General features: G+C 43.0%; 46 protein-coding genes (2 of these 46 only partly in view). 35 read left to right on the top strand and 11 right to left on the bottom strand.

The features are described from left to right. From KYS23_RS08180 to KYS23_RS08140, 9 genes are all read left to right on the top strand, one after another. On the top strand, nt 1-2,082 hold the 3' portion of the coding sequence (locus KYS23_RS08180; protein WP_218396461.1) for a TonB-dependent receptor. Its footprint begins 1,035 nt before the window's first position; only the last 2,082 of its 3,117 coding nucleotides appear in the window; its start codon lies beyond the left edge, outside the window; its stop codon occupies nt 2,080-2,082. 86 nt (nt 2,083-2,168) lie between these two features. Next, a complete protein-coding gene (locus KYS23_RS08175; RefSeq protein ID WP_420838750.1) occupies nt 2,169-6,521 on the top strand; it encodes an alpha-1,6-glucosidase domain-containing protein in 4,353 nt (1,450 codons plus the stop codon). A gap of 370 nt (nt 6,522-6,891) precedes the next feature. Continuing rightward, on the top strand, nt 6,892-7,758 hold the full coding sequence (locus KYS23_RS08170; RefSeq protein ID WP_218396463.1) for a patatin-like phospholipase family protein: 867 nt from the start codon (nt 6,892-6,894) through the stop codon (nt 7,756-7,758). A gap of 136 nt (nt 7,759-7,894) precedes the next feature. Next, entirely contained in the window at nt 7,895-8,410 is a 516-nt protein-coding gene (locus KYS23_RS08165) for an RNA methyltransferase (protein WP_057791637.1), read from the top strand. A 208-nt stretch (nt 8,411-8,618) separates the two neighbouring features. Then, entirely contained in the window at nt 8,619-9,407 is a 789-nt protein-coding gene (locus KYS23_RS08160; RefSeq protein ID WP_218396465.1) for a PEP-CTERM/exosortase system-associated acyltransferase, read from the top strand. Nucleotides 9,408-9,779: 372 nt separating this feature from the next. Continuing rightward, nucleotides 9,780-11,594: an alpha-amylase family protein gene (locus KYS23_RS08155; RefSeq protein WP_246604330.1), complete on the top strand. Its 1,815-nt coding sequence runs from the start codon at nt 9,780-9,782 to the stop codon at nt 11,592-11,594. A 245-nt stretch (nt 11,595-11,839) separates the two neighbouring features. Then, the gene (locus KYS23_RS08150) at nt 11,840-13,735 is read left to right on the top strand and encodes a glycoside hydrolase family 13 protein (RefSeq protein WP_218418361.1); all 1,896 of its coding nucleotides are present in this window, start codon (nt 11,840-11,842) and stop codon (nt 13,733-13,735) included. 38 nt (nt 13,736-13,773) lie between these two features. Continuing rightward, the gene (locus KYS23_RS08145) at nt 13,774-15,264 is read left to right on the top strand and encodes an MFS transporter (RefSeq protein WP_218396469.1); all 1,491 of its coding nucleotides are present in this window, start codon (nt 13,774-13,776) and stop codon (nt 15,262-15,264) included. Between the two features lie 134 nt (nt 15,265-15,398). Then, nucleotides 15,399-17,036 carry an alpha-amylase family glycosyl hydrolase gene (locus KYS23_RS08140; protein ID WP_232370723.1) on the top strand — a complete coding sequence of 546 codons (1,638 nt, stop codon included), beginning with the start codon at nt 15,399-15,401 and terminating at the stop codon, nt 17,034-17,036. 222 nt (nt 17,037-17,258) lie between these two features. Here the strand turns inward: KYS23_RS08140 and KYS23_RS08135 are convergent, their stop codons facing one another. Beyond that, complete coding sequence (locus tag KYS23_RS08135) at nt 17,259-18,299, bottom strand: LacI family DNA-binding transcriptional regulator (protein WP_218396471.1); 1,041 nt, start codon at nt 18,297-18,299, stop codon at nt 17,259-17,261. Between the two features lie 279 nt (nt 18,300-18,578). Here KYS23_RS08135 and glnS point away from each other — a divergent pair, with 279 nt between their 5' ends. Next, the gene (glnS, locus tag KYS23_RS08130) at nt 18,579-20,246 is read left to right on the top strand and encodes a glutamine--tRNA ligase (RefSeq protein WP_218396473.1); all 1,668 of its coding nucleotides are present in this window, start codon (nt 18,579-18,581) and stop codon (nt 20,244-20,246) included. Nucleotides 20,247-20,333: 87 nt separating this feature from the next. Here glnS and KYS23_RS08125 read toward each other — a convergent pair whose 3' ends face one another. Further along, nucleotides 20,334-21,089 carry a YciK family oxidoreductase gene (locus KYS23_RS08125; protein ID WP_218418360.1) on the bottom strand — a complete coding sequence of 252 codons (756 nt, stop codon included), beginning with the start codon at nt 21,087-21,089 and terminating at the stop codon, nt 20,334-20,336. A 316-nt stretch (nt 21,090-21,405) separates the two neighbouring features. Here KYS23_RS08125 and KYS23_RS08120 point away from each other — a divergent pair, with 316 nt between their 5' ends. From KYS23_RS08120 to KYS23_RS08080, 9 genes are all read left to right on the top strand, one after another. After that, nucleotides 21,406-24,009: a VolA/Pla-1 family phospholipase gene (locus KYS23_RS08120; protein ID WP_218418359.1), complete on the top strand. Its 2,604-nt coding sequence runs from the start codon at nt 21,406-21,408 to the stop codon at nt 24,007-24,009. Between the two features lie 195 nt (nt 24,010-24,204). Continuing rightward, complete coding sequence (locus KYS23_RS08115; protein ID WP_218418358.1) at nt 24,205-26,793, top strand: acylase; 2,589 nt, start codon at nt 24,205-24,207, stop codon at nt 26,791-26,793. A gap of 117 nt (nt 26,794-26,910) precedes the next feature. Further along, nucleotides 26,911-27,939 carry a protease SohB gene (gene sohB / locus KYS23_RS08110; protein WP_159530137.1) on the top strand — a complete coding sequence of 343 codons (1,029 nt, stop codon included), beginning with the start codon at nt 26,911-26,913 and terminating at the stop codon, nt 27,937-27,939. Nucleotides 27,940-28,068: 129 nt separating this feature from the next. Next, nucleotides 28,069-28,707 carry a TetR/AcrR family transcriptional regulator gene (locus tag KYS23_RS08105; protein ID WP_208804776.1) on the top strand — a complete coding sequence of 213 codons (639 nt, stop codon included), beginning with the start codon at nt 28,069-28,071 and terminating at the stop codon, nt 28,705-28,707. A gap of 78 nt (nt 28,708-28,785) precedes the next feature. Beyond that, nucleotides 28,786-29,199, top strand: a complete 414-nt coding sequence (locus KYS23_RS08100; protein ID WP_218396479.1) for a GFA family protein — start codon at nt 28,786-28,788, stop codon at nt 29,197-29,199. Nucleotides 29,200-29,309: 110 nt separating this feature from the next. Beyond that, nucleotides 29,310-29,693, top strand: coding sequence for a hypothetical protein (locus KYS23_RS08095; RefSeq protein ID WP_013784008.1), 384 nt, complete (start codon nt 29,310-29,312; stop codon nt 29,691-29,693). A gap of 100 nt (nt 29,694-29,793) precedes the next feature. After that, entirely contained in the window at nt 29,794-30,885 is a 1,092-nt protein-coding gene (locus KYS23_RS08090) for a serine hydrolase domain-containing protein (RefSeq protein WP_218418357.1), read from the top strand. 118 nt (nt 30,886-31,003) lie between these two features. Further along, entirely contained in the window at nt 31,004-31,765 is a 762-nt protein-coding gene (locus KYS23_RS08085; RefSeq protein WP_218418356.1) for a Nif3-like dinuclear metal center hexameric protein, read from the top strand. Further along, a complete protein-coding gene (locus KYS23_RS08080) occupies nt 31,762-32,523 on the top strand; it encodes a methyltransferase (protein WP_159530153.1) in 762 nt (253 codons plus the stop codon). The genes KYS23_RS08085 and KYS23_RS08080 overlap by 4 nt, the downstream gene beginning before the upstream one ends. 56 nt (nt 32,524-32,579) lie before the next feature. Here the strand turns inward: KYS23_RS08080 and KYS23_RS08075 are convergent, their stop codons facing one another. Continuing rightward, entirely contained in the window at nt 32,580-33,647 is a 1,068-nt protein-coding gene (locus KYS23_RS08075) for a 2-hydroxyacid dehydrogenase (protein ID WP_218418355.1), read from the bottom strand. Nucleotides 33,648-33,682: 35 nt separating this feature from the next. Continuing rightward, nucleotides 33,683-34,165, bottom strand: coding sequence for a glutathione peroxidase (locus KYS23_RS08070; protein WP_218418354.1), 483 nt, complete (start codon nt 34,163-34,165; stop codon nt 33,683-33,685). A 96-nt stretch (nt 34,166-34,261) separates the two neighbouring features. Between KYS23_RS08070 and KYS23_RS08065 the strand changes: the two genes are divergently transcribed. Then, nucleotides 34,262-35,173, top strand: coding sequence for an NAD(P)-dependent oxidoreductase (locus KYS23_RS08065; protein WP_218396489.1), 912 nt, complete (start codon nt 34,262-34,264; stop codon nt 35,171-35,173). Nucleotides 35,174-35,217: 44 nt separating this feature from the next. On the opposite strand, the gene KYS23_RS08060 is transcribed toward KYS23_RS08065, so the two are convergent. Then, on the bottom strand, nt 35,218-36,861 hold the full coding sequence (locus KYS23_RS08060) for a response regulator (RefSeq protein ID WP_220100268.1): 1,644 nt from the start codon (nt 36,859-36,861) through the stop codon (nt 35,218-35,220). A 314-nt stretch (nt 36,862-37,175) separates the two neighbouring features. Here KYS23_RS08060 and KYS23_RS08055 point away from each other — a divergent pair, with 314 nt between their 5' ends. From KYS23_RS08055 to KYS23_RS08040, 4 genes are all read left to right on the top strand, one after another. Further along, nucleotides 37,176-38,330, top strand: a complete 1,155-nt coding sequence (locus tag KYS23_RS08055) for an acyl-CoA dehydrogenase family protein (protein ID WP_159530161.1) — start codon at nt 37,176-37,178, stop codon at nt 38,328-38,330. Between the two features lie 46 nt (nt 38,331-38,376). After that, nucleotides 38,377-39,507: an enoyl-CoA hydratase/isomerase family protein gene (locus KYS23_RS08050; RefSeq protein ID WP_159530163.1), complete on the top strand. Its 1,131-nt coding sequence runs from the start codon at nt 38,377-38,379 to the stop codon at nt 39,505-39,507. A 139-nt stretch (nt 39,508-39,646) separates the two neighbouring features. After that, the gene (locus tag KYS23_RS08045) at nt 39,647-40,510 is read left to right on the top strand and encodes a putative RNA methyltransferase (protein WP_159530165.1); all 864 of its coding nucleotides are present in this window, start codon (nt 39,647-39,649) and stop codon (nt 40,508-40,510) included. A 14-nt stretch (nt 40,511-40,524) separates the two neighbouring features. Continuing rightward, entirely contained in the window at nt 40,525-41,082 is a 558-nt protein-coding gene (locus tag KYS23_RS08040; RefSeq protein ID WP_218396491.1) for a D-glycero-alpha-D-manno-heptose-1,7-bisphosphate 7-phosphatase, read from the top strand. Nucleotides 41,083-41,254: 172 nt separating this feature from the next. Here KYS23_RS08040 and KYS23_RS08035 read toward each other — a convergent pair whose 3' ends face one another. Continuing rightward, entirely contained in the window at nt 41,255-42,772 is a 1,518-nt protein-coding gene (locus KYS23_RS08035) for a DUF3413 domain-containing protein (RefSeq protein WP_218418353.1), read from the bottom strand. A 12-nt stretch (nt 42,773-42,784) separates the two neighbouring features. Then, complete coding sequence (locus KYS23_RS08030) at nt 42,785-43,000, bottom strand: YejL family protein (protein ID WP_013784021.1); 216 nt, start codon at nt 42,998-43,000, stop codon at nt 42,785-42,787. A 159-nt stretch (nt 43,001-43,159) separates the two neighbouring features. Here KYS23_RS08030 and yejK point away from each other — a divergent pair, with 159 nt between their 5' ends. The 3 genes from yejK (at nt 43,160) to KYS23_RS08015 (ending at nt 46,173) form a co-directional block, all read left to right on the top strand. Next, complete coding sequence (gene yejK / locus KYS23_RS08025) at nt 43,160-44,224, top strand: nucleoid-associated protein YejK (RefSeq protein WP_159530171.1); 1,065 nt, start codon at nt 43,160-43,162, stop codon at nt 44,222-44,224. A gap of 65 nt (nt 44,225-44,289) precedes the next feature. Continuing rightward, a complete protein-coding gene (locus KYS23_RS08020; protein WP_218418352.1) occupies nt 44,290-45,165 on the top strand; it encodes a 6-pyruvoyl trahydropterin synthase family protein in 876 nt (291 codons plus the stop codon). Between the two features lie 120 nt (nt 45,166-45,285). Further along, nucleotides 45,286-46,173, top strand: coding sequence for a M23 family metallopeptidase (locus KYS23_RS08015; RefSeq protein ID WP_218396498.1), 888 nt, complete (start codon nt 45,286-45,288; stop codon nt 46,171-46,173). Between the two features lie 173 nt (nt 46,174-46,346). Here the strand turns inward: KYS23_RS08015 and KYS23_RS08010 are convergent, their stop codons facing one another. Beyond that, complete coding sequence (locus KYS23_RS08010) at nt 46,347-48,131, bottom strand: M61 family metallopeptidase (RefSeq protein ID WP_218396500.1); 1,785 nt, start codon at nt 48,129-48,131, stop codon at nt 46,347-46,349. Between the two features lie 49 nt (nt 48,132-48,180). On the opposite strand from KYS23_RS08010, the gene KYS23_RS08005 reads away from it, so the two are divergent. The 4 genes from KYS23_RS08005 (at nt 48,181) to KYS23_RS07990 (ending at nt 51,487) form a co-directional block, all read left to right on the top strand. Continuing rightward, entirely contained in the window at nt 48,181-48,945 is a 765-nt protein-coding gene (locus tag KYS23_RS08005) for a PilZ domain-containing protein (protein ID WP_246604329.1), read from the top strand. Between the two features lie 57 nt (nt 48,946-49,002). Next, nucleotides 49,003-49,464, top strand: a complete 462-nt coding sequence (locus KYS23_RS08000) for an Mpo1 family 2-hydroxy fatty acid dioxygenase (RefSeq protein WP_013784028.1) — start codon at nt 49,003-49,005, stop codon at nt 49,462-49,464. Nucleotides 49,465-49,583: 119 nt separating this feature from the next. Then, nucleotides 49,584-50,663: a sensor histidine kinase gene (locus tag KYS23_RS07995; protein ID WP_159534487.1), complete on the top strand. Its 1,080-nt coding sequence runs from the start codon at nt 49,584-49,586 to the stop codon at nt 50,661-50,663. Next, nucleotides 50,660-51,487: a LytR/AlgR family response regulator transcription factor gene (locus tag KYS23_RS07990; protein WP_218418351.1), complete on the top strand. Its 828-nt coding sequence runs from the start codon at nt 50,660-50,662 to the stop codon at nt 51,485-51,487. The genes KYS23_RS07995 and KYS23_RS07990 overlap by 4 nt, the downstream gene beginning before the upstream one ends. A gap of 179 nt (nt 51,488-51,666) precedes the next feature. On the opposite strand, the gene KYS23_RS07985 is transcribed toward KYS23_RS07990, so the two are convergent. From KYS23_RS07985 to KYS23_RS07975, 3 genes are all read right to left on the bottom strand, one after another. Then, nucleotides 51,667-52,662 carry an ATP-dependent 6-phosphofructokinase gene (locus KYS23_RS07985; protein ID WP_159530177.1) on the bottom strand — a complete coding sequence of 332 codons (996 nt, stop codon included), beginning with the start codon at nt 52,660-52,662 and terminating at the stop codon, nt 51,667-51,669. A 185-nt stretch (nt 52,663-52,847) separates the two neighbouring features. Continuing rightward, nucleotides 52,848-53,177 carry a hypothetical protein gene (locus KYS23_RS07980; RefSeq protein ID WP_159530179.1) on the bottom strand — a complete coding sequence of 110 codons (330 nt, stop codon included), beginning with the start codon at nt 53,175-53,177 and terminating at the stop codon, nt 52,848-52,850. Further along, a complete protein-coding gene (locus tag KYS23_RS07975) occupies nt 53,177-54,820 on the bottom strand; it encodes a response regulator (protein WP_218418350.1) in 1,644 nt (547 codons plus the stop codon). Before KYS23_RS07975 ends, KYS23_RS07980 begins: the two co-directional genes overlap by 1 nt. A 192-nt stretch (nt 54,821-55,012) precedes the next feature. On the opposite strand from KYS23_RS07975, the gene KYS23_RS07970 reads away from it, so the two are divergent. From KYS23_RS07970 to rluF, 4 genes are all read left to right on the top strand, one after another. After that, entirely contained in the window at nt 55,013-55,498 is a 486-nt protein-coding gene (locus KYS23_RS07970) for a VC2046/SO_2500 family protein (protein ID WP_159530183.1), read from the top strand. Between the two features lie 84 nt (nt 55,499-55,582). Beyond that, on the top strand, nt 55,583-56,578 hold the full coding sequence (gene trhO / locus KYS23_RS07965; RefSeq protein WP_126872299.1) for an oxygen-dependent tRNA uridine(34) hydroxylase TrhO: 996 nt from the start codon (nt 55,583-55,585) through the stop codon (nt 56,576-56,578). Nucleotides 56,579-56,640: 62 nt separating this feature from the next. After that, nucleotides 56,641-56,883, top strand: a complete 243-nt coding sequence (locus KYS23_RS07960; protein ID WP_013784036.1) for an EF-hand domain-containing protein — start codon at nt 56,641-56,643, stop codon at nt 56,881-56,883. 134 nt (nt 56,884-57,017) lie between these two features. Continuing rightward, on the top strand, nt 57,018-57,671 hold the 5' portion of the coding sequence (rluF, locus tag KYS23_RS07955) for a 23S rRNA pseudouridine(2604) synthase RluF (RefSeq protein ID WP_159530185.1). It continues 87 nt past the right edge of the window; only the first 654 of its 741 coding nucleotides appear in the window; its start codon is at nt 57,018-57,020; its stop codon lies off the right edge, out of view.

Genomic DNA, 57,671 nt, shown 5'->3' with positions numbered 1-57,671 from the left:
GTCAAGCTAGGGGGGATAACGGCAGGCATCACGAACCCTGTTATTGTAAACAATAGTGTGATTGGTGGCACTTTCTCACGAACAGACAGTAGCTTTACTCGAGTTGAGTTAGTTAACGACGACAACCAAGATTTCGATAGCGTTGAAAACTTTGGTATTAACGCAGATTGGGAAATTAGTGCTGACTTATCGGTGCAATTTGATGTGTCTCGTTCCACCGCGAAAAGTGATTTCCGTAATGGCTTGTTATGGTCTTTAGTCAGTGAAGATGCTAACGCTGTCAGCCCAGTGTTTGATGAGAACGTTCAAATCTCGTATTTGTTGAATGGCAACAACCTTCCTGATTTAGCATTTAATCAAGCAGATGCATTTTCCGATATCGATAGGGTGATGGTCAGTAAATACGGCATTTATCCATTTGTTAACAAAGACGAGCTTGATGCTTATAAGGTAGATTTCCAATATTTTGTCGATATGCCCATCGTGACTGGGTTGGAGTTTGGCTATCGCTATTCCGATAGAGAGTACAGTAACGATCGTTCGGTATTTGAATACGGAAACGACAGTGCGTTTTCTGCAAGTGAGCCACCGCTGCGTTTAACGGATGACATGGTAGAGCAAGTTGATTGGGCTGGCGATTTTAGTTATTTCCCAAGCTATTTGTCGGTAGATTTAAACAGTGCACTTAATGCATGGTTTCCAAGTGGCTATCCTCAACCAGTTCAAACCTGGGGGCCAGGGGCTGCTGGCGTGATTAATGGTCCAGGTACGGGGCCGTCTACATCTTGGACTATGCAAGAAAGTGGACAGGTCTTTGAAACTGTAAACTCCGCTTATTTGATGGCGGGACTCAGTACTGAGATTGCGGGTATGCCTGTAACCGGAAATGTGGGTGTTCGTTACGTAAAAACAAAACAAAGCTCTACCACTTACCAGCGTGCCACATCGTTAATTACCGATCCAGAAACCGGTGTCACAGTTGAAGTCAGTGATCCCACCGCTGGCGCGCAAAACATTACCGACGATGCCGGCCTTATTAACAACTTTTATCGCTTCACAACGCTTACTCACGAATACGACGATGTGTTGCCGTCTATCAACCTAAATTTTGCGCTTACGGATAATACGCAACTAAGAGTAGCCGCAGCTAAAGTGATGGGCCGTGCGCCTATCAATAGATTTGCGGCAAACGCTTCTACCACCGTTGAAACGGTAACCGCAGTGCAAGATAGAGATTCCGGGGAAGTGACCTTGTCGCAACCTACCGCCAAGGTAAACGGGAACGCGACAAATAGCCCGTACCTAGAACCTTTTTATGCCACCCAATACGATATTTCATGGGAATACTATTTTGATGATACCGAAGGGGCGTTAATACTGGCGGCATTCTACAAAGACATAGAATCTTTCATCGAAGAAATTAACATAGAACCTTATGATTTTAGTGGCAACGGCATTGTGGTGCCAGCGTCGGTTCAGGTTCCTGTGTATCTTGAGCCTGAATTTGTAGGGCAAGAGGCTGAGTTGTCACGGGATGCTGATGGCAACCCTATTTTTGTTACGGTTCCTACAGAAAATGGCAGCTATAGCACTGCAGTGAATAACGCTGAAGGTGGCTATATTCGCGGTGTTGAAATTGCCTACACTGAAATTTATAGCATGTTGCCAAGCTTCTGGTCTGGTTTAGGGGTAACCGCTAGTTACTCATACACGGAAAGTGAAATTCAACGTACGTTGAGTAGTTCGGTGTATTCGGATAGCTTGCCTGGCTTATCTGAAAATGTGGCCACGGTAACGCTATTTTGGGAATACGAAGGGTTTGAAACTCGCTTATCTGGGCGTTATCGCGATTTCTTTGTGTCTGAGCAAGTGGCAGTAAACGATCAAACCGTGAATTTTGATTCTGAACTGGTTGTTGATTACCAAGCATCCTATGAAATTAACGACAATTGGAGCGTATTGTTTCAAGTTAACAACGTTACCGACGAACCTACCAAAAGCTATTTCACCTCTTCTGAACAAACCGGCACCATTCAGTTTTTCGGAACGCAGTATTACTTGGGGATGACATATCAATTATGAGCATTTTACCTATCTCCCAGAAGCTGAAACCAAAGGCTATCGCTGCCAATACTGCGTTTATGAAAAAGAAAAATTTGGAGTTATCCATGTTAACAAAACCAATATCAATGCTGAAGATGTGGCGCATTGCAGTGCTTATCCTAACGGCGCTCTTTATAGTAGGTTGTGGAGGCTCAGGTGTTGAGTCTGGCTCGAACAATTTACTGACTTGTAATGTACCAAACGTACCTAATGCAGACGGCACAGCGTGCGTCGCGCCGCCGCCTATTCAATGTGATGCACCCACGGTACCTAATGAAACTAATGATGCGTGTGTAGTTGGCGCCGATCCGAGTTTGCCACTACCGGTATTTTTCCCTGCCGATAATCAAGCAGTTTTATACTACAACCGCGCGGCTGTTGATGCTGATAATTCCACAAACGACCCCGCGTACGAAGGCTGGCGTTTACATACATGGAACAATGATGAATGCGACGCTTATGCCGATGCAGATACTGACTGGGCAAACGGACGTCAACATACGGGTATCGATCCTAATTATGGTGCGTATTGGGTATTAGATTTAAAAGACAATTTTGATAACTGCCACAATTTTATCATTCACTTAGGCACTGACGATGCCGGTAAAGAGCTGGGCGGTTCAGACTTTCAAGCTTCGCTAGTTCAAGATGATGAAACGTACGTGCGTATGAACTTTACGTTGTCAGGGGAGCCCACGTTGTTTGAATACCCCATTATGTCTCTTGGACCACAGCCTGTAGATATAGAAGGTTTTGGTGCACATTGGTTAGATGCTAATACGATATTGTGGGATGTGGCTGATACCGTATCTACCGTGAAGCTTCACTATTCGGCGAATGCTGACTTAGAGAGTTCACTGGAAGATGGTATCAACGGCACCTCAATAGCGTTAATGCCTGCCACGTTAGATGAAAACCAAACTGCTGAAGCTGAAAACCTAGCGGCACTTCAGGCTTGGGAAGGAGACTGGAGCCTAGAGGACGCTAAAACTGTCTTAACCACTCAGGCCGTAGTAGGGGGGTATGACAGTGACGGGGTTCTAATAGCAGCAACAGGCTTACAAAACGCAAAGGCTATAGATGCTATCTATACCGCGGGTGATGAAGATGCAAACGAAGCAAGTTTAGGTGCTGTTTATTCTGACACGGGTATTGCTGTATCGGTATGGGCCCCCACAGCGCAAAATGTAGATTTGCTAACTTACAACGACAATAAAACCCTGGCGAGTCGCTATACGATGACGCGCGACACTAATACAGGTATCTGGCAATTTGAAGGCGATATGTCGTTAGATAGACAACTTTATCGCTATGAAGTCACGGTTTTTCATCCGCAAACGGGGGCGGTAGAAGTACTTGAAGTTACAGACCCTTATTCGGTAAGCCTTAGCACCAATGGCCGCTTCTCTCGCTTTGTGAACTTATCAGATGATGATTTAAAACCAGACGGGTGGGATACTCAGAACATTCCTACATTAGAAAACCCTGAAGATGCGGTTATTTATGAGGGCCATGTTCGTGATTTCAGTATTCGCGATATGTCTACAAGCGAAGCAAATCGTGGTAAGTATTTAGCATTTACAGAGCAAAACACGGCCCCTGTTTTACATCTACAAAAATTGGTTGAGGCAGGCTTAAACTACTTCCATGTGCTGCCCGCAAACGATATTGCCACCATTGATGAAGACCCAACAAAGACCGTTGGTTTATTCGACACGGTAGCAGACTTATGTCGCCTTAATGCGGATGCCGTGGTTTGTGAGGAAGAAAACAGTGCCATATTACTTATTGATGTATATAACAGCTACGACCCTCTCGCTGAAGCAGCGAAAGCACAGCAGCTCACAAGTGATATGCGTGCTATTGATGGTTTCAACTGGGGGTACGATCCACATCATTTCAACGCACCAGAAGGTAGCTATGCATCAAATGCAGAAGGTGTAGAACGAATTGTCGAAATGCGGGCAATGATTCAAGCCCTGCATGAGATGGGACTTCGTGTTGCATTAGATGTGGTATACAACCATACCAATGCTTCTGGCGTGTTTGCGAAATCTATACTGGACAAAGTTGTGCCTGGGTATTTCCATCGTTATGAAACCGACACCGGTGATATTGTTCGTGAAACCTGCTGTGATGATACTGAACCGCGTAACGTAATGATGAAAAAATTAATGCTGGATTCATTACTCCTGTGGACCGAGCATTACAAATACGATGCTTTTCGCTTTGACATCATGAGCCAAGCTTCTAAAGAAACGATGTTGCAATTGCGCAACAGCGTACAAGCATTAGATGAAGATAATTACTTCTACGGTGAGGGCTGGACGCGCATCGACAGAGGCTACGAACAAGCGAACCAGTTGAATATGGCCGGTACGCAAATAGGCACGTACAACGATAGAATTCGTGAAGCTATTCGCCAAGGTAATATCTTTTCACCTGAGTCTGACGCGCTGTTAAGCGACCAAGACAAAGTGAAAATGAGCATGATAGGCACACTGCAAGACTATGTGCTTGAAACCTCGGCAGGCGTAGCTAGCAATACCAGTAACCTAGGTGGTTACGCATTAGACCCAGCCGACATTATTAATTATGTATCTAAACATGATAATGAAACCTTATGGGATCAGCTGAACTATACATTACCAATGGAAATTTCGTTGAGTGAGCGCGTACGTGCACAAAACGTAGCTATCGGTATTCCGCTTGTGTCGCAAGGTATTCCATTCTTACAGATGGGCGGTGATTTACTGCGATCTAAGTCTATGGACAGAAACACCTATGACGCAGGTGATTGGTTCAATTTCGTTGATTTTACCTATGAAACCAATAACTGGAACGTGGGTTTACCGTTAGCTGAAGACAATGAAGTTCGTTGGGAAGAAATGGGGGAGTTTATTTATAGCCCAGAACGTGATGCATCTATGGCCGACATCATATTTGCGTCAGAGGTATTTAACGAGTTGCTTGCCATTCGTATGGAAAGTCCGTTATTTCGTTTAACCTCCGCTGACGACATCATCGACCGTATTGGCTTTCATAATATTGGTTCAAACCAGCAAAAAGGTTTGATAGCCATGAGCATTGATGACGGTGTTGCTTCTGACGCTGACACTGACGGAGAAGCCCGCGCCGATCTTGATACGCAAAATGATGCCATTGTTGTGCTTGTGAATACGGGGTACGAAACGAAATCCATTAGTATTAATACCGCAACTGGGTTTTCATTACATGCACTGCAAATGAACTCAAGTGATGAAGCGGTTCGAGGGGCAACGTTTAACGAAGCAGAAGACGGGAATGGTATTTTCACCGTTCCAGCACTGACTATTGCTGTATTTGTGAAACCACAATCAGGCTCACAAGGTTATGGGTTATCGGCCTATGCAACTTCTGGTGCGCCGGATGTTGTGCCTTATGGCGAGACTACCCCTTACCTTCGCGGCGATATGAACGGTTGGACGACTGATAACCCATTCATTTATAAAGGTGATGGCGTATACGAAGTTGCCGTTGCCCTTGAGGGTGGAACCACTTACGGCTTTAAGTTTGCTTCAGAAGATTGGGAAACGGTTAACTTTGGTGCTGCAGAAGCTGATGATGCTGCGCTGATAGAAAATGAGCCTAAAGTGTTAGCGCGGACCAACAATAATTTAGCATTCACGCCAGCAATAAACGCCACGTATTTATTTACCATTAATGCCTCTGAATCTGAATCACCGGTGCTAACGGTGATTAACGAAGAGCCCTATGTTGGAACACCTGTGTTTATTCGAGGTGCAGTAAACGATTGGGGCACCAGTGACGAACTTCTGTATCAAGGGGGGCGTATCTATATGGTGACAATGGACATAGACCCTGGTAGTTATGAATTCAAAGTCGCTTCTGAAGATTGGGATACGGTTAACTTTGGTGCATTAAGTGCTGATGACGCGGATAAAAATGTAAACGTTGGCCAAACGACTGCCTTGGCAAGAACAAACGATAATCTGCTTCTGACCATTGAAGAAGCTGACCGTTATGTGTTTGTTTTTGATGTGAATGACGAGAATAACCCTACTATAGGTGTGTATAAAGAGGCCTATTTCGGTGACACGGAAGTATACGTTCGTGGTGGGATGAACGGGTGGGGAACCACTGACCTATTTACCTATCAAGGTGATGGTGAATACACGGTAGACATTGAACTCAGCGTAGGAAGTGCAGAGTTTAAAGTGGCATCAGAAGATTGGAATACCGTTAACTTGGGTAATCCAAATGATGCGACATCTAACCTTGTGACCCCAGGGCAGCCAAAAGTGTTGTCATTTAGCAACAATAATCTCGTTATTGAAGTCAGTGATGCAGGGCTATACGAATTTAAAGTATCTGGCCCTAATGGTCAGTCGCCTACACTTACCGTAAACGCTAAATAATCCTCAAAATTTAGTTAAAAACTAAAGCCGTGGTTTTCCACGGCTTTTTCATTTGTTAAACCATTTTTCCATCAAGCAAATCAGCTTTTCTTTTACATCTTTCTCATCCGATTCCGGCAAAATAAAAGTTTGCGCTATTGGAACATAGTTTGCTTTATTTAACCTACGCTATAGGCGGTCACCACATGTCATTGCAACATAGTAAAAGTGCATGATTATGCACAGCTGCGCATTAACGAAAGGTATGCGCGTCGAAAGGTCTGTTTGAGTGACATTGTCATCCCTGGGCTTCACATGGCTAGGGGCGCTACAGTAGATGGATTTAATTAAGCAGTAAGGTCGACATATTGCGTTTACGGAGATTGAAACAATGAAATCAGCTTTAGTGGTAGAAGGTGGTGCGATGCGCGGAGTTTTTGCAGCTGGCGTATTGGATAAGTTCATGGAACAAAACTACTATCCGTTCGATTTCGCTATAGGAGTTTCAGCGGGAGCAACTAACCTTTCCACTTACGTGGCTAGAATGCCCGGTCTTAGCAAAACCATTATTACGCAATACGCCACTAAACGAGAATTTTTTAGCCCAATGAGATTTATAAAGGGTGGGCATATGACTGATGTACATTGGTTATGGCACCATTCTAAGAAGTCACTAGGTATACCAGCGCCAGGTGAAAAAGCAGCCATGCCATTGTATGTAGGGATCACCAACGTCGAGTCGGGAGAATGTGAATACATTCAAGCAACGGAAGCAAATGTTGATGCATTGATGGTGGCATCCTGTGCCATTCCAACAGCGTTCAGAGAGCAGCCCATCATAGAGGGCAAACGCTATGTTGATGGCGGTGTAGCTGATGCTATACCGGTAAGAAAAGCTTATGAGATGGGTGCCCGTGAGATTACTGTGGTGCTCTCTCAACCTAAGGGCTTTACAAAACCTACAGTGAAAACAGCGTGGCTGTTAGAAAAAATGTATGGCGGTCAACCTGCCTTACTAGATAAGATGAGGAAAAGATCAAATATTTATAACGAAACATTGAATTTTCTTTTAAATCCGCCGTCTGACTGCACGATTACGGTCATAGCGCCTGATGAAGCATTTTGCGTTAGGCGCTTAACAATGGATAAAAAGAAATTACTGCGTGGCTATGGGCAGGGAAGACGGATGGCAAGACGAGTTATATCGAACTCGAAAGTAGAATCGCAGATTACACACAGTAATAAAACCGTCGCGTAAATAAACTAAAGTATAACAATATTAAGCGATACCGAGCTAACTAATAAATTAGAATGGCGTGACATAGCAGTACCCAAAGTGGCAGTATCAAAAAACTATTGCGCAATAAAATAACAGAATAATAAAAAGAGGTCGTGTGAGTTCCCTTTCGCTTTCAAAGCAAACAGTAAGTATCGGGTTAGTGAACCCGAAAAACCCCGTTAATGTTGCCTCAATTTTACGAGCTGCAGGTTGTTACGGAGTATCAAGTGTGTTTTACACCGGATACAGATACCGGATTGCAAAGAACTTTAATGCTGATACGAAGGCTTTCCATAAAAAGATCCCTACTATTGGCGTTGATGACTTAAAAGAGGTCGTGCCAGAAAATGCAAGTGTAGTAGCCATAGAGCTAGTAGAAGGCGCGTTACCTTTACCAGAATTTAAACACCCCGAAAATGCAATGTACATTTTCGGACCAGAAGATGGCAGTTTAGATAAAAGCGTACTTGAGTGGTGTGACCATGTTGTCTACATACCCACCTATTCGTGTATGAATCTAGCTGCTACCGCTAACGTTGTTCTTTACGATCGTTTAGCAAAATCAGAGTATATCTCAGGTAATAGCCTCATACGTGAGAGCCGGGATAATAATAATCAATCAAAACTATAAATCGGTTTGAATCGTTGTATTCGAGAGTGAAATTGTGTGTGAGCACAAGGTGAGCTTTTGTCATGCTTTTCAAACTGGGCCTGCTAAATCTATAGAGGACCAAAAATTGAAAAAACGTGTCGCTACTTCGCTAAATAAATTAAAAACAATTCATAACCATATTTCTTCTAACTTGAAGAAATTGAGAAACAAAAGAAAGAAAAAACAGATGGATGAGCTATCAAATTTTTTCTTTAGTCGTTACTCACTTGTGGTAGCACAAAACAACGAAGACCGAGAGACATGTTTCAGCACAAGGCACGAAGTTTATTGTGAAGAAATGAACTTCGAAAAAGAGCGCTCTACGGGCTTGGAAATTGATAGATATGATGACTATTCTGTCAATTGTTACATCAAACACTTACCAACAGGGGATTGTGCAGGAACGATTCGTATCATTATGCCTGCTCTTCGCAACCAAGCCTTACCGCTAGAGGAAAAGTGTATTCACGCTATTGAAGACAAAGCGTTAGTGCCCGCTCAGCTTGGTAGAACTTCAATCTGTGAAATTTCTCGTTTAGCTATTCCGAAGTCGTTTAGAGTCAGACAACTTAAAGCTAAAGCGCCATTCAAGCCTTCTGGTAAACAGAAAGTGAGTAAAGCGGAAAGCGTGCTGCTGGAACACATACCTTATTTGTCTTTGGCGCTCTACTTCATCGCCCTAAGCATTTGCGTTGAACAGGAAATGGAATATGCCTACGTATTGATGGAGCCTAAATTGGCACGCCGGTTAAAAATGTTTGGGTTTAATTTTGAACGTTTGGGCGACCCAATTGACTACAACGGCTTGCGTGCCGTGTATCGCATTAAGCCAAAATCTATCGAGAGTGAATTAACACCGGCGCTGCGTAGCTTTTTATTGCGAATTAAAAATGATCTTACCGGCAGCTTAACTGAAAATATGTTTGGTGCCACCATGAAAGCAGAAGAAGAATTTACTGCCAGTAAAGCGGCATAGTATCTGTATAATTTTGAGCACTTTTTTCTCTATAGACGACTAAAATATTCCAGATTGAGGGACAAATCGAAGAACAAGGGAAACGGAACAAAGCAATCACATCGTATTAATTTATTACTGAATACGTATGGAATTGTTTTAACATTCCCTTAACGAGTATGCTATTTGGCAATCCAATACAAAGGTATGCTTGTAGTGTTAGATATCAAAAATACAAATCACCTCCACGTGCTCAAAAGTGTGGCAAAAAACGCGGCACAAACTCCTCTAATAAGCGCTGACAAAAGCTCAAAGTTTAAGAAATTAACGGTAGCGGTTTTATCTCTAGGCCTATTATCCTGTATCGCTTACCCACAGTCAGGAGCCGATCTCATGGAAAATGAGAACGCGAATAACTCAGTGACAGAAATTCCCTCTAATTCTGGCAAGCCCGTGGTATATCAGGTCTTTACTCGATTGTTCGGGAATACCAATACAACCAATAAACCTTGGGGCACAATCGAAGAAAATGGTGTGGGGAAATTTAGTGATTTCACGCCACAAGCGCTTCAAAGTATTAAAGCCTTAGGTACCACTCATATTTGGTATACCGGTGTACCACATCATGCCCTCGCTACCAGCTACCTTAATTTTGGTATTACTGACGATGATCCTGATGTTATTAAAGGGCGTGCCGGTTCACCTTATGCAGTTAAAGATTATTACAACGTTAACCCTGATTTAGCAGATAACCCCGCAAATCGGTTACATGAATTTGAAGCGCTTATCCAGCGCACTCATCAGCACGGTATGAAAGTGGTTATCGATATAGTGCCTAATCATGTTGCACGCCGTTATCAATCTTTTTCGCCACGCCATGATAACTTCGGTGCTAACGATGATACATCGCAAGGGTATTCTCGAGACAATAATTTCTATTACATACCCAATACACCTTTTGTATTGCCAGAGGGCGTTGCAGATACCGTTTTAGGCGGCAAAGCTACTGAAAAAAATCAGCATCATTTGGTTGACGGAAAGTTTGATGAATTTCCGGCTAAATGGACGGGCAACGGCAGTCGAGCACCACAGCCCGATATTAACGACTGGTATGAAACCGTTAAGATTAATTACGGCGTAAAACCAGACGGAAGCTACGACTTTCCTAAGTTACCAGAAGCCTATCGGAATATGCCTGTAGAAGAGCATGCCGCTTTTTGGGCTGATAAATCGTTACCTGATTCGTGGTACAAATTCAGAGACATCGCCATTTACTGGCTAGATAAAGGCGTTGATGGTTTTCGGTTCGACATGGCTGAAATGGTGCCCGTAGAATTCTGGTCATTTTTAAACAGCGCCATTAAACACAGAAACCCGGATGCGTTTTTGCTAGCGGAAGTTTATCAACCCGATAGATACAGAGACTACATTCAGCTAGGAAAGATGGATTATCTCTACGATAAAGTGGGCTTTTATGACACCTTGAAAACGATAATGAAAGGAGAGGGTAAGGTAAGTGAGTTGGTTAGTGTGCACGATGAAGTTAGCGATATTGCGACTCATATGCTGCACTTTCTCGAGAACCACGACGAACAACGTATCGCTAGTCCAGAATTTGCTGGAAGTGCAGAAAAAGGTAAACCTGCGCTCGCCGTTAGCGCACTGATAAGTGCTTCACCAACCCTATTGTATTTTGGTCAGGATTTAGGTGAGGACGGTAGTGAAGAAGCGGGGTTTGGCGACCCTAGTCGTACTTCAATTTTTGACTATATTGGTGTGCCCGCACATCAGCGGTTTATGAATGGTGGCAAGTTTGACGCAGGCCAGTCTTCAAGCGAAGAAAAAGCATTACACAATTTCTATAAAGAGACTATGGGTATTGTAGCTACTAATCCTGCTGTAACCGGAAAATATGAAAGCCTACATGCATTGAATCTCGCCGCAGACAGCACAGCATACACGGAAATGCAATTTGCTTTTGTGAGAAAAAAAAATGAGCATGGTATAGTTGTTATTGCTAACTTTAGTACAGAATCTTCTGGCACTATAACGTTAACCATTCCTATTTCTACACTACAAAAAAATACCACTGAACTCACTCTTGAGCCTTTACTTTCTCATAAAGGAATAACATTTAATCTCAGTGGTTCGAATTACACAGCGACACTTTCATTAAACGGATTAGAAACAAGAGTATTCGAATTTTAACTACTTGTGTGAATTTTGCTTCGATTGCAGAATCAAAACCTTCTATTTATGTTAATTCGCATGGATTTTTACTTGCCGATTCGTGAATACGTATGCATAACATTGGTTCAAATCAAAGCGCAGGTTAGTATCTGAATTCTGTCTTTCACTTAACGTAATTTTAACATGGGGTTGATGTGTTCAATTTAAACCGCGTAAATAAGGCCGTTCGTCCAATAGGCATTCCAAAGCGAAAAAGTGTTCTAATGGCACTTTTTACATCTGCATTAATACTTCCCGTATTTAACTGTTATTCATCACAAGAAAGTAGTTTAGACGTTTACCCACCTAACTGGTGGGTAGGTATGCATGATAGTAATGTTGAACTGATGATCTATGGCGACGATATAGCTGATGATACGGTTACAATTGTTAATAGCGACGTTGTGCTTCGAGAAAAGCATGCACTTGAAAGCGCGAACTACTTGTTCGTTACATTAGATACTTCAAAAGCAAAAGCTGGAGATGTCGAACTCCGATTTGTCGATACTGATGGCTCTACACGCGACATTAGTTATTCGTTGCAAAAGAGAAGGGATGGTTCTGCGTTACGAAAAGGTTTTGGTCCGCGAGATGCTATCTACTTGATTGCTCCAGACAGGTTTGTTAATGGCGACAAAGACAACGACGATATTGAGGGATTTATCGACAAGGCGGATCGCTCGTTAAAAGGCGGTCGGCATGGCGGTGACATTGAAGGTATTATTCAGCATCTTGATTACATAGAAGCGTTAGGCTTTACCCAACTGTGGTCCATGCCGCTTCTTGAAAACGCTATGGATACATATAGCTATCATGGTTATTCGACTACAGACTATTACCAAATTGACCCTCGCTATGGTACTAACGAAGACTTCTTGATGTTAAGTCACGCAGCAAATAAACGGGGTATTGGTGTTATCATGGATATGGTTCTCAACCATATAGGTAGCAATCACAAATGGATGGAAGATACCCCTTCAAGTGACTGGATAAACAATGATAGTAAGTTTATTGGTACTACGCATAAACGTGAGTCACTTCACGACCCTCATGCGATAAAAAGTGATATCAAAGGATTTAGCGATGGTTGGTTTGTACCTACCATGCCAGATTTAAATCAACGCAATCCTCATCTTGCAAACTATCTTATCCAAAATGCCATTTGGTGGGTTGAAAGTGCTAATTTAAGTGGGATTCGAGTAGATACGTATTCGTACCCCGATAAAGCTTTTTTAAGCGATTGGACGAACCGTCTAATCAGCGAGTACCCGAAGCTCAATATAGTAGGAGAAGAATGGTCAGTTAACCCTGCTATAACAGCTTATTGGCAAGCAGGGAGTAAGAGACATGATGACTACGATAGCGCGTTGCCTTCCGTCATGGATTTTCCACTACAAGCAGCAGTCATTAAGGCGCTGACTAACGAAGAAAGTTGGAATTCGGGGTTTATCAGTATATATGAGACACTCGCCACTGATTTTCTTTACGGCGATCCGAACAACTTGGTTATATTTCCTGACAACCATGACATGAGTCGAATTTATACACAACTTGGTCATGATGTAGAAAAGTGGAATATGGCGATGTCGTTACTGCTTACGACTCGTGGGATACCTCAGGTGTTTTACGGCACCGAAATACTCATGCAAAACGAGGGCAGTGAGGACCACGGCATTATTCGTTCTGACTTTCCAGGCGGTTGGCCTTCTGATAGTAAGAAAAATGCATTTACTGGCAAAGGATTAACTACCGATGAACGTTGGGCTCAGCAACGGATCAAACAACTTCTTCAACTGCGAAAAACACACCCTTTACAATTTGAAGGCTCTCTTAAACATTACGCCCCAACTGATGGTGTTTATACGTTTTTCCGTGAACCTATTTCAACACCCGAGGGCAAGAAAAATAGTAAGATTAGCGCACTAACGCCAAATGAAACGCAAGGTGACAAAATTATGGTTATCTTAAATAAAGAGACTGTGGATTTACCGATGACTACCTATGACGAAATGCTGTCTTCACACAAAACGTTAACGCGTGTAAGCGATGGTAAGTCATACAAAACCACTGATACCATATCTTTACCGGCTATGTCCGCAACCGTTTTTATTGCGCATTAATGCGAATTATCTAAGTAAAACAATAAATAGAGCAAAATATGCAAGCAACTCAACCACGCCTTTCTTTCTGGCAAATATGGAACGTCAGTTTTGGCTTTCTTGGCGTACAATTTGGCTTTGCGCTGCAAAATGCCAATGTGAGCCGAATCCTTTCCGACCTAGGGGCAGACCTACATTCATTATCACTTTTCTGGCTAGTAGCGCCAATTATGGGGTTAATTGTACAACCTATTGTTGGCTCAGCGTCTGACAGAACCTGGAACCGTTTAGGTCGAAGACGACCTTTTATTCTTGCAGGTGCTGTAGCTGCAGTACTAGGTATGATTTTATTACCTAATGCGCCTTTATTTGTGGCCTTTCTAGCGCCGATGCTAATGGGGGCGCTGATGGTCGCGCTAATGGATGCATCGTTTAATGTGTGCTTTCAGCCTTTCCGCTCTTTAGTGTCGGATATGGTGCCACCGTCGCAGCGTAACATTGGTTATTCCATACAATCGTTGCTAATCAATATTGGTGCAGTAATAGGTTCAATTTTGCCCTTTGTGTTAACTAACGTGGTTGGCCTTGAAAATACTGCGCAAATGGGAGAAGTCGCACCGTCTGTTATTTGGGCTTTCTATATTGGGGCTACGGTATTGCTTGGTACGGTTATCTGGACTGTTTTTCGCACCAAGGAATACTCGCCCGAAGAGTACAATAGATACAAAGGCCTAAGCACTGAAAATGACGTTAAGCCAGAAATTACGCCAAAAGCACCATTTATCGAGCGTATGAAAGCATTTTTTTCCTTGGTTGTTCATATGCCTAAAACCATGAAGCAACTTGCCGTAGTGCAATTTTTCTCATGGTTTGCGCTATTTATTATGTGGGTATACACCACACCTGCAATTACCCAGCACATTTGGGGAGTGGACAAAATATGGTGGGATCCAGCGCACATTGCCTCAGTTGCTCAAGTACCCGACGCTATTGTAGCCGCTAAAGGCGCAGCCGGTGACTGGGTGGGTATATTGTTTGCTGCTTATTCGGTATTCGCAGCCGTCTTCTCAGTATTTCTCGCTCGACTCGCCGACAAGTTTGGCAGAAAAACTATTTACGCTGGGGCGTTAATTTTAGGTGGCTTAAGCTACGTTAGTTTTCTGTTCTTCCAAGACCTCACCATGGTGAATGTAAACTTATTGATTACTGAAGTTACCGTGCCCCTTGGGGCAGTGAAGCTTCTTATCCCAATGATTGGGGTAGGGATTGCATGGGCCGCTATTTTAGCGATGCCTTATGCCATGCTAGCGGGCGCGTTACCGGCCAACAAAACCGGCGTTTATATGGGCATATTTAACTTCACGGTAGCCGCACCACAGATAGTGTCTGGCTTAACCGCAGGCTGGATTTTAAGTAGTGTGTTCGATAACGAAGCTAAATACATTATTGTTGTCGCCGGAGCGTCCATGTTATTGGGGGCCATCGCTGTATTTTTCGTAAAAGAACACGACGTAGTAGAAGCTGAAGTCGCTGATAAGGAACTAGCATAATGATTCATAAAGTAAAAAACCTTACCGTTGCCGTTACACTTGCTTTGGGAGTAGGCACGATAACAGGTTGTGCTAATTCGTCTGCGTCTATTTCTACGGATTCGCCACAGCTCAAGGCAGAAGCTAAATCTGCCATGTCAGCTTCAGCAGCTTCTACTAATAAAGCTAATACACAAGTCACAGTTTTAGGCACCACCACACCGTTTGCCAGCGAAGCAATTTATTTTGTAATGACTGACAGATTCGTTGATGGCGACCCCAGTAATAACCATGAAGAACAAGGCGGGGAGTTTCCGACTTGGCAGCTACCTATGGAAAGTTCTGACGGTGAAAAAGCCTATGTCGGCTATATGGGCGGCGACCTCAAAGGGGTGCTAAACAATGGCGACTATATTCGTGATATGGGTTTTACGGCGGTATGGATGACACCCGTGCTAGAAAATCCAAACCAATCATTTAGTGGAGATGAACAAATCACCTATGGCGGCGCTTTTAAAGACGGCGGCAAAACGGGCTACCACGGTTATTGGGCGACTAATTTTTATAAAGCTGATGAGCATTTGATAAGTAGCGACTTAAGTGTGAAGCAATACACCACACAAATGCGTGAAAACTTTGGTTTAAAATCGGTATTTGATATTGTGGCAAACCACGGTACGCCAAGCTTTACCATGCCCTCTGACCAACCTGGATACGGTGAAATTTATAATGCAGAAGGCGAATTAGTTGCTGATCACCAGAATCTAGCCCCTGAAGACTTAGACCCCAAAAATAATCCCTTGCATGAATTTTTTCATGATTACCCAGATTTGGTAAAACTCTCTAACCTTGATGATCAAAACCCCAAGGTAAGAGATTATCTTATCAATAGTTACCTTTACTGGATTTCACAAGGCGCGGATGCGTTTCGTATCGACACCATTCGACACGTACCTCATGACTTTTGGCGAGAAATGTCTGACCGGGTGAGGGCAGAGCATCCCGACTTCTTTATGTTCGGCGAAAGCTTCCAATATGATGCGAACTTTATTGCGCAGCACACACTTCCAAAAAATGGAGCGGTAAGTGTGCTCGACTTCCCGATGCAAGAAGCCATGGTAAAGGTGTTCGAAAAGCCACTTGAAAGTGACTTCGCTACCTTAGCCGACACCTTGTATTTAACCCATGGGCCTTATAATAACCCTTATGATTTAACTACCTTTTATGACAACCATGACATGGCGCGTATTAACGCTACCGACAATGGTTTTATTAATGCCCATAACTGGTTGTTTACGGTTCGTGGTATTCCTGTGGTGTATCAAGGGTCAGAAATTGGCTTTATGCGTGGTACGTCTGAACACCAAGGTAACCGCAATTACTTTGGCCAAGATAATATAGACAACGCAAAGTCTCATCCTATTGCCACCGAATTGGCTAAAATTGCAAATGTGCGTAAAAACACACCAGCACTTCAACGAGGTTTGCAGTTCAATCTTGAATTAGCCGGGCATGAAGCCACATTTTACCGTGTTTTACAAAGTGATAGTGCACAACAAACCGCATTGGTACTGCTCAATAAGGCCGATAAACCTGCCGATTTCAGTGTTGATGAATATATGCAAGCTGGCACATGGACTGAGCAGTTGTCTGGCGAAACACGTGAATTGGTTACCGGTGACGCGTTAACAACCTCAGTGCCCGCTAACGGCGTTCAAGTATGGGTTAGGGAAGGGGCGTTAGATTCAGATGCCCTAGAAGCGGCGCTTATTAAGGAAATGTCGGCGCAGTAAATTTTACCTCGCAATAAAAAAGCGCTTGTTGCTCGTTTAATACTAATAACAACAAGCGCCTTTTCATTATTTGTAAATCATGTTTTAGCGGGGCATATTCTATAACTAAGCAGCTCAAGATAGCTAACCTAAGATAGTTAGCCTAGCGAGTTAGCCAGGCTTATTAAATTAGGCAACCAAGACTTAGGCAGCCAAGACTTAGGCTGCCAAGACTTAGGCTGCCTAGGTTTTTGCCCCACATGAATGCCTAATTATGACTTCCGCTGGCATGAGAAAATCTTCCACCTTTTCATTTGAAATAGCTTTAATTAACGTACTGACCAATAATTCACCGGCTAGCTTTGTGTTTTGCTGAACGGTAGTTAACGCAGGGGTCGTGAAGGCCGATACAGCAATATTATCGTAACCTACCACTGCAATATCGTCAGGCACTTTAAGCGCTGTTTGCCTTAACGCTCTCAAAACGCCCATAGCAATAAGATCAGATGCGCAAACAATAGCGTCAGGTAAGCCTGCTTCGTTAGTTTTAGCATCGTTCAACATACCTTGAATAGCATCAAAGCCAGCTTCTTCGGTAGAAACCGCATCACTTTGCAACGAACTTTCGTATAAATTATGGCTTGTTAGCGCCTCTGTATAACCTTGAAAACGAGCCATAAACTCAGGGGCTTCATTGCCTGAATCGCCGATAAACGCAAACCGAGTTCTACCCAGGGCGATTAAGTGTTCGGTAATGCTGTAACCACCTTGAAAATTATCACAGCCAACACTCACACCTGGATGAGCGGCATCGGGTGCGCCCCAACGAACGAAATGTGTGCCTTGTGACTCAAGTTGTGCCACTTTACTGCGATAATCGGTGTAATCACCGTAACCCAATAAAATTATGCCATCTGCTTTATTTGAGTCTTCATATTCTGCATGCCAGTCATCTTCCAAGTTTTGGAACGACACCAGCAAGTCGTAACCCGCAGCCGCACAGGCACGGGTAATACTTCCTAACATGGCGAGGAAGAAAGGGTTAATCATTGAATCATCTGAGGTGGGATCTTCAAACAACAAAAGTGCAATGGTGCTACTTTTTTGCTTGCGTAGATTACTGGCATTCTTATCAACTTTATAATTAAGTTCGCGAGCAATGCGCTGAACCCGATCACGGGTTTCTTGATTTACCAAGGGGCTGTTATTCAGTGCTCTTGATACTGTTGATTGAGAAACGCCTGCCAAATGTGCAATATCAAAAGAGGTTGCTTTTTCTTTCATGGGCACCATGTTTGTCTGCTACGACCGAGTTGTCGACAAGAAGAAAGATACCATACTTTCCTCTAACCACGCTTTATTTGCTAGTCACACGCCTTTTTTTAATACAAGAAACAGTAAAAAAACGTTTCATCGCGTTAAAACTAATCACTTGTAAGGCTAGGTGTAATAAAACGTGGTTGTCAGTTTTAGGTCAGTGTTATACTAATCCACAATATTAATTAATTTTAAACGTTAAGATTATTTTTAAACGTTAATTCAAACGCTAAGGGGAACACGCGAATGGCCGAGACTGAGCACCGTCCGACCAACTTTATCCGTCAGATCATCGACAAAGACCTTGCCAATGGTGTGCACGAGAGTATTAAAACTCGGTTCCCGCCGGAGCCAAATGGCTTTTTGCATATTGGTCATGCAAAGTCTATTTGCCTAAATTTTGGTGTTGCTCAAGATTACTCAGGTTCTTGTAATCTGCGCTTCGACGACACAAATCCAGCAAAAGAAGACATTACTTTCGTTAACTCTATCAAAGAAGACGTTAAATGGTTGGGTTTTGAGTGGGATGGTGAAGAGCGTTACTCTTCAAATTATTTCGATCAGCTTCATGGTTTTGCGAATGAATTAATCGACAAAGGCCTAGCTTATGTCGACTTTTCTACTCAAGACGTTATGCGCGAACTACGTGGCACATTGACTGCGCCAGGTAAGAACAGCCCATACCGTGATACCGACGTTGAAACCAATCAGCGTGAATTCGCTAAGATGACAGCGGGCGAATATAAAGAGGGTGAGTGTAGCCTTCGCGCCAAAATAGATATGGCTTCACCTTTTATGTGCATGCGTGACCCGGTAATTTACCGTGTTAAACACGCCCACCATCATCAAACGGGTGACAAATGGTGTGTGTACCCCATGTACGACTTTACGCACTGTATTTCGGATGCGATTGAAGGTATTACCCATTCCTTGTGTACTTTGGAGTTCCAAGACAACCGCCGTTTGTATGATTGGGTGATTGAAAATATTACTATTGACAGCACACCACGTCAGTATGAGTTTTCACGTCTTAACCTTGAATACACCGTATTGAGCAAACGTCGATTAATTCAGCTGGTTGAAGAAAATCACGTGAGCGGGTGGGACGACCCTCGCATGCCGACTGTGGCAGGCTTACGTCGTCGTGGTTATACCGCGGGTTCAGTACGTGAATTTTGCAAGCGTATTGGCGTGACTAAAATGGACAACATGGTAGAAATGTCCATGCTAGAAGCGTGTGTTCGTGAAGACTTAAACGTGAACGCACCTCGTGCGATGGCAGTTCTCGATCCTATTAAATTAGTGATTGAAAATTACCCAGAAAACGACAGTGAAATTTTAATAGCGCCAAATCATCCTAGTGATGAGGCTATGGGCACACGCGAAATTAGTTTCGGTCGTGAAATTTGGATTGAAGCAGAAGATTTTCGCGAGTCAGCAAACAAAAAGTTCAAGCGTTTAGTGCTAGATAAAGAAGTGCGCTTACGTAATGCGTATGTGGTTAAAGCTAACCGTGTTGAAAAAGACGCAGAAGGTAACGTAACCACGGTTTACTGTACCTATGATGCTGACACGCTAGGTAAAGACCCGGCTGATGGCCGCAAGGTTAAAGGCGTTATCCATTGGGTTGACGCAGGAACAGCGCAGCAAGCTGAGTTTAGGTTGTACGATCGTTTGTTCAACGTGCCTAACCCCGCCGCTGAAGAGAACTTTACTGATGTGATAAACCCAGAGTCATTAACGGTTCTGACTGGCTGGGCTGAAGCTGGGCTTGCCAGTCGTGCGCCTGAAGCAGGTGCATGGCAGTTTGAGCGTACTGGTTATTTTTGTTTAGATGCAGACAGTACAGACGATAAGCCTGTATTTAACCGCACGGTAGGGTTACGTGATACGTGGGCTAAAATAGGCGACTAAGCCACGCCATCAAGAAAACATAAAGTATCACTATTATAAAGCCGCGTTTACGCGGCTTTTTCTATGGCTATGTGTTGGTAGTCACTTTTAGCGCTTAGGTTGGCAATCAAGAGATTGACCATTCACATCAATACTGTCGTTACCCATGAGGTAAAGATACATAGGCATGATGTCAGCAGGTGTTTTCAATGTATCAGGGTTTTCAGCAGGAAAAGCCTGCGCGCGCATATTGGTGCGTGTGCCACCTGGGTTAATACAGTTAAAGCGTAGCGACTTATTTTGATACTCGTCAGATAACGTCTGCATGACACCTTCTGTAGCGAACTTCGATACCGCATAAGTCCCCCAAAACGCGCGACCTTTTCGCCCAACGCTAGAGGTAGTAAAAATAACCGATGCATTGTCAGCTTTTTCTAGGGCAGGGATTAGCGCCTGCGTTAAGAAAACCGTACCATTTACGTTGGTTTGCATCACATCAAGCCATTCTTGTTGCTCAATATCTTTAAAAGAACTTAAATGCCCAAGCACAGAAGCGTTGTGTAACACACCATCTAACTTACCGAATTGGTCTATAATGGTTTGCGTCATTTGTTGATAGTGTGACGGTGTTGCGCCTTTTATATCTAGCGGTACTATTGCAGGTTCAGCACTTCCAGCACTTCCAGCATTTACGATTTCGTCGTAAACGGCTTCTAGCTTAGAGACGGTTCTGCCTAATAAAATACAGGTGGCACCATGTTTTGCGTAAGTCCGCGCTGCTTGAGCACCGATGCCATCGCCAGCACCTGTGATAAGAATGACTTTACCCTTTAATAAATCGGCAGGGGCTTGATAATCGTTCATCAGTATCCTTAATAAATTCGCATATAGTTATCTGCGCAATAGGTTCAAATTATATAGGTGCAGATGATACTCACACTACGCAATAAGTAAAACTTTCGAAGTATAAAAACACCAAACGTAAAAAAAAATAACGTTTAGCGTTAACAAAACTTTGCAAAGTTGCAACAAAGTTAATAAGATTGAGGGAGATACAACTGGTCTAACATGTTTGAAGCTCGGTGAGTTTGCAGTAAGAACAAGGCGTTAAAGGTGCCAGCTTACAAGCAATGCGAGTTTTAGATACACAGAATAACAACAATGCTTGTAGGGAGTAAGAATGAGAAAACTCATATTAAGTTCCAGTGTGGCCCTTGCGCTGGGTCTAACAGGCTGTGGCGGCTCCGATGATACCCTGTCCGATATTCAGGCCGAGACAGAGGTCCAAACACCATTTTCACGTATCGTGTTTGATCCCGCTAGTGGCGATTTAAATATACCTAATGATCTTCTAATGCTACCAGGGGATGACGGCTTTTTCGATTATACCCTTAACATTCCGGTAGACGATCCAACTAACTTTGCTGACCCACAAAACGCACTTAATGTACTAGACGGATGGTCAACACAGCATCCATTTGCTATATCGGTAGAGACGCCGGCAGGTGTTTCACTTGACGCGTCTACCTTGGCGGCTGGCGTGTTGATGTTTGAAGCAACCCTAGGGTTGGATTTAAACGATCCAGATTGCGCGCAAATCACGACGCCTTCTTCGGGTTGTAAGCTTGGCGATCAGTTGGTTTACGGCGAAGATTATGTGCTTTCTCTTGCTGATGAATCAACAATTACCTTTGTGCCATTAAAGCCACTGAAGCCGGCTCAAGGTCACATGTTGGTAATGACCACCGCGTTGAAAGATTCGTCTGGTAAGTCTGTACAAGGCTCTACATCGTGGGATTCAACACGACAAGATATCAATACACTGCCATTATCAAGTGATGATCAATTATTGCTTCAAGGCATTGTGAACTCACTGGTAAACCCAGTGATTGGTGCAGGTTATGAGCGTGAAGATATCACCTATGTTTCTGCATTCACCACACAATCAATTGCGAATTCACTCGATACCATCAAAAAAGTAATGGTAGGTGAGTTTGCAGCACGCGCTGCTGCTGGAGACCCAACCGCGGGTGAAGCACTTCCTGTTATTGTAGTAGGAGACGTTGATAGTGCACCTACGGCTATGGAAGCATTAAATTTAGTCACCGAAGAAGTAGTCGCTGGTGCGGTCTCAGTCGGTATCGACAGTTTACCTGCTGAGGCAGCAGCCCTAGTACCAGTTATTGAAGCCACTGACTTCAGTGCCCTTGAAACGTGTGCTGGGTTAGCGGGTACCGTGTCTGGTCAGTTATCTGCCCAATGGGGTGCGGTTAACGATTTCGCTGTGGCTGTGTCTACTGGCATACTTGCCGAAGCGGGTCCGTTTTGTGCAGCACAACGCTATGAGGGTAGCGTGTCGCTTCCTTATTTCCTAGGTGTTCCAAGCGCAGAAAACCCAACAGCGCCAGTTAATGAATTTTGGCAAGCAGCCTGCGACAGCGGTATTGTGTTAGCAACGGCTTCTGATGAAGTACTCGCTAGTGCCACACCTGGTCCAAACTTCGAAACGTGTTCAAGTTTAGGCTTATCTGATTTACGTGTTAATGGCGAAATGCTAGATAACGCCCGTAATATCACTAAGTTTAACCCATTTCCTCAGATGACTGGCGGAAACATGGGTGAAGAGACGTTAGATGTGCAGGTGACAATTCCAGACCCAGCGATTGCTGGTGCACTTGGCTTCTCTGTCAGTATGCCAGAAGCGGGTTGGCCTGTAGTGATTTTAGCGCATGGTATTACGAGTAAGAAAGAAGATATGCTAGCCATTACGGGGACTTTGTCGTTGGCAGGTATTGCTTCAGTGGCTATCGACCAACCACTTCACGGTACTCGTGGTTATGATTTAGACGGCGACGGCACTGATGACATCAATGCTACAACCGTAAGCGCTACTCATTACATGAACTTGGCAAGCTTGCCAACTGCGCGTGATAACCTGCGTCAAAGCGTGTCTGATTTATTGGGCCTACGTTTAGGTTTGAACGCGGTAGTTGATGCTACTGCAACCCAAAACGTGTCATTTGATATGTCTCGTGTATCTATCATGGGTGTATCATTAGGCGCTATTACGGGCGGTAACTTTGCCGCAGTGGCTAACACCAGCATGGGAGAGACATTAGGCGCGTTAGACGGCATGTATGCTGTTAAACAAGCCTCGTTAGAGTCTCCTGGAGGCGGTGCAGCTCAGTTCTTACTTGAGTCTGCTACCTTTGGTCCGCTTATCAAAGGATTGCTGTTATCTCAGTCGTCTGAAGATTTTGTTGCCTTGTTAACTCAGCTTTATGGCACAACTGATGTTTCAGAAGCACAGTTAGTGGGTGCGGTAAGCGCATTTATGGATGCCTTAAGCGATGAACAAGCTGCAGAAGTTAATGCGGTATTTGCTGAATTCGCATTTGCTGCACAAACGGTTATGGACGCTGGTGACCCAACTAACTATGCCACTACGCTTGGTGAAACTACACCAGTACACATGATGACAGTGGTAGGTGACGGCGGGGAAGAAAACTTACCAGACCAAGTCATACCAGTCAGTACATCTTTGCCATTGTCTGGTCAGTTAGCGCTTGCCAATACCATTGGTTTAAATCAGGTGACGACTACCCAATCGGGTACCGATGCATTAAGCGGCTTGGTTTTATTTAACAGTGGTGCGCATGCATCAAGTTTAAGCCCAGCAGCGAGCACGGCAGTTACGGCTGAAATGCAACGAGAAGTAGCAGGTTATATCTCTTCTGACGCTACGGTTTTACCCATTACTGATGAGACTGTTGTATCAAATTAGTGATATGTAACTAGTTGATTCATAAACATGAAAAGGCCGACTTATGTCGGTCTTTTTTTTTGCTTATTTAAGCTAAAAATCAAAATGTTGTTTGAATGTTTCTTATTGTTAATGTAGTGTTAATTGGTCGGATCTGTTGAAGAAAGAAGGATACAGGATCTTGATTTCGAGTATTACAACAATAAGGGACAGTTTGTGAACATACCAAAGAAACGTATATTGCCATATCGTACACTTCTCGCAGCCTCTATTGCTGCCACACTAATAGGTTGTGGAGGGAACGATAATAATTTTGATAACGTGCAAACGCCAACCACTCCTGAGCCAACTCCCGTTGAACCTACACCAGCACCGGTACCCGCTTTTGATACAGATGGTGTATTAACGGCTGACATAACGTGGACAACTTACGGTGTGCCTCACGTTAAAGCGGATAATCTAGAAAGTATGGCCTACGGGGTGGGTTATGCGTTTGCTAAAGATAATTTATGTATTTTGGCAGATCAAATTATTAAATATAATTCTGAGCGCTCGAAATACTTCGGTCCTGACAACCAACCGGGCAGTGGTGATTCAGAGCACCTTATTAATGATTTCGGCTTTTTAACATTGGGTATTCGTGCATTGGCTGAAGAGAATTTGGCGCGCATGTCAGCAAACTCAAGAGCCATGTTTCAAGGTTATACTGCAGGTTACAATCGTTACTTAGCGGACACGCCTGTGGCTGACCAAGATCAGTCGTGTGCTGGGCAGCCTTGGGTAAATGATATCGACAGTACTGATTTATTAACGTACTCACTGGGTGTTGCGTTATTACCAGGTGCTGCTAACTTTTTAGGCCCAATGTTTTTAGCTGCGCCTGAAGGGGAAAGTTACTTACCTACACCTGCGGCAAGCACGAGCACCGTTTCACAAAAGGCAGCGGCATCACCTACTGCCATGGCGGCCAATACGCAAGTAAACGCTGTGCCGTTTAACATTAACCCTACGGTAGTACTGCCGGAAAAAAATCCACAAGACATGGGGTCAAATGGCTGGGGACTAGGGAGCGATAAAACCACTAACGGTATGGGAATGGTTTTAGGGAACCCCCATTTTCCTCACACAGGGAATTTACGTTTTTGGCAGTTCCATACGCAAATACCAGGTTATTTAAACGTAATAGGTGGCTCTTTGACGGGGTTACCAGGTGCGGTGAATATAGGCTTCAACGAAAACGTTGCGTGGACACACACCTTTTCTACAGCTGAGCACTTTGTCGTTTATCAATTAACGTTAGATGAAGATGATGATACGGGCCTTACTCATAGGGTTGATGGTAGTAAACGGACCATTTACGAGAAGCCAATGCAGATTGAGGTAGCGGTGGCACCAGGCCAAACCATCATGCTCAACAAAACAGCCTATTACACAAATTACGGGCCTATGATTGAAGTGCCGGGTAATTTTGAGTGGACGGACATTAATGCGTTTGCCATTAAAGATGCAAATTTGCCGAATTTGGATGTTGTTGATCACTGGCTAGCGATGAATATGGCGGGCTCTATGGAGGAGTTCAAACAAGCCTTCAAAGACTATGATGGTGTTATTTTTAACAATACCATGTCTGCTTCAGCGGACGGTCAGGTATTTTATATTGACGATTCTACCGTCCCTAACTTAACTGAAACCGCCATTTCAGAATTAACCACTAATCCTGTTTTAGTACAAACTAAAATAGCAGCGGGTTTTACTGTTCTACCCGGTTTTGCCTCTGCGTTTGATTTCGATGGACCTGTACCTTACGAGGAAGCACCAAAATATGAGGGAACAGATTCAGTTCAAAACTCAAACAACAGCTTTTGGTTAACAAATTTATCGTCACCTATCACGGGAGTTTCGCCACTTTATGGCAATGTGGAAAATCAACAAAGTCTGCGATCACGCTTAGCTCAGCAATTTATAGAATCTGAAGCAGGTAGTGACAACACATTTACGCCTGACGAAGTGGAAACCTTGCTACTTAACAACCGAAGCATGTTGGCCGATATGGTGTTGCCTAGCTTACTTCAAGCTTGTACAGCCCAAGGTAGTGATCCTGTTACGGTAAATGGTGAAGACGTGGATATCTCCGCTGGCTGTGCAGCATTGGCCTCGTGGGATGGCACCATGAACAAAGACAGTGTTGGGGCGCACGTATTTAGAGAGTTTGCGTTTCAATTTGACAGGGATCCCCAGTGGGAAACACCGTTTTCTGTTGATAACCCTGTTACCACGCCAAGTGGTTTATTGCAGAATGACACCACAATTAATCAATTTGCTGCAGCAGTTCAGGTTGTTAACCAAGCCGGTGTAGCGCTTGATGCAACCTTAGGTGAAGTACAATTTGTAGAGCGAAGCCTGCCAAATGGCACGGCATCGGGTGTAAAACTTCCATGGGCTGGTGCACATAACATCGAAGGTGGTTTTAATGTCTTTAGTATTGTGCCTAACAACAATGGAACTTTACTGCCAAGACATACCTATGCACCGCTTAACAGCAATACCATTATGAGCGCAGAAGCAGAGGGCTATCATATAAATTATGGTAGCAGTTGGATGATGGTCATTAACTTTACTGAAGACGGGCCAAAAGGAAGGGGACTTCTTTCATACTCTCAATCTAGGGCTTATGGCAGTGAACATTCAACTGATCAAACTGAACTTTATTCGTCTCAACCCACGTTACGTGATTTGTATTTTACCGACGAAGAAATATCTGCAAATACAATCAGTACATTAACCCTATCGTCAGAGGAAAATTAGACTGCTATTATAGGCGCCATTATATAAAGTCGCCTTAATGTTAGTTCTAATTCGGACAATAAGGTCGTTATGAAGGGTCTTATAACAGACCCTTTTATTTTGTACTAGGAGATAGGTTTGGAGTTTTTGTACGAATACGGTTTATTTGTGGCTAAGGCCGTTACCTTGGTTATCGCGTTTATTATCGTGGTATCGACCATCGTTGGCGTTGCAAGTAAGCAGAAACAAGGTAAAGGTCAGTTAGAAATAATCTCACTGTCAGAGCAACTAAAGGACATTACCCATTATGCGAAGCAAGTGTTGCTCGACAAAGCAGCATTGAAGCAACTAGCTAAAAAGCAGAAGAAAGAAGATAAGGCCAAAAGCAAAAGTAAAAAAGCTAGCGATGAAGAAGAAAAATCTCGGTTATTTGTGATTGATTTTAAAGGCTCTATGGATGCTAATGAGGTTGAGCACTTACGTGAAGAGATTACCGCTATTTTATGTGTAGCCAACAAAAAAGATGAAGTACTTGTTCGCTTAGAAAGTGGCGGTGGCGTGGTACATGGTTACGGATTAGCGGCTTCCCAGTTACAACGCATCAAAGAAAAAGGCCTTACATTAACCATCGCGGTAGACAAAGTAGCGGCAAGTGGCGGTTACATGATGGCTTGTGTGGCAGATAAATTGTTAGCGTCTCAATTTGCGTACATTGGTTCAATTGGTGTGTTAGCGCAATTGCCAAACTTCAATAAATTATTGAAGAAGAACGATGTGGAATTTGAGCAACATACGGCAGGTGAATACAAGCGAACGCTTACCGTGTTTGGCGAAAATAATGACGAAGGGCGTGCAAAATTTAAAGAAGAAATTGAAGAAATTCACACGTTGTTTAAAGACTTCGTTCATAGTCAGCGCCCTGAAATGAACATTGAGAAAGTGGCAACGGGTGAATATTGGCCTGGTGTTAAAGCAAAAGAACTAGGTTTGGTAGATGCGCTTTCAACCTCAGACGATTACATTTTATCGCACTTCCCAGAGCGCGAAATATTTAAGGTTAAGTACTCGTTGAAAAAGAATGTGGCAGAAAAACTAGGGCTGTCGGTTGCAGCTGTTGCAGAACGGGTAGTCATGCAGACTTGGAACAAAGCAAGGCACTGGTTTTAATAATAATTAATATAAAATAATAGGTTACAGCATTCTCTTGTGGTTATGTGTAACCTTTTTGCCCCGTTCCGAGTCGTTTTTACATGAAGGAACGGGCGTGATGAGACTTAGGTTAAAGAAAAATAAAAAATGGCGAAGCAAACTAAAGCTGATATTTTAGATGCTGCTGAACTGCTCTTTTCAGAGCAAGGGTTCACGCAGACATCGATGCGCGAGATTACGACTCGAGCCGAGGTTAATCTAGCGTCAGTCAATTATCACTTTGGTAGTAAGAAGAACCTTATTCAGGCAGTGCTAAAAAGGTATTTCGATGTTTTGATGCCTGAAGTGAATACCTGCCTTGCCAACAATAAAGTATCTTCCGGTAGCGAAGGTGTTGCTACCTTATTGTATGCACTTATTCCTCCTATGTTGAAACTCAATGTGCTAAGACCGTCGGGCACAGCCATTTTTGTTCAGCTATTGGGTCGAGGGTATAACGAAACCCAAGGTCATTTGCGCCGTTTCATTATGAACGATTATGGCGAAACAATTAGAGCCTTAGTTGACGCTATTCAACAGTGCTTACCCGACCTACCTGAAGAAGCGCTTTTCTGGCGCTTGCACTTTGCAATGGGTAGTTTTGTCTTCTCAATGGCTTCAAGTCGAGCGTTGACAGAAATCGCTGAGTCAGATTTTCACAAGCATGTGAATATTGAAGAGGTGATCAGTCACCTAGTACCGTTTGTAGCACAAGGTGTTGCTGGTAACATCTCACAAAATAACTAAAAAATGGGGTCAGAGTGTCAAGTTACCGAGGTTGGATAACATGCATTCTAGATGGGGATTAAGTAAAAGGAAGTATATATGTATTACGGAACCTGTCTGTGCGGCGAAATAAGCGTCGAGATTTTAGGCTCGATAGATGGCATCATTCATTGTCATTGCTCACTTTGTAGAAAGAATAGTGGTACTGCCTATGCCACCAATGGCTTTATCAATGCTAACGAATTCCGCCTAATAGACCCACAGAAGAAACTTGCTACTTACGAATTTAAACCAGGTAAAAATAGACATTTTTGCTCTACCTGTGCATCGCCCATTTATAGTTCAAATGCAGCTAATCCTGAAAAACTGAGAATTCGGCTTGGTATTGTAGATTCAGATATTTCAGAAAGACCCATCTCTCACAACTTTGTTACGTCAAAAGCAAACTGGGACAACTTAGATGCTGCGCTGCCAAGATATGATACGTTTGAACCTGCTAGACAAAGTCGGTAAATTGAACTCAACTAATGAGACGCTGTTGGTTCATCTCCTGTAAGAAAATTGCAAAAGTATTATTAGCCTCATCAATGAGTGTAGATCTACATTAAAATTGGATGTTTATAATGGATTCATTGGAATTAGAAGAAAAACCGGAACTAGATTCAGCCCAACAGAATAAAATCAAAAATGAGACCCTTACCACAGAATTACATTTTGAATTACTAAAACAATATGCGTGGTTATCTTCCGCTGCTATTGGTGCAATCGTCGTTCTTGTTCAATTGAAAGCCATAGAAGCAGATAAAGATCTTTATGTATCCCTCGGTTTTTTCGTGGCTTCCATTATTTTGTCGATTACGGGGCAGGATCATATAATTGATTCATTACTCAAAGGTAAACAAATATACGATGCTTCAAAGGTTTTGAAGTTCATTAGAACAATTTCTATGATGTGCTTTGGTATAGGTGTAGGTTATCTGGCAGCAAACGTATTAAAATTCTGGTAACTACGTCCTTTACCTTCATCGTGAATCAACCGCTACTTTCATTTTAAAACGGCATAGCCGAAGTTATTTTTAATTTTGGCTATGAGAAGGGAAACCCTTTGTGAATACTGAATACGCGTTTGGGTATATATGCCGTAAATTTACTATTTCAACACTATTCATTTTTTCAGTAAATGCTATTTCCGCCGAACAAGGCGGTCATAAGGAACTGACTCAGTACTTGGATGAAGTTCGAGGTGAGTTTACTATTCCCGCAATGACAGTAGCTATCATTACTGCCGGCAAAGTCAGTTATATTGAAGGTTTCGGCTACCTAGATGAGAAGTTAACCAAGCCCACAACGGATAAAACGCTATTCAGGGCTGCGTCAATTTCTAAACTTTTCACTGCGCAAGCCATAATGAAATTAGTAGAGCGAAGAAAATTAAGCCTCGATGACGAAGTGGGTTTATACATACCACAGCTTGAAAAGTCTCAAATCACTATAAAGCAATTACTCACCCATTCTTCAGGCTTAACGGACGTTATTAGGCCTGCGAGTGCTAAACAAGGTAGATCGCTGAAGCGTTATTTAGAATTGGTGGGAGGCGCTGTCCCCGAAGAGTCTGAAAGTCACAGCTTTGTGTATAGTGACACTAATTATAATCTGTTGGGTGAGATCATTCTCTCAGTTAGTGGTCAGCGCTATGACGCTTTCATCTATGACAATATTTTTAAGCCAGCAAAAATCAGAAAAAGTCATTTTTATGATGGCTCAGATGAAAATTTAGCTGAAACGCATCCAACCTACAGGGGAAAGTTAATAGACAAGCTTGAGCAGCGACCCTATGACTTAGCTTTTAACCCCAGTGAAGGCCTCATTGCTAACGTATACGATTTAAGCCAATGGCTTACGCTCACGCTTAACAACAATCCTGTCATTTTAGATAATCATTCCTTCGATGCGATGTTAGTGCCACAAGTAAAAACCACGTGGGGTGAAATATACATGGCACTAGGTTGGCAGGTTTATGAGAATGAATATGGGAAAGTCGCTAGGCATCCAGGTAGTATTCGTGGGTACAAATCGCTAGTGCTTACATATCCAGACAGTAAAAACGCAATAATTATACTGAGTAACTCAAGTGATACACCGCGCTGGGAAATTGCAAAGTCCATTACGGATATTTTAAATAAGAACGGTGAGTGGTAGCCGGCGTGTGTAAAAAGAAAGGACGGCAGTAGCCGTTCAAAATTAGTATAATGCTTAACAATTCTATAGGTTCAACATGATTGTTGAACTGATTTTATAACAGTTAACCGGAGTGTTTGTGTCAGTAAGTAACCTTGAACTTAAACGCTATCTAGATGGCACACTTAGAGCCCATGAGATTAGCGACTATTGCCCTAATGGTCTGCAAGTTGAAGGCAAGCCAGAAATTCAACGTGTAGTAACAGGGGTAACGTCCTCACAAGCCTTGATTGATGCCGCCATTGCAGAAAATGCCGATGCCATCGTGGTGCATCATGGCTATTTTTGGAAAGGCGAGTCGCAAGCAATTACCGGCATGAAGAAAAAGCGCATTCAGGCATTACTTGAACACGATATTAATTTATACGCATACCATCTACCGTTAGATGTTCACCCCGAGTTTGGGAATAACCGACAGCTTGCGACACTGCTTAATATTGACAATGTGCAAGCCCTAAGCGGCGTAAAACCTACGGGTGTGGTTATGCAAGGGGAGTTCGAAAGCCCAATGTCTCAGCATGACCTACAGCAGCTATTAGCTGATAAGTTAGGACGAGCTGTATTAGCGGAAGGTGATGATAATAAAGCTATTAAAACCGTTGCCTGGTGTACAGGCGGCGGTCAAGGCTTTATCGAACAAGCTGTTGCGGCAGGGGTAGATGCGTTTATTACCGGTGAAGTGTCTGAACAAACTATTCATACGGCGCGTGAAATGGGTATTAGCTTTTTTGCGGCGGGTCATCATGCCACTGAACGCTACGGCGTGAAGGCATTAGGTGAGCACATTCAAATCGAGTTTAACCTCGACGTATCTTTTATCGATATTCCAAATCCAGCATGACACAAAAATTAGATCATATTTTTGACGGTATAGCCGCAAAGTTTGCCGATAACATCTATGGCACTACAAAAGGCAAACTTAGGCAAATTATGCTTTGTGAAGCCTTAGCCCCTTTCGTTGAAGTAACAGAAAGTGCACTGCCTAAAAAGGTGCTAGAAGTGGGCGGCGGCACAGGTGTGATGGCCGCTCACTTGGCATCGTTTGGGCATAGTGTGTTCCTAACTGATGGGTCAGAAGATGTATTGGTTCATGCCAAAGACAATTTAAAAACGTTTCCAAACGTGAATATTCAACATCAATATTTGTTAGATATTCAAAATATGGAACACTATGACCTTGTAGTTTGCCACGCTGTTTTGGAATGGTTGAATGAGCCCTACCAAGCTATTCAGTTTTTATACGACAACATGCGTGAAGGAGCAATATTAAGCCTGAGCTTTTTTAACCGTGATGCAAACTTAATGACCAACGCTATTTATGGTAATTTTGATTACATTGCGCAAGGTATGAAAGTCAGGAACCAAGTTCGCCTTAACCCTAAAAATCCGTTACCGGCTAAACAAGCCAGCGATTTTTGTGAGTCTATTGGTTTTAAGGTAAAAGCGAAAACCGGCATACGATGTTTTCATGATTACTTGAAGAACCCAGAACATCAAACCACCCAGTTTGAAGGGTTGTTAAGCTTAGAACGAACCTACAACCAAACAGAGCCGTTTATGTGGCTAGGTAAGTATTTTCATCTTGTCTTGGAAAAGTAGCGAAATGGCTACTTTCCTACTATTTCCTTTAAGCTATTCTCATTACCTTAAGCCCGTTAACTTATGTGCTTAACCATATTGTCTTGAACGTTTCGTCGTGTGTCACCGGCGATAAAACACAAGTTATCTAGGGTTATGGCGGCAATCTCACTCAAAGCTTCTTTGGTGAAAAAGCCTTGATGCCCGGTTACCAATACATTGGGAAACGTTAGTAAACGCTGAAACACGTCATCTTGAATAATGTCTTGAGAATGGTCGCTAAAAAATAGCTCTGACTCTCGCTCATACACATCCAAACCTACATAACCCAAATGCCCATTTTTTAGCGCATTGATTACCGACTTATCATCAATTAATCCTCCCCGTGATGTGTTTATAAGCATGGCGCCTTTGGGCATTAGGGCAATACTCGCTTCATTGATAAGGTGATAGCTTTGCTCGGTAAGTGGGCAGTGAAGGGTAACAATGTGGCTTTGGCTAAAAAGCGATTCTAGTGACGTATAAACTACGCCTTCTTGTTTGAGTTGCTTATTGGGGTAGGGATCGTAGCATAAGATATTGCAACCAAAACCTTTTAAAATCCGAATAACCGCTTGGCCAATGCGTCCTGTACCTATCACACCTACTGTTTTATTGTGTAGAGTAAAACCCAGTAAACCGCCCAATTCAAAGTTGCCTTCTTTTACTCTGTTATAGGCTTTGTGTGTTTTGCGATTTAACGTAAGAATGAGTGCTAGCGTGTGCTCTGCCACCGTTTCAGGGCTGTAGGCGGGCACTCTCGACACACTGATGCTCAATTCATTTGCGGTGGCGATGTCGACATTGTTAAAGCCAGCACAGCGTAACGCAATATGTTTAATACCAGCCTCATGTAAGATATATAAAGTTTTCGCATTAAGTTCATCATTGACGAAAACACAGACACCATCGTAGCCTTGACACAGCAAGGCAGTCTCAGCGGTGAGTTGATGAGGGAAATAAGTAATAGAAATAGGGGAGAAAGTAGGGGGAAGGCCGTCTTCTCGTTCAGTCCCTTCTAGGCTCATGGCTTTTTCTAAGCTTGTGGCTGCTGCCTTAAAAACAATTTCTTCATAAGGTTTGGCGCTAAAAAAGGCGACTTTCATTACAATGCACTCCCTATCCAAAAAACGATAAAAATTTAGGCTTTTAACAGTCCATTAATATCGCTACTTATTTCACTCGGCTTCGTGGTTGGGGCATACCGCTTAACCACGTTTCCATTCCCATCGACTAGAAATTTAGTGAAATTCCACTTTATGCGTTTTGACCCTAGTAAGCCAGGTGCTTGTGATTTTAATTCAACGTAGAGCGGATGGGTTTGAGAGCCGTTAACTTCCGTTTTTTTAAATAATGGGAAAGAAACGCCAAAGTTCAGGCTACAAAATTGCGCAATGTCATCATCAGACCCCGGCTCTTGGTGGCCAAATTGATCGCACGGGAACGCCAATATTTCGAAGCCTTTCGCGCTATATTCATTATAAAGTTTTTCCAATCCTTCATATTGATTAGTAAAGCCACATTTACTGGCGGTATTGACGATAAGTAACACTTTGCCTTTGAAGTCTGACATGGCAATAGCTTCGCCGTTATTTTTAATCACTTGGTGACTGTATATGCTCATAGCGCTTCTCTTTATTTTAGTTATTGATGTGTTTTAGTAATCAGAAAGTTTGTTACACTTCGCTTCAGTATAATCAGTTATGAAGAGAGTTACACTATGCCAAATAATACAATTACAACGTCTTCAACTGCAGGTTCACTTATCGATAACGCTTCGATTAACGTCAGTTTTCTAGGGCTCGGTGTGATGGGCTATCCCATGGCGGGGCATCTGGCAAAATCAGGCTTCAATGTTACTGTGTATAATCGTACAAAAGCGAAATCCGAAAAGTGGGTAAAAGAGTGTCAAGGCACCCTTGCCCTAACCCCAGCAGAAGCCGCAAAAGATGCTGATATAGTGTTGATGTGCGTAGGTAACGACAATGATGTTAAAGACGTTGCAAGCCAAGCCCTAGGTACGATGGGGCCGGGTACATTGCTGATAGATCACACTACCGCGTCGGCAGAAGTAGCGCGTGAAATGTTTTCGCTATGTCAAAAGCAGTCCATCGCATTTTTAGATGCGCCAGTGTCAGGTGGTCAGGCCGGTGCTGAAAATGGTTTACTCACAGTCATGGTGGGGGGGGAACAAAAGGCTTATGACCGTGCTGAAGCTGTATTTTCTGCCTATGCTAAACACAGTCAATTGTTAGGTGAAAGTGGAAGTGGTCAGTTAGCAAAAATGATGAATCAAATTTGCATTGCCGGCATTGTTCAAGGGCTAGCAGAGGCGCTTCATTTTGGTCAAAAAGCAGGGTTAGACTGTAATGCAGTCATCGATGTTATCAGTAAGGGGGCTGCGCAATCTTGGCAAATGGAAAATCGTGCGGCTACTATGCTCGAAAACCATTATGACTATGGTTTTGCGGTTGATTGGATGCGAAAAGATTTATCTATTGCCCTTGATGAGGCGCGTCGAAATGGCTCGACATTAGCGCTAACGGCCCTGGTCGACCAATATTATGGTGACGTTCAAAAAATGGGTGGCCATCGCTGGGATACATCCAGCCTACTAATGCGGTTGAAATAACATACCATTAGTATGAGCACACTCGGTCAGTTTATACCTAACGTCTAATGGTGCTTGTTGTCTTCGTTGATAGCAGGGGCCATAAGCTTTTCTGCATTAGCTTGGGCCGTTAGGTTTAATTGGGTGAGCCTATGATGATTACTATCTGAAAGTGCCATATCAGCAATAACGCGAAGTAGTTTAGGAATTCCGTATTTACGATAAACGGCGGTGTCTGATTCAATCATACACTGCAGTAAATTAAGCCCGAATGCTGCCGTTTCTGGCGATAAATTCAATGCATCATAGAAATGCTTCATAGCGGGTAAGTAGTGTTTATCCATAAACAGCTGGGTACCGGTTTCATTTAGCATGACTGCTTGGTCATGATTAAGGCTCAGACGCTCCCCACCACTAAAAATAAGGTCGTCGTTAGCAACCTGCTCCGATATGATCTGCAGCTCAGAATTCTTCTGCTTTGCAAGGGCAAGCAATTGGCTCGCTTTTCCTTCTTCGCCTAAGCCATGATGTACTTTAGCGGCAATAACCAGCATTGAAGGCTCGGTACGAAGGTAATCATCCATGTAGTCACTTTCTAGTAAGTGAGTGGCTTTATGATCTTCGCCGTCTAAAATGGCTGAAAAGGCCAGTAGATAATCTCTTTTTTGTAATAGTTGGCGATCACTCTGACTGCGACCTGCCAAGCCAACTAACTTACGAGCTTGGCTTAAGCTTTCTTCTCTATTCGTACTAGGCGCTTCTTCTGCAAGTAGTAAATAAAATTCCGCTAATTCGAAAGTGAAATCGTTAAACCTGTCTTTGGCACTGCGATGCATAGCGCGCTTTTTTTGTAACAGGTCAATGGCTTCTACCACTTTGTCCTGTTTTTGATACGCGATAGTTTTTAACCTAGTAGCAGGTAAGCTAAGTTCACTGAATTTTATCTGACCTAAATAGGTTTCTACTTGTTCGTAAGATTTTTGCTCAAAAGATAAAGAAGCCAGCCATTCAAATGCGCTGTCACGCGCTAGACTTGACGTTACCATGCCACTGAGTTCGTCTTGGCAGTCGGGCCAAAGACCCGCCGCATACTGGCACTTAATTTTGCCCCATTGTGCCCAAAGCACTTTATCTGAGCGAGTGAGTACATCTTCATACACACGCATTGCAGGCAAAATATCTTCGTTTTCAAATAAGAGCTTGGCGTAAAGTTTACCCACATCTGAAACAAGCCTGAGAGGAACGCCCTCCCGCAATTTCTTACGCAATAATGTAATGGCAGAAGGTCGCTGTTTATTATCCACTTCTCGTAACACGGGCTCAATATATTGGCGATAGCTTAAATAGTGCTTAATTTGTCGGGACAATGACGCAATGGTGTAAGGTTTTATAATTAGCGCATCAGGTTGCAAATCCATTATACGGCCAATGGTTTGGGGCGAACGATCTGAGGTAAGAAAAATGAGGCCTGTTCCAGGACGAATAAATCCCGACTCTTTAAGGCCCTGTATCCACTCAACCCCAGTTCTTCCTTGACCTAGGTGGTAGTCCATAATAATGAGTTCGAAATGCTGCTTACGTAGCACCGATTTAAGCTCAACACCTGATCCAAAACTGCTAACGTTTAATTTTGCAATGGGTAGTAGATGACCTCGCAACGTAGTGCGCGCAGTTGCGTTATCTTCAACGATAGCAATCCGATAATCCAAGAGATGTCAGTTTAGTAGTGTTTTAATAAACATAGCTTATCAGCGCTGGGCGTAAAGTGCATTAGCCGTAAGTTTAACTTTCTAACTGTATGTCTTTATTTATTATTTTTGCGTTAGTGAAGTTAGAAAGCAGGGTAAAATTCCTGCATATTTGTCACAAATATTTTACATTAACTTTAATTATTTTTGATGTTTACGTTTACGTGAAGGTAAGTTGTTAGATACTGTTATTACGACTAAATACTCAATGGTTGAATTTTAATTAAATCAACCGTGAATAATTACCAATTTTATTACCCAGAAGGGCAAGTAACATGAATTTCGACCTTTCAGATGATCAACTCGCCTTTGAAGAAACTGCTCGCCAGTTCGCGATGCAGGAATTTGCACCGAATGCTGCACAATGGGACCGAGACCATCACTTTCCCGTTGAGGCACTTAAAAAGGCGGGGGAACTCGGTTTTTGTGGGTTATATACCCCTGAATCAGAAGGCGGGCTGGGCTTGTCACGCCTTGATGCTTCAATCATTTTTGAGCAGCTTTCCATGGGTTGCACCACCACTACCGCCATGCTGACAATTCACAACATGGCCACGTGGATGATTGCGACTTGGGGCCAAGAAGCCGTTAAAAAGCAATGGTGTGAGGTACTTGTGTCGGGGGAGAAACTTGCTTCTTACTGCTTAACCGAACCTGGTGCTGGCTCAGACGCTGCGTCATTAAAAACCAAAGCTACGCCAGTAGGAAATGGCTATGTGCTTAGCGGCGCAAAAGTGTTTATTTCTGGTGCAGGAAGTACCGATGTACTTGTGGTAATGGCTCGTACGGGGGGAGACGGGGCAAAAGGTATAAGCGCCTTTGCCGTTCCCGCTGATGCCGAAGGTATTATTTACGGTAAAGCGGAAGAGAAAATGGGCTGGAATGCACAGCCAACCAGAATGATCACTTTCGACAACGTAAAAATTGATGCGTCGTGTCGTTTAGGTGATGAAGGGCAAGGCTTTAAAATGGCCATGCAAGGGTTAGACGGTGGGCGAATTAATATAGCAACATGCTCAATAGGAACTGCGCAACAAGCGCTTAATGTCGCCAGACAGTATCTCACTGAGCGTGAGCAGTTTGGAAAACCCATTGCTACTTTCCAAGCGTTGCAATTCAAACTAGCTGACATGGCAACTGAATTGGTCGCTGCCCGTCAAATGGTGAGAATGGCAGCCAGTAAGCTTGATAGCAAACATGCCGATAGCAGTACCTATTGCGCAATGGCGAAAAGATTTGCGACAGATGTGGGTTTTAAGGTGTGTAACGACGCGTTACAGTTACATGGTGGATACGGCTATATCAAAGAGTATCCGTTAGAACGCCACGTAAGAGATGTGCGGGTACATCAAATATTGGAAGGCACAAACGAAATCATGCGAGTCATCATTGGTAGGCGCTTGCTAAGCGATGAAACCAGCGTTCTGTGATATAAGGCGCGGTGGCAAAAATCGGTGATGCAACAAGGAGTACAAAGTGGAACATACAGAATCAGTGGTGGTTGTTGAAGAAATCGCAACGCACTCAGGACATATTATTGGCGTGCTTACACTGAATAAGCCCAAAGCCCTAAATGCGCTTGATTTAGAAATGGCGAGTTTGTTATTAAACGCATTACAAGCGTGGGAAAATAGAAACGATCTTGTCTGCGTAGTGTTAAAAGCCGCAGGAGAAAAAGCATTTTGTGCCGGTGGTGATATTGTATCCATGTACAACGCAATGCTGGAATCAAATGGCGAAATCCCTGATTTTCTTGCCTCTTTTTTCCGTACAGAGTATACCCTAGATTATAACATTCATCATTACGCCAAACCCATTATTGTGTGGGGTTCTGGAATCGTCATGGGCGGTGGAATGGGGTTAATCTGTGGTGCGAGTCACCGTGTGGTTACCGAAACGTCCCGCCTAGCAATGCCCGAAATTACCATTGGATTGTACCCTGACGTAGGAGGCAGCTATTTTCTGCCACGCTTACCAGGAAACACTGGTCTTTTCTTGGGGCTTACCGGTGTTCAAATGAATGGAGCAGACGCGTGTTACGTAGAATTAGCTGACGTGTTGGTAGCGTCCGACCAACAACCCGCTATGTTTGACGCGCTTCAGAATTACTCGTGGAAACTCAATGACGAATCAACCCCACTCAATGGGCAAGTCACCGCCATTTTAAACGGCCTTAACACACCAGAAAGTCAGCTTCCTGCAAATGTAGAATCTCACCGAGCGATTATTGAGAAGTGGTGTGAACCAGACAACGTTACTGATGTGGTTAATAACCTATTATCAGCAGATGTTAGCGGAGATAAGTGGTTAAGCCGTGCGCAATCTACATTGGCTAAAGGGTCGGCCATAACCGCGCATTTAGTGTTTGAAGAGTGCAAGCGTGGTGCACAATTATCTTTAGCTGACTGCTTTCGTATGGAAGCAATTATGTCTTGTCGCTGTGGTCAATACGGGGAGTTTCAGGAAGGCGTACGCGCACTACTGATAGAAAAAGACTTATCGCCAAAATGGAAGTACAAAAAAGTAGAAGATGTACCAGAAGAGGTGGTTGCATCTTTCTTTGACTCACCCTGGACCAATGAAGCTCACCCATTGGCTGATTTGTAGCCATGTTTCATAGTGTGAGGGGAACTTCGCGTTAAGCTCTTTCACAACTTAGTAGCAACGCTGAAGCAGTCACGACACCGGCGGTGAAGTTTGGTAAACTCGCCGCCAGTATTAGACAGTTTTACAGTGGACTCTTTTTATGTGGCAATGCCCACTTTGCCGAAGCCCAATCGATATTAGTGCCTCGGTCATTCAATGCAGCAATAACCATAGTTTTGACAAAGCGAAAGCCGGCTACGTTAACCTTCTTCCTGTACAGTTTAAAAACTCGAAGTCACCTGGTGACGACAAAAGTATGGTTCGCGCTCGAAGAGAGTTCCACGATCTCAATGGTTATGGACCGTTGAAGCAACGCATGACCGATATAGTGGCGCAATATCATAACGATAACCGCAATAGTGAAAATACCAGTGTGAATACAAACCCAGAGCTTGCGATCTACGATGCAGGGTGTGGGGAAGGGAGTTACCTAAACGCCCTAGTAACAGGTTTAGAAGCTAAAGATATTCACACTACTGGCAGTGGTAGTGATATCGCGAAAATTGCGGTGGAATTAGCGGCTAAGGCTTATAAATCACAGCAGTTTGTTGTCGCCAGTAGCTTTGATTTGCCCATTGAATCGAATACTCAAGATGTAGTTATTCAGGTTTTTGCCCCCGGAAGCAGTGAAGAGTATGCACGGGTGTTGAAAGCAGGTGGGCTCTTGCTTACCGTGGATCCTGCACCCATGCATTTGTTCGAATTAAAGTCGCTGGTATATGACAACCCTGCAAAACATGCTGTAGAAAAAGAAGAACGGGTGGGTTTCGTACAATCTATGGATGAAACAGTAAATTATCCTTTGCATTTCGACAACAATGAACAAAAAATCGCGTTGATAAAAATGACGCCGTATTACTGGCGTTTACCACCGGATAGATTGGCCGACATTGTTGAAAAACTAAGCCAAGTTACTGTTGATTTTCGTGTTCAAGCTTGGCTGAAACCGTCTGAATGTATTTGAAGAGATAACATAAAATGGGTTCACACACTGTTAAAGCCTTATTTTTAGACCGTGATGGCATTGTTAATGTCGACCATGGTTATGTGGGACGGTACGAAGATTTTGACTATGTAGACGGCATTTTCCCGCTAATAAAGCGCTTTGAGGATGCGGGCTATAAAATTATCATCGTGACTAATCAGTCGGGTATTGCACGAGGTTTGTATTCTGAAGACGATTTTAATGCTTTGATGAGCGAAGTTCAGCAAGACTTTCACCGAGCTGGTATTGGTGAGGTTTCTGTGTATTTTTGCCCTCATCATCCAGAGCATGGTATTGGCGCGTACAAAAAACAGTGTGCGTGCCGAAAACCTAGTCCAGGTATGCTAAAACAGGCTGCAGAAGACCATTCTATTTCACTACCTTTAAGCATCATGGTTGGCGATAGTTGGCGAGATATACAAGCAGGGCAAGACGTTAGTTTATCTCACTGTTATTATGTTTCCCGCAAAGCCCCGCCGACCACTGCAGCGTTAGAAAATGTTACTCAAGTCACCTCTTTGAACGATATACCTGTTCCCAATAGCGTATAACCCACTTTTTGATACATGCTCGCTAATGGCTAACGCATGAAGCGTCCATAGTGACGGGTAGCCAGTATGAAGAGAAAACAAAGCCGTTCGCTCAAAGCATTTTCGCTGGATGTGTAATAAAATGAAATTGAATAGATACAAAAAAGGCGCCTAATTTGGCGCCTTTTACGTTTTAGTTTTGGTTAGAAAACCGAGATAAGTGCTTGATAGCTTGGCTTAATAAATCGACATTCAGCGGGGCATTGCTGCGCTTGCCCGTTGCAACCTCAGTAATTTCGTAACTACCATTACTCAACACATCAGTTCGTTTACCATTATGGAACACCACGATACGCTCACCAGAGGTACTTACTAACCACTTACGGCTTGGGTTCAATAAGTCTTGACCGGTAGAGTAGAAGGTTGTTGGTGCCGCACATCCAAGGGCGTTCATAATCGTTGGCGCAAGATCTTCAGTGCTGGCAATATCGGCACTTAGCGACATGTTACTGTAAAGCATGCCTTGTGAACTTTCATTGCCGTAGCCGGTAGCAATCATCACCTTATTGGTTTGCAGCATACCTTGCGTTACGTATCCCTCAATCGCAGATGCAGGTAAAAACGCTAAGTGTAAGCCATTATGATTGTTTGAAAGAGGCTGGCGATAACTTTCGAACAAATCGTCAGGTAAACTTTCATCAAAATGAATGGATACAGGCATTCCTAGGCCTACCGGTAAGGCTAGCAGCACAGGGCGCTTTCTACTCAGTGAGTCTTGATAAATCTCTGGCACACCAAACAAGGTGGTGGTTATTAATCCCTGTAAACTACTGGCGGTAGAATGATAGTTTTCTAACGCATTGAGCCCTAGCGTGTCGATACCAGAAATTGGGGCATCATCAATCTGCACTATCACTGTCATGTTTTTACCGGAATCGATAGAACAATAAACAGGCTCTGCAGGGTAGCTAATATTGTGAATGTCGGTATTAAATTGCAGTTGCTTTCGCTCTTCATAAGCGGCTAAATCGAGCAACCCATAACGAGACATGGTTGTTTTAGCGGTAGCAGGGTACGACAGCGGGAACATATTATCTTGCTTGATGATGGGTTGATACAGTTCGGCATCGGCCCAAACATGCACTGCATGGCTGGTGACAAAACAGACCACGAAAAAGCTAGCTACCGGCACACCGATTTTATGCTGTGAAAAACGCTCGACTCTTTTCCAAATAGCATTGGCTAGCATAAGCTGGAAACCCAACCACACTAAAAAAAGCATGAATAAATAAGCCCACTGTTGCCAGTAGAATTCACTTATTTGCGTTTGAGCTTCTGTTTTAAGTAAATCGGCAGCGTGAAAACTGATATGAAAGCCGGTGCGGTTAAATAACAAAGCATCAAATGCCAATAGCGCAAGTCCAACCGCAGCTATAATAGATGCACTGGCTTTAATGGCCCTTGGGTTCGTTGCCAAATAACAAAGCGGTAGAATAAAAATAACAAAACCAAAAAAGGTCATAAAGCCAATATGGCCTAACCAATTGGTAAGCAAATAGAGTGTACCCACACCCGTGCCTGGCATAGGTGAAGAAAACACAAAAATAGAAGCTATAACAATGGCTATTATGATATTCGCTAGCGCGAACCAATGGCCCCAATTAACTAATTTCGTCACTCGCTGGCGGCGAGGAGATTCGGCTAAAATCATAAAAAAGCCTATTTAACCTTGAACACTCTTCTTGAGCACATTAGCAAACTGATCTGCCATGGCTTCGCGTTTGTCAGGACTAACCTGAGTCTGTAAAATATGGGTAATCACATTACCTAATACCATTAGCGATAAGTCTCTTCCCGCATCGTTCTCTTCGAGGGTTAGAATGACTTTATTCATTAAGGTTTCAAATTCAGCATTGGTATAACGACTGTTCTGGGGCACTGTTACGCCTCTTTTTCATGATTTCTTTGATAAAAAGAATGGTTTTACTCGTAAAATGATTATAATCGTTGTTTGAGTGATAACAATCATTCATTCTAAAATCCCGCAATTCCGTTAGTTTTTCTAACATTTTTTAAGCAACAGGACACCCTAATCGCTATGAGTGCACTGATTCATCACTTTGTTGTACACCGTTTAGTCGTTAATAACGAGGATAAAATAGAAGCTATTCCTCGTGATAATTGTTTGGCGGTAACGCCAGAAATTGAGCTTCTCGCACACCAAATAAACCACAGCTTTAATGCCAAACCCGGTAAAGGGGTTGGTCACTTTGTTTCGCAAAGCAATGAAGAAAACACAGATAACGTAGCAGAATTTTCCGAAGGTTTGAAAAACTACCTAGCGCAGAAAAAAGCTGGCGGCGAAAATGTAGAAGAAGCATTTCATAGCTTTTCGTTATCAGCTACTAAGCGATTAGTGAAAACGTTAATAGATACAGGCACCGTAGAAACAGGGTTTCTTATTTTTTGCCAGTATGAGTTTTTGGCGACTCAATATTTAATGATTGCTTTGTTAAATACTCGCTCTCACGTTGAAGTGACTAATTCACTTGATTTGTCTTCTCGAGAGCATTTAGATTTGGCGCGTATGCAACTTGCGGTTCGCATCGACTTAACCCAATGGGATATCCAACCTGAACAGCAGCGTTATGTTAGCTTTATTAAAGGCCGTATGGGCCGTAAAGTGTCTGACTTCTTTATGCAATTTGTTGGCTGTGAAGAACTGGTTGATGTGAAGCAGCAAAATAAGCAGCTGATTTCTTCTGTAGATGCCTATTTGGCCAGTGAGTCGTTAGATCCGCAAGAGCAACACCAGCACCGTGAAGAAGTGAAAACGTATTTCAAAGAAAAAATAGACGCAGGCGAAAGCTTATCGGTAGAGGAGTTAGCAAACAGGCTGCCGTCAAACGAAGAAACCAGCAGCAACTTTTCTTCATTTACCCAGTCTATGGAAGTACCGCTTGAAAAAGAAATTCAGCCCGATCCCGCTGCACTAAAACAACTTGCGAAATTTACGGGGCAGGGCGGCGGCGTATCGGTAAGCTTTGAGCGCAAACTGATGGGCGATCGGGTATTTTACGACCCTGCCACCGATACCTTAACTATTCGTGGTATACCACCCAATTTAAAAGATCAGCTTAATCGCCAATCTTCTATGGACTAATCACTGCGTTTAACACGTAAAAAACGTATACTAACAACAGAAAACGAACACGATACAAGGGTGTCATGCAACTATTTGTAAACGATTTGACAGTAATGGACTTTTCTTACCTTTGCCCCAAACGCGGCATGGTAGGTGAAAGCTGGATTGTCGATGTAATCCTAACCGGTGAACTCAACGAAGAGAGTATGGTTCAGGATTTTGGTATTGTTAAGAAAGACCTGAAACGACTGATTGATGAATATGTCGATCATAAATTGCTTGTGCCTGCAGAATATGCGGGCGCGACAGTTATCCATGATGACGTGAATCAACAGGTTGAAGTGCGCTTTACCTGTGAAGACGGCCGAGAAATCATGCTTCGCTGCCCAGCAGAAGCCTATGCCTTTTTGTATTCAGATGTGGTTACCATGGAATCGGTGAGCGTTTACCTAAAAGAGGTGCTTGCCACCCACTTACCAGAAAACGTTGATAATATTACATTAAAGCTTCGCACCGAAGTGATAGCGTCGCCGTTTTATCATTATACCCACGGGTTAAAAAAGCATGATGGAAACTGTCAGCGCATAGCGCATGGCCATCGTTCACGCATCGATATTTACCTTGATGGTAAAATTAGCGAACAAGAACAAGCTTATTGGGCAAACCGATGGGACGATATCTACATCGCGACTACCGAAGATGAAATAGCCTATGAAGACCGCAAAATAACCGGGTCAGTCGCTTCACCTAGCGACTACTTCTCATTCGCTTACGAATCATCACAAGGCTACTTTGAGTTACTTATTCCTAAGGCCGATTGTGAAGTGATTACCACAGATTCGACGGTGGAATGTTTAGCCCAGTATCTGTTAGTTGAACAAAAGAAACGTACTCCCAACAATCATTGCCAAGTAGTGGCTTATGAAGGTGTGGGTAAAGGCGCTATGGTGTCTGACTAATTACCTCGTTTTTTGTTTCAGTATGGTAAGCAAAATCGGGTATAGGCTATTGGCTGACACACGATACAAGAACGGTATAAATACGAAATAAATGCGATGAAAGTGCGAAAAGGAGTGGTAATGAGTTCTAGGGTTATGGGTGTAAAGCCTATCCAATCTAGTGTATTTAACTCACTTAAAATAGCAGCGCGTTCCGCTGGCTTGTCAGCCTTACTCTTAATTGGTAGTAGCTTGACTGCTATTCACGCGCAGCAAGACGGGATTACGCTAAATGGCACCCTAACACAAGGGAGTTTGATAAGAGGGCAAGTTGCCCCTGATGCTAACGTTACCCTTGATGGAGAAACATTAGCGCTAAATAGCGAAGGCAAATTCGTGTTTGGTTTCCCCCGTGATGCAAGCCTTTCTCACACGCTTAAAGTTGAACTTACCGATGGCACCACATTAGCACGGGATATTACCCTTACTAAACGTGAATACAACATTCAACGTATAGACGGGCTTGATTCTAAGATGGTGACACCGCCAAAAGCAGTGCTTGAAAGAATTAGGCAAGACAACATCAATGTATCTATTGCACGAAGTAAAGTGACCGATGCCGACGCATTGTTTACGCGGTTTGAGTGGCCCGCAAAAGGGCCGATAACCGGCGTATACGGAAGCCAGCGTGTATTAAATGGTGTGCCAAAGTGGCCACACTTTGGCGTTGATGTAGGTGGGCCAACAGGCGCGCCGGTTACCGCGCCCGTTGAAGGCACAGTAACCTTGGCAGAAGATTTATATTATTCAGGTAACACGTTAATTCTTGATCATGGAATGGGTGTTTTTTCTACTTTCCTTCACTTAGACTCTATCACTGTGAAAGTTGGCGATACGGTTGCGCAAGGCGAGCAGATTGGCACCATTGGCGCTACGGGTAGAGCAACGGGTCCACACCTAGATTGGCGAATCAACTTGGGCAAAATGCGCCTCGATCCACAGACGGTAGTGTCGGGAACGCCAGAATAGAGCGAGAACGCCTGAAAAGGCTAACGGCTCCCGCCATCTCCTAAAAATTAAAAGGGCTACCCATACGGTAGCCCTTTTTTATATCTACTAGTATCCCAACGTATATGCAATTCTGCAAAGGTGCCAATCTACAAGGGCGTAAATCTACATAAGCAAAGAATAATCAAAAATGGTTAGTTAAGCCCCAACCATGCAGAAAATTTGCTCTCATCCACAATTGAAAGGTTGCACACATCTTCTCGTGCGTTTCTTATATCAAGATGGCCTGTAATCAATCGGCCATCTCGAATAAGCGAAAGGCTAACTTGGCCAGTATTTGTCGCATCTAATATACGCTGTAATTTCGCTTGGTTAACTACAAAACCATTTACGGCAATAATGATATCGTTAACCATGATACCTGCGTCGGCAGCAGCTAAACCTTCAAAGACTTGAGTAACCGTTAACCCTAGCGGGGCTGGCTTACAGTTAGCACCTAATTGTCTTTTCATGCCTTCGGCGCTTGTTTTTCCACCTTTATCGTCAGCAGATACTTTGCTACGGGTGAGTAATTCAACGCCAATGTTCGATAGCCAATTCTCTAACGGCACATCTTGCGTACCGTATACCACATCGGCTAGATAGTCAGAAATATCAATGTTAAAATCTTGCTTACACAGCGTGGCAATAACATTGTCGGGAGTACCTTTTTCGTCTCGGCCGTACTGATCCCATAAATGACGCATTAGCAAATCTAAGTTAATTTCATTATTTGATTTTTCACGTAGTAACAAATCTAGTCCGAACGCAATAATGCCACCCTTGGTGTAGTAACTGACAATAGCGTTGGTAGCACTGGCATCTTGCTTATAAAATTTTGTCCATGCATCAAAGCTACTTTCTGCTACCGATTGTTTAAACCTACCCGTATTTTGAAGCAGACGAGTTATGTTCTGTGACACAATATCTAAATATTTTTGTGGCCCGATAGTGCCTGCGCGAGCTAAGGTTACGTCGTCATAAAAGCTGGTAAAGCCTTCATAAATCCAAAGTTGATTGGTGTAAGTTTCTTTTTGCAAATCAGGTTTAACCATTACCTCTGGTTTAATTCGCTTAACATGCCATGTATGGAAAAGTTCATGGCTGCACAAACTTAAAAACGTAATGTAACCGTCGGTTTTGGTATCGCTTTCGCCCACCATGGGAAGGTCGAAACGAGGAAAGAGTAGGGCGGTGGAATCACGGTGCTCTAAACCACCAAAGCCAGTATCTGCCAACAAGGTCATAAACAAATAACGTTTAATAGGTTGCGGGTCGCCAAATAACTGCATATGGTGCTTACAGATTGGGGTCAAATCATTTGCGATCCGCTCGATGTCTAGGTTATTTCTGCCGGAGAATAACAACTCGAAGGTAACGCCTTGCACTTCAAAACTATGGAAGTTACATACCCCAATATAAAGAGGGTGGTCGATAAATTCAGCATAGTCTTTAACTTCATATTCCCAGCTATCAGGCATATCTTCAGTCATTGGCATGCTGGTATAGGCACGCCAATTAGCCACAGCAGGTTTAATGATTTGTAGTTTACATGGTTGTTGTTCAAAGCCTTCAACGCTTAGGAATGCACTGGTGCCATTAATAAACGCATATTCGTCGTTAATAAACGCCGAACGTACTGACAAGTCGTTGGCATGTACTCGATAAGTAATAGTGACTTCGTCACCACGGGTATCGGCTTGCCAGGTTTGTTTATCTAACTTAGTGCATGCAATCGGTTCGCCCGAGGCAGTATTTATAGCTGTTAACGACACTATATTTTTGGCAAAGTCTCTCACCATGTAGCTACCTGGGATCCAAGACGGTAACGTTAATGATAAAGTTTGTGAATCGTGAGGTGGCACAGTTAGCGTTACATCAAACAAATGTTGTTGCCATGAGTAAATTGACAGTTGGTAGTGAAGTGAAGGACTATTCATAGTGGCCTTTATAGAGAAATTATTTGTATCTTAAGAATATGGCGACATCATGCCTGATAGAGAAGGTTTTGTCAGCCGACACAAAATTGGTTACATTTACATTAAGTATAATAAGAACGTTCTTAAATACATGACAGATAATGCAGTAAGTAGCCAACTTAACCGAGAAGACGTCGATAATTTGTGTGCGTTGCCGCCTGGTACAGTGGTAGATTTACAAATTACGACGCCAACGGCGCCCAAGCGGGTAAAAACCGCCTATGTAGGAATGGAACTGGCTACTTGCATGATATTCCAGATCCCCACTTCTGCAAAATGGATGGTTGTTAGAGACTTACTGACGGTGGGCAATGACGTTGTTGTACGCTTTGTACTGGAAGGTGACGCCGGGCAGGTCATAGCGTTTAGAGTAAAAGTACTCAAATTACTGGCTAAGCCCTCAGGGTTGTTGATTACCAGCTTTCCTCGTCGAATCGAATCGATAGGCCTTCGTGCCAATAAGCGAGCGCAGCCTGGTATTGCGGTTAAAGTCTCCTGTGAAGCTTTTCCTGAGTCTGAACATGTGACCGGTATTATAGTGGATATTTCTAACGATGGCTGCCGCATAGCCTTACCTCTTAAGCCTGAATGGCCAATCATGATTGATGAAACTAAAATTGCATTAGTTTATTCAACTGATGGTAAAGAGGCCACGTTGAATGCCACTGTTAAAAATAACCAGCTAGAATCAGACTTTGTTTATTATGGCTTGAAATTCGATAGCGACGACGATGCCGTCAATGCGCTGTTAGCAGGCCATACGCTAATTAGTTAATACGATGTTCACAACAAAAAAATAAAACAATTATTATAACAATAAGTGGAATTTGCTATGAGAACGATTGAAAAGCTATTACTGCAATATAACGAAAGCCATCAAAATAAAACCAATGTGCTTATTCATGCCATTGCGGTGCCCAGCATCTATTTTGTCACTTTAGGACTTATTTGGGCCGTACCGGTGCCCGATTTCATTGCCGATTTCAATGTGACGTGGGCGCATATTATCGCCATTCCAATCCTATTTTATTATTTCAAATTGTCTGGGCCAATTGGCGCGGCCATGACACTGCTTACCATAGCTTGTTTCGGTGGTATTAATTTGATTGCCTACTATGGCGTAAGTGTTTGGCTGTTCTGTCTATCACTGTTTATTGTAATGTGGATACTGCAATTTATAGGTCATAAAATTGAAGGTAAAAAGCCCTCATTTTTAGAAGATCTTCAATTTTTACTTGTGGGTCCTGCATGGTGGTGGATGCATTGGCTTAAGAGATTGAATATTAGTTATTAGTTGCAGTCACTAATCTTAGCAAAGCGTGCGACAAGTCGCATATGAAGTACGACCAAGATGCTCCGCAAGGGGCTTACCTTGCGTATAATCTATCAATCAATTCAACCACTGGTAAACATGTGAGCCGCTTTCAGCGCGTTATTGAAAGTAACGAAAGGTTATTTTGGACTTTGCACAGCGCAGGCTGGGCAGGTTTTGCCATCATTTATTATATTGGCTCGTTTCTTCACGATGTACGACCAATTTGGGTATTTATAATATTACTCAATGCGTACGCTGGCTGGTTGCTAACTATTCCATTGCGATACGTTTATCGCTGGGCAAGAAAACAGTCGCCGTTAAACATGCTGTTGACAGTGATAGCGTCCTGTTACTTGATAGCGTTATTGTGGGCTGTGGTTAAAAACATAAACTATTGGGAAATTTACAAGCACGGATATCGGCCCGATGCGTGGTATATGTATTTTACCAATACTATTAATTCGCTCATCATGGTGGGCTGTTGGAGTGGCGTTTACTTCGGCATTAAAAACTTCCAGATGTTACAAAAAGAAAAGCAAAATGCGCTTAAAGCCAGCACCATGGCTCATCAGGCACATATTAAGATGCTGCGCTATCAGCTCAATCCTCACTTTTTGTTCAACACGTTAAACGCTATTTCTACCTTGGTGTTACTAAAAGAAAACGATACTGCAGAAGCGATGGTCTCTCGCTTGAGCGACTTTTTACGCTATTCTTTGGATAACGACCCCATTAAGCGAGTACCTTTAGGCCAAGAAATAAAAGCCTTGCGATTATATCTTGAGATTGAAAAAGTGCGATTTGATGACAGACTAGAAGTGGTTTGGAATATCGATGAAGAATGTGAAAACGCACTTGTTCCTAGCATGATATTACAGCCTATTATTGAAAATTCGGTTAAGCACGCCATCTCTAAAATGGAGAACGGCGGTCAAATTGCTATAACAGCCCGAGCGTTTGGAAACGATTTGCTAATGGATGTGGCTGATAATGGGCCCGGTGCCGACATTATAGATGGTCAGTTAAGCCGTGAAAATGGTGTTGGACTGGCAAATATTAAAGAGAGATTGCATTCACTGTATCAACGCAATTTCGCATTTTCTATTGAAGATAATCAGCCGTCGGGCGTACGGGTTCGAATTCGTATTCCCTATGAAGTAAAGGATGTATGCGCATGACAAAGCAAGTAATTAAAACCTTAGTGGTAGACGATGAACCACTCGCCCGCCGTGGACTTCGCGCTAGGCTAGAACGTCATGACGACATTCAGGTACTTGGTGAGTGTCAAAATGGGCTAGAAGCGGTAAGTAGCATTTCACAACTTCGGCCTGATTTAGTATTTCTTGATATTCAAATGCCTGGGCTAAATGGTTTTCAGGTTATTCATAAGCTGCGAGAGCTCAATCAGCCTATTCCAATGGTCGTGTTTGTCACCGCTTATGACAGTTATGCGATTAAAGCATTCGATGTACATGCATTAGATTATTTATTAAAGCCAGCTGATGACGAACGCCTTAAAGATGCCTTAGTGAAAGTGAGAGAATACTTCGCCACACAGCATCAAGATGAGCAGTCTAAACGCTTAGTGAATTTAGTGGCTGAACTTACTGGCGACGATTGTGAAGAAATTTTACGTAAGCTTGCTAATGGTGAACCGGTAGAAACCAACCCTTACCCAGATGTTTTAGCCATCAAAGATGGTTCTGAAGTCACCAGAGTGAATGTACAAGACATACAGTGGATAGATGCCGCGGGTGATTATATGTGTGTTCACGCATTAGATGGTATGCACATTATGCGTAAAACCATGAAGGAGCTTGAGCAAGAGCTTAACCCTCAATGGTTTGTTAGAGTGCACCGTTCAGCTATCGCCAATATTCGTTTCGTGAAAAAGTTGGTAAGTCATATTAGTGGTGAATATCACCTTATTTTGCAAAATGACACCGAACTAAAAGTAAGTCGAAGTCATAGAGACAAAGTAAAAGCCGCTATGAAAATGTAGAGCTAAAAGCCGTGAGCGCGTTAGCTTTCAGCTGGTAGTGAAAAAAAGCTGATTAAAAATGCCCGAGAAATCGGGCATTTTTATGTGCGTAAAGGAATATAGCTAACTTACTAATTTAACAAATTAAATTTGGTTATGCGTAACTTTTTTTGCCGCCTATTATCATGTAATGAACGTTTTTAATATCGTTCATTCATGATAGAAAGCATAGTTTCCATGCTCGAAGGATTTAAGGGTTTATCTTTCTCCCATGTTTCCGTTAAGGCAATTTCACTAGGCGTACCATTGAGTTCACCTACCATAATACCATTGGTGTCACTGCCCACTAAACTCACCGCATAAGTGCCTAACTTAGTAGCAAGTAACCTGTCTTGACTTACCGGTGACCCCCCTCGCTGTACATGTCCTAGCGTAACAGGGCGAACTTCAGACTGGGTTTTATATACCAGTTTGTCGGCCAAATCGTTAAGTCCACCAGGCCAGACATTTTCAGCTACCACTATGATAAAACTAATTGCGCCTTTGCGTTGTCTTCTCTTCTCAATTTGCTCAGTAATTTTGTCTAGTTCTAAGTCACATTGATTAAACGTTTCTGGTAAAATAACATAGTCGGCTGCCGAGGCGAGGGCTGAATTTAATGCAAGAAAGCCGGCGTGTCTGCCCATCACTTCTACAATGAAAATGCGTTCAAAAGCGTCTGCGGTGTCTCTCACTTTATCGACTGATGAGACAACGGTATCGATAGCGGTGTAATAACCAATGGTGGCATCAGTGCCAGCAACATCATTATCTATTGTGCCGGGAATACCAATAATTTGACCGTGCCAAAAATCTGCTAAGTGATCAGCGCCTCTAAAAGACCCGTCGCCGCCAATCACAATTAGGGTATCAATCTCTAGTTTAGTAAGGTTAGTCGCCGCAGTTTTTGCACCTTCGTCGGTTTTGAACGGTTCACAGCGGGCGCTGTGCAGCACGGTACCTCCTTGTTGTATGAGGTTGTGCGTTGCTTGAGGCGCAAGTATTTCGTACTCTTGCTCAAGTAAGCCATTATATCCATGCTGATAACCAAACAGAGTGAACCCTTGTCTCTCACAGGCTATAACAATAGCTCGAATACAAGCATTCATTCCTGGTGCATCACCACCTGAAGTTAGCACTGCAACGCGTTTCGACATGTTTATATCCTTTTCTCGTCTACTTGATAACGCCTCATTAAATAGATGATACTACGAACAAAGCGCTACACCATACCGTAACATGGCTAAATCAAAACCACACCGCCAATAAAACCTAGTCGTGTTTGTAAGGTGCAGGCACGGCATTCCATAATAAAGCTGGGTATTAAAAAAGACCCATCTACTTAGTGATCTTTAGGGGGCAAACTTTCCTTGTTAACCACCGCTTTCGTATTTTTTCCAATGGCTTGTTGGTCTCCTTTACAAATAGTGTCGTAATCATCGCGATAGTATCTGAAGTTCTCGCATTCACTTTCATAACGTTTTTTCGCTGACATAGCTTGCTGCGGGTAGCGGTTGTCATTCATAATTTTCGACAAACTTTTGCATACATGCAATTGGCGATTTACTTCTACAATGTCTTCACAAGGTGGTGTTTGGCTGCATCCGTTGAGTGCTAAAGCTGAAAGTAGGCTAGCAAGAGCACAGATGTTTTTTGATTGGGTTATTGTCATTATGTTGTCCCCATAAAGGTGTCTAAGTCGTTGCGAAGCGTGGTGTATTTTTCTTCGTGTTGGGCCTTTAGTGGCATGTCATCAATAAGTTTATAAAGTCGTCGGCATTCTCTGAATAAATCAGGGTCTGGCTTTTGGTTTTTACTCAATATCTGTAATAAGCATTGCAATAGATTAAGGGCTACACCGGTATTTACTGGCGAAAAACCTTGTGCAAGGGCAAAGGAGTCTTTTGCTTTTTCATACTGCCCTTGTTGGTAAAGCTGAATGCCTTCACGGTTAAACTGCTGATAGTTTGTAAGATTTTGTTGGGCTTTAGCAGACTCTGAATGTAATAAAAAGTTACTGTTGGAATCGAATTCTAAATTCTGCTGTTTAATAATGTCTTGAAGTTGCAGTGCATCTTCAAATTCACCAAGGTCGTACATGACTTTAAGGCTATCGGGTATAAATGCGATTGGTGGCGTGGTGTACTTTTCGTCTATAGCAGCTTGTGATTGCGCCAAGTTCTTTTTGGCATCCAGCATTTTCCCATCAATAGCATTAACACGTGCGTTAATGATGCTGCCAAAAATACTGACATCAAAATCCTCGTCTATACGTAATATATTTTCATCAAACTTACCTCGTTGTAGGGCAAGTAAAGCCTCTTGTTGATAGCGGTTTCGTGTGCGTTTGTCGTCGGTATATTCAGCGACATCAAGCAAGCTTCGAATAAAACCACACCAATGCAGGCTGTTTTGATGCACGGTTCTTTTAGATAGATCCCAAATGGCTAAACTAGAAGTAGAGGCTAAAATGTAATCGTTATGGTTACGGGCAATTGAACATGCACTAAAATGCCTAGGAAGTGAAAAGGGCGAAAGCTTTATAGCCTGCTTAATCGCAGTAATTGCAGTTTCACCTTGGTTCTTTGCATCATTGGCTTTAGCCAATACATCATGTGCTTCTGCATTGAAACGATTGCGTTTAACGATATCCTCGGCAATACCAATGGCTTTATCGTAATTACCTAAGGCGAGATAGGTTTTTGCCAATGCAACTTTGGCCCAAATTATTGGTTTTCCTTCTAAATAGGGCGTAAGGACGTCCAACGCTTTGTCGTTTTGTTCCAGGCGCAAATACAGTTCAACTAACAACTGCTCACACGTGCCTTTATAGGGCGATGGCGCACTAATAAGATCTTCACACAAATCGATGGCATTGTTGATATTTTCATTGGCCACCTCTTGCAAGACTGTCCCTAAAAATTGTCGTTTTTGCCAGGCGCGGGTAATACGTGTTTTAAGTTGTACCTGCGAAAAAGGCTTAATAAGATAATCATCAGGGCGTCGTTCAATAGAGCCAAGTACTATAGGACGCGCACTATCAGCGCTAATTAATATAAATACGGTGGTGGGCTTAATTAAACGCTTTATTCTAAGCTCTTCAATAAGCTCGAAACCGTTTTTTTTGTCTACCCCTAAATGAAGATCGCAAACAACAATATCAAATTTTTGTTTTTTACAAAGAGACAAAGCCTTTTCCGCAGAAGATTTGGTGACAACGTCACTTGCGCCCATGGATTGCAATAATCCACGTAGCAGTAAGAGAAAAGGGCGTTGATCTTCAACAATAAGCACCTGCTTATTCGAAAAGTTCATTTTTCATCCAATGATAACCATGACACTTTAACTACTTGAGAGGTTCTATACATGATTGTTTAAAATAACGATTAGAGCAAGAATAAGCTTAAGAAAAACATTATCTTGCCGACACCATAGGTATGAATTTTAAATCTTCCTATTTTTGTGTCTGATAACGATATAAATCAATTAAAATCCATAGACCCCAGCATGGCATGGGAATGGAACGGCACCCTGTCAAAAGCAGCGGGTAATGCCACGCTTTTTGCTTTGTATTTGGCAATGCAACAAAGTGCGCTTGCCGACACGATATCGATAGAAAGTCTTAGCGAAAACGAAGCCACTAATGACATTACGCAACGGCTAGAAGCACTTAATTTCTATCGCAAAACCCCACTTTTTGCGAGTGACTCAGACTGGTTGCACATGAATCGATTGTCTCAAACAATAGCGCATCAAGTAGCACTACAAGAGCCCACATCACTTCAGTTTGACGAAGTACGTCTTCACAATGAAATGCACCCAGTACCTCTTGCACAAACCAATGACGCAAAGAAAATTAGCCAAGATATTATTACGAACTGTTCGTTAGCCACTCAAAAGCGCATTGCCGCTACTTATTCCACCTCTATTGATGAAGACAACACAATGCTTAGTGACATTATTGAGCAGTCTGAATCCTTTCTTGCTGCCTAACTGGAAATTTTAAAACTGGTTTGATATAGTGCGCGCCGCATTTTTGCACTGGTTTTACGTTCCAACTAGCAAAGGTAAATTACTATGTCTAAATATATCGTTTGCGCGATGTACAAATTCGTTGCGCTTGAAAACTTTGAGGCCATGCGTCAACCACTATTAACTGCCATGGAATCTAATGGCATTAAAGGTACGCTTTTACTTGCCAGCGAAGGCATTAATGGCACCGTTTCAGGCACGCGAGAAGGTATTGATGGGTTACTCCAATATCTTAACGCCGACGAGAGAATTAATCCTATCTCTTGTAAAGAGTCACTTCACGAAGAACAGCCTTTTTATCGCACCAAGGTCAAGCTTAAAAAAGAAATCGTCACCATGGGTGTTGAAGGTATCGACCCGCGTAAAACCGTAGGTACGTACGTGAAACCTAGTGACTGGAACGCGTTAATTAGCGATCCCGACGTCACCGTGATAGATACCCGTAACGGCTATGAAATCGAAATCGGCACTTTCAAGCACGCTATCGATCCAAAAACGGAGACTTTTCGCGAGTTTCCAGAATATGTCGCTAAAACATTAAGCCCAGAGAAAAACAAAAAAGTAGCCATGTTTTGCACCGGCGGTATTCGCTGTGAAAAATCTACGGCCTATTTAAAAGAGCAGGGGTTTGACGAGGTATACCATCTGGAAGGCGGTATTCTTCAATATTTAGAAGATGTACCAAAAGAAGAATCATTGTGGGAAGGCGATTGTTTTGTATTTGATAATCGTGTGGCTGTGAATCACGACCTTGAAAAAAGTGATTATCATCAATGTTATGCCTGTCGCTTACCGATTACAGATGAAGACATGCAAAGTGAGAAGTATGAGTCTGGCGTAAGCTGCCCGCATTGTTTTGGTACCCATACAGAAGATCAACTTTCTCGTTTTCGTGAACGTGAAAAACAAGTTAATCTTGCGAAGATGAGACAGCAAGAACACGTGGGTACAGAGGCGCGAATCACCATGGAACAAAAGCGTGAAGAAAAAGCCCGTTTGCAACGTGAACGCGCGTTAAAAGCAAGAGAAAATCAGGCATAGACACTACTCAATAACGGCGTTACACTCACCCTCTATGTAGTTGCTAAAAAAAGGGAAAGCGCGTGACCGCTCAACTTTCAGACGAAAAAATTGAAGAAATAAAGAAAGATTTTACCTTCTTCGACCAAGATGGTAATGGTCAAATTGATTTAACGGAGTTTATCGAGTTATTAACCGTTATTTCGCCAAAAACAAAAGCCAGCCATGTGCAGGAAGGTTTTAAATTAATAGACAGCAATAACGACGGCTATATCGACTTTGAGGAATTCCTTGAGTGGTGGCAAGAGTGTTGGTGGGAATATTAATACTAACTGAATGTTAAAAAAGCGAGCTTTTAGCTCGCTTTTTTTATAGTAAAATTAACGGTAATAAAGTTGAGAATACAACCGGCACGGTTTACTCACGTTGTCGTTTAGAAAAAAGGGTAAGGACTTTTAGCATGAGCTCTGAGGTAACAAAACGTCTTAATAAATATATCAGTGATACAGGGCTGTGCTCACGACGTGAAGCTGATAAATTAATTGAGCAAAATCGAGTTACCATTAACGATAAGCTGCCTGAGCTGGGCACCAAAGTTGCGCAAGGCGATAAAGTGAAGGTTGATGGAAAGCTTGTTAAAGCGGTAGCCGAAGATAAATCAGACCGCATTTACTTGGTATACAACAAGCCTATTGGCATTACCTGTACTACCGAGCGTCATGTGAAAGGCAATATCATCGATGCAATCAAGCACAAACAGAGAATCTTTCCAGTAGGCAGACTCGATAAGCCATCAGAAGGACTGATTATTCTGACCAGTGATGGCGATATTGTGAATAAAATTCTGCGCGCTGAAAATGCCCATGATAAAGAATACGAAGTTACGGTTAACCAACCCATCAGTGAGCGTTTTGTACAAAAAATGGCAAGAGGCGTTCCCATTTTAGGAACGTTAACTAAACCGTGTAAGGTAAATGCTCGTGGTAAGTTTCAGTTTTCAATAATTCTAACCCAGGGCTTAAACCGACAAATCCGTCGCATGTGCGAGTTCCTCGGTTATGAAGTTACCAAGTTGAAACGCACGCGCATTATGCATCTAGAGCTAGGTAACTTA

The organism is Alteromonas lipotrueae, from assembly GCF_019249255.1.
In the GTDB taxonomy this organism is placed as follows: Bacteria; Pseudomonadota; Gammaproteobacteria; order Enterobacterales; family Alteromonadaceae; genus Alteromonas; species Alteromonas lipotrueae.
This window is presented reverse-complemented; position numbering and strand designations above follow the sequence as displayed.

Excerpts from the sequence above, each read along its gene's own strand:
- KYS23_RS08160 (WP_218396465.1), top strand. The coding sequence starts at position 8,619 with ATGGATGAGCTATCAAATTTTTTCTTTAGTCGTTACTCACTTGTGGTA.
- KYS23_RS08080 (WP_159530153.1), top strand. The coding sequence starts at position 31,762 with ATGACACAAAAATTAGATCATATTTTTGACGGTATAGCCGCAAAGTTT.
- KYS23_RS08125 (WP_218418360.1), bottom strand. The coding sequence starts at position 21,089 with ATGAACGATTATCAAGCCCCTGCCGATTTATTAAAGGGTAAAGTCATT.
- KYS23_RS08135 (WP_218396471.1), bottom strand. The coding sequence starts at position 18,299 with ATGAAAGAAAAAGCAACCTCTTTTGATATTGCACATTTGGCAGGCGTT.
- glnS (WP_218396473.1), top strand. The coding sequence starts at position 18,579 with ATGGCCGAGACTGAGCACCGTCCGACCAACTTTATCCGTCAGATCATC.
- KYS23_RS08170 (WP_218396463.1), top strand. The coding sequence starts at position 6,892 with ATGAAATCAGCTTTAGTGGTAGAAGGTGGTGCGATGCGCGGAGTTTTT.
- KYS23_RS08065 (WP_218396489.1), top strand. The coding sequence starts at position 34,262 with ATGCCAAATAATACAATTACAACGTCTTCAACTGCAGGTTCACTTATC.
- KYS23_RS07980 (WP_159530179.1), bottom strand. The coding sequence starts at position 53,177 with ATGACAATAACCCAATCAAAAAACATCTGTGCTCTTGCTAGCCTACTT.
- KYS23_RS07970 (WP_159530183.1), top strand. The coding sequence starts at position 55,013 with ATGGCATGGGAATGGAACGGCACCCTGTCAAAAGCAGCGGGTAATGCC.
- trhO (WP_126872299.1), top strand. The coding sequence starts at position 55,583 with ATGTCTAAATATATCGTTTGCGCGATGTACAAATTCGTTGCGCTTGAA.
- KYS23_RS08075 (WP_218418355.1), bottom strand. The coding sequence starts at position 33,647 with ATGAAAGTCGCCTTTTTTAGCGCCAAACCTTATGAAGAAATTGTTTTT.
- KYS23_RS08140 (WP_232370723.1), top strand. The coding sequence starts at position 15,399 with ATGTCAGCTTCAGCAGCTTCTACTAATAAAGCTAATACACAAGTCACA.
- KYS23_RS07975 (WP_218418350.1), bottom strand. The coding sequence starts at position 54,820 with ATGAACTTTTCGAATAAGCAGGTGCTTATTGTTGAAGATCAACGCCCT.
- KYS23_RS08055 (WP_159530161.1), top strand. The coding sequence starts at position 37,176 with ATGAATTTCGACCTTTCAGATGATCAACTCGCCTTTGAAGAAACTGCT.
- KYS23_RS07990 (WP_218418351.1), top strand. The coding sequence starts at position 50,660 with ATGACAAAGCAAGTAATTAAAACCTTAGTGGTAGACGATGAACCACTC.
- KYS23_RS08020 (WP_218418352.1), top strand. The coding sequence starts at position 44,290 with ATGCAACTATTTGTAAACGATTTGACAGTAATGGACTTTTCTTACCTT.
- KYS23_RS08045 (WP_159530165.1), top strand. The coding sequence starts at position 39,647 with ATGTGGCAATGCCCACTTTGCCGAAGCCCAATCGATATTAGTGCCTCG.
- KYS23_RS08105 (WP_208804776.1), top strand. The coding sequence starts at position 28,069 with ATGGCGAAGCAAACTAAAGCTGATATTTTAGATGCTGCTGAACTGCTC.
- KYS23_RS08150 (WP_218418361.1), top strand. The coding sequence starts at position 11,840 with ATGGCACTTTTTACATCTGCATTAATACTTCCCGTATTTAACTGTTAT.
- yejK (WP_159530171.1), top strand. The coding sequence starts at position 43,160 with ATGAGTGCACTGATTCATCACTTTGTTGTACACCGTTTAGTCGTTAAT.
- KYS23_RS08175 (WP_420838750.1), top strand. The coding sequence starts at position 2,169 with ATGTTAACAAAACCAATATCAATGCTGAAGATGTGGCGCATTGCAGTG.
- KYS23_RS08100 (WP_218396479.1), top strand. The coding sequence starts at position 28,786 with ATGTATTACGGAACCTGTCTGTGCGGCGAAATAAGCGTCGAGATTTTA.
- KYS23_RS08070 (WP_218418354.1), bottom strand. The coding sequence starts at position 34,165 with ATGAGCATATACAGTCACCAAGTGATTAAAAATAACGGCGAAGCTATT.
- KYS23_RS08000 (WP_013784028.1), top strand. The coding sequence starts at position 49,003 with ATGAGAACGATTGAAAAGCTATTACTGCAATATAACGAAAGCCATCAA.
- KYS23_RS08120 (WP_218418359.1), top strand. The coding sequence starts at position 21,406 with ATGAGAAAACTCATATTAAGTTCCAGTGTGGCCCTTGCGCTGGGTCTA.
- KYS23_RS08040 (WP_218396491.1), top strand. The coding sequence starts at position 40,525 with ATGGGTTCACACACTGTTAAAGCCTTATTTTTAGACCGTGATGGCATT.
- KYS23_RS08035 (WP_218418353.1), bottom strand. The coding sequence starts at position 42,772 with ATGATTTTAGCCGAATCTCCTCGCCGCCAGCGAGTGACGAAATTAGTT.
- KYS23_RS08015 (WP_218396498.1), top strand. The coding sequence starts at position 45,286 with ATGAGTTCTAGGGTTATGGGTGTAAAGCCTATCCAATCTAGTGTATTT.
- KYS23_RS08095 (WP_013784008.1), top strand. The coding sequence starts at position 29,310 with ATGGATTCATTGGAATTAGAAGAAAAACCGGAACTAGATTCAGCCCAA.
- KYS23_RS08145 (WP_218396469.1), top strand. The coding sequence starts at position 13,774 with ATGCAAGCAACTCAACCACGCCTTTCTTTCTGGCAAATATGGAACGTC.
- KYS23_RS08010 (WP_218396500.1), bottom strand. The coding sequence starts at position 48,131 with ATGAATAGTCCTTCACTTCACTACCAACTGTCAATTTACTCATGGCAA.
- KYS23_RS08005 (WP_246604329.1), top strand. The coding sequence starts at position 48,181 with ATGCCTGATAGAGAAGGTTTTGTCAGCCGACACAAAATTGGTTACATT.
- KYS23_RS07985 (WP_159530177.1), bottom strand. The coding sequence starts at position 52,662 with ATGTCGAAACGCGTTGCAGTGCTAACTTCAGGTGGTGATGCACCAGGA.
- KYS23_RS08155 (WP_246604330.1), top strand. The coding sequence starts at position 9,780 with ATGGAAAATGAGAACGCGAATAACTCAGTGACAGAAATTCCCTCTAAT.